This window comes from Pandoraea anapnoica (genome assembly GCF_902459765.1).
Taxonomy (GTDB): domain Bacteria; phylum Pseudomonadota; class Gammaproteobacteria; order Burkholderiales; family Burkholderiaceae; genus Pandoraea; species Pandoraea anapnoica.
In genome coordinates this window covers 57,110-113,478 of the sequence record NZ_CABPSP010000017.1, presented here as the reverse complement: position 1 = coordinate 113,478, position 56,369 = coordinate 57,110, and the positions used below count along the sequence as shown (strand labels likewise).

General features: G+C 62.2%; 53 protein-coding genes (2 of these 53 running past the window's edge). 21 read left to right on the top strand and 32 right to left on the bottom strand.

The features are described 5' to 3' along the window. Both rsxB and nth read left to right on the top strand, forming a co-directional pair. Positions 1-209 carry the 3' end of an electron transport complex subunit RsxB gene (gene rsxB, locus PAN31117_RS23675; RefSeq protein ID WP_150740367.1) on the top strand. Its footprint begins 694 nt before the window's first position, so 209 of the gene's 903 nt are visible here — the last part of the coding sequence; its start codon lies off the left edge, out of view; it ends in the stop codon at positions 207-209. Positions 210-332: 123 nt separating this feature from the next. Further along, positions 333-977 carry an endonuclease III gene (gene nth / locus PAN31117_RS23670; RefSeq protein WP_150740366.1) on the top strand — a complete coding sequence of 215 codons (645 nt, stop codon included), beginning with the start codon at positions 333-335 and terminating at the stop codon, positions 975-977. A 134-nt stretch (positions 978-1,111) separates the two neighbouring features. Here nth and PAN31117_RS23665 read toward each other — a convergent pair whose 3' ends face one another. Together PAN31117_RS23665 and PAN31117_RS23660 are read right to left on the bottom strand one after the other, a co-directional pair. Beyond that, a complete protein-coding gene (locus PAN31117_RS23665) occupies positions 1,112-1,705 on the bottom strand; it encodes a malonic semialdehyde reductase (RefSeq protein WP_150740365.1) in 594 nt (197 codons plus the stop codon). A 90-nt stretch (positions 1,706-1,795) separates the two neighbouring features. After that, complete coding sequence (locus PAN31117_RS23660) at positions 1,796-2,746, bottom strand: DMT family transporter (RefSeq protein ID WP_150740364.1); 951 nt, start codon at positions 2,744-2,746, stop codon at positions 1,796-1,798. Positions 2,747-2,912: 166 nt separating this feature from the next. Here PAN31117_RS23660 and PAN31117_RS23655 point away from each other — a divergent pair, with 166 nt between their 5' ends. Then, positions 2,913-3,344, top strand: coding sequence for a DUF1841 family protein (locus PAN31117_RS23655; protein ID WP_039399351.1), 432 nt, complete (start codon positions 2,913-2,915; stop codon positions 3,342-3,344). A gap of 141 nt (positions 3,345-3,485) precedes the next feature. On the opposite strand, the gene PAN31117_RS23650 is transcribed toward PAN31117_RS23655, so the two are convergent. Together PAN31117_RS23650 and PAN31117_RS23645 are read right to left on the bottom strand one after the other, a co-directional pair. Then, a complete protein-coding gene (locus tag PAN31117_RS23650) occupies positions 3,486-3,887 on the bottom strand; it encodes a c-type cytochrome (protein ID WP_150740400.1) in 402 nt (133 codons plus the stop codon). A gap of 46 nt (positions 3,888-3,933) precedes the next feature. Further along, entirely contained in the window at positions 3,934-4,248 is a 315-nt protein-coding gene (locus PAN31117_RS23645; RefSeq protein ID WP_370855785.1) for a c-type cytochrome, read from the bottom strand. A gap of 332 nt (positions 4,249-4,580) precedes the next feature. Here PAN31117_RS23645 and PAN31117_RS23640 point away from each other — a divergent pair, with 332 nt between their 5' ends. The 4 genes from PAN31117_RS23640 to PAN31117_RS23625 all read left to right on the top strand — a co-directional run bounded on the left by PAN31117_RS23640 (position 4,581) and on the right by PAN31117_RS23625 (position 8,372). Further along, the gene (locus PAN31117_RS23640) at positions 4,581-5,423 is read left to right on the top strand and encodes an AAA family ATPase (protein WP_046291474.1); all 843 of its coding nucleotides are present in this window, start codon (positions 4,581-4,583) and stop codon (positions 5,421-5,423) included. Between the two features lie 13 nt (positions 5,424-5,436). Next, positions 5,437-6,612 (top strand): vWA domain-containing protein, encoded by a 1,176-nt coding sequence (locus tag PAN31117_RS23635; RefSeq protein WP_150740363.1) that lies wholly within the window; start codon positions 5,437-5,439, stop codon positions 6,610-6,612. A gap of 139 nt (positions 6,613-6,751) precedes the next feature. Beyond that, on the top strand, positions 6,752-7,948 hold the full coding sequence (locus PAN31117_RS23630; protein WP_150740362.1) for a benzoate/H(+) symporter BenE family transporter: 1,197 nt from the start codon (positions 6,752-6,754) through the stop codon (positions 7,946-7,948). Positions 7,949-8,027: 79 nt separating this feature from the next. Further along, positions 8,028-8,372 carry a DUF2322 family protein gene (locus PAN31117_RS23625; protein ID WP_150740361.1) on the top strand — a complete coding sequence of 115 codons (345 nt, stop codon included), beginning with the start codon at positions 8,028-8,030 and terminating at the stop codon, positions 8,370-8,372. Between the two features lie 134 nt (positions 8,373-8,506). Here PAN31117_RS23625 and PAN31117_RS23620 read toward each other — a convergent pair whose 3' ends face one another. The 5 genes from PAN31117_RS23620 to PAN31117_RS23600 all read right to left on the bottom strand — a co-directional run bounded on the left by PAN31117_RS23620 (position 8,507) and on the right by PAN31117_RS23600 (position 14,442). Next, entirely contained in the window at positions 8,507-9,349 is an 843-nt protein-coding gene (locus PAN31117_RS23620; protein WP_150740360.1) for a class I SAM-dependent methyltransferase, read from the bottom strand. Positions 9,350-9,476: 127 nt separating this feature from the next. Beyond that, complete coding sequence (locus PAN31117_RS23615; RefSeq protein ID WP_150740359.1) at positions 9,477-10,001, bottom strand: DNA-deoxyinosine glycosylase; 525 nt, start codon at positions 9,999-10,001, stop codon at positions 9,477-9,479. 5 nt (positions 10,002-10,006) lie between these two features. Next, the gene (locus PAN31117_RS23610) at positions 10,007-10,603 is read right to left on the bottom strand and encodes a chorismate--pyruvate lyase family protein (RefSeq protein WP_150740358.1); all 597 of its coding nucleotides are present in this window, start codon (positions 10,601-10,603) and stop codon (positions 10,007-10,009) included. 224 nt (positions 10,604-10,827) lie between these two features. Then, a complete protein-coding gene (gene htpG / locus PAN31117_RS23605; protein ID WP_150740357.1) occupies positions 10,828-12,714 on the bottom strand; it encodes a molecular chaperone HtpG in 1,887 nt (628 codons plus the stop codon). A gap of 282 nt (positions 12,715-12,996) precedes the next feature. Beyond that, positions 12,997-14,442, bottom strand: coding sequence for an aminotransferase-like domain-containing protein (locus PAN31117_RS23600; RefSeq protein WP_150740356.1), 1,446 nt, complete (start codon positions 14,440-14,442; stop codon positions 12,997-12,999). 280 nt (positions 14,443-14,722) lie between these two features. Here PAN31117_RS23600 and PAN31117_RS23595 point away from each other — a divergent pair, with 280 nt between their 5' ends. From PAN31117_RS23595 to PAN31117_RS23575, 5 genes are all read left to right on the top strand, one after another. Next, positions 14,723-15,094 (top strand): DUF2917 domain-containing protein, encoded by a 372-nt coding sequence (locus PAN31117_RS23595; RefSeq protein WP_174991092.1) that lies wholly within the window; start codon positions 14,723-14,725, stop codon positions 15,092-15,094. A 135-nt stretch (positions 15,095-15,229) separates the two neighbouring features. After that, the gene (locus tag PAN31117_RS23590) at positions 15,230-15,916 is read left to right on the top strand and encodes a VOC family protein (RefSeq protein ID WP_150740354.1); all 687 of its coding nucleotides are present in this window, start codon (positions 15,230-15,232) and stop codon (positions 15,914-15,916) included. Between the two features lie 77 nt (positions 15,917-15,993). Then, positions 15,994-16,890 carry a DMT family transporter gene (locus tag PAN31117_RS23585; RefSeq protein WP_150740353.1) on the top strand — a complete coding sequence of 299 codons (897 nt, stop codon included), beginning with the start codon at positions 15,994-15,996 and terminating at the stop codon, positions 16,888-16,890. 141 nt (positions 16,891-17,031) lie between these two features. Beyond that, positions 17,032-18,222: an aminotransferase-like domain-containing protein gene (locus PAN31117_RS23580; RefSeq protein ID WP_150740352.1), complete on the top strand. Its 1,191-nt coding sequence runs from the start codon at positions 17,032-17,034 to the stop codon at positions 18,220-18,222. Between the two features lie 62 nt (positions 18,223-18,284). Further along, the gene (locus tag PAN31117_RS23575) at positions 18,285-18,740 is read left to right on the top strand and encodes a RidA family protein (protein WP_150740351.1); all 456 of its coding nucleotides are present in this window, start codon (positions 18,285-18,287) and stop codon (positions 18,738-18,740) included. A gap of 156 nt (positions 18,741-18,896) precedes the next feature. Here PAN31117_RS23575 and PAN31117_RS23570 read toward each other — a convergent pair whose 3' ends face one another. Further along, positions 18,897-20,174 (bottom strand): MFS transporter, encoded by a 1,278-nt coding sequence (locus PAN31117_RS23570; protein ID WP_150740350.1) that lies wholly within the window; start codon positions 20,172-20,174, stop codon positions 18,897-18,899. Positions 20,175-20,305: 131 nt separating this feature from the next. On the opposite strand from PAN31117_RS23570, the gene PAN31117_RS23565 reads away from it, so the two are divergent. Further along, positions 20,306-21,226, top strand: a complete 921-nt coding sequence (locus PAN31117_RS23565; protein WP_150740349.1) for a LysR substrate-binding domain-containing protein — start codon at positions 20,306-20,308, stop codon at positions 21,224-21,226. A 27-nt stretch (positions 21,227-21,253) separates the two neighbouring features. On the opposite strand, the gene PAN31117_RS23560 is transcribed toward PAN31117_RS23565, so the two are convergent. From PAN31117_RS23560 to PAN31117_RS23525, 8 genes are all read right to left on the bottom strand, one after another. After that, entirely contained in the window at positions 21,254-21,706 is a 453-nt protein-coding gene (locus PAN31117_RS23560; protein ID WP_150740348.1) for a CopD family protein, read from the bottom strand. 11 nt (positions 21,707-21,717) lie between these two features. Next, positions 21,718-24,054: a DNA topoisomerase IV subunit A gene (gene parC / locus PAN31117_RS23555; protein ID WP_150740347.1), complete on the bottom strand. Its 2,337-nt coding sequence runs from the start codon at positions 24,052-24,054 to the stop codon at positions 21,718-21,720. A gap of 254 nt (positions 24,055-24,308) precedes the next feature. Continuing rightward, a complete protein-coding gene (locus PAN31117_RS23550; RefSeq protein ID WP_150740346.1) occupies positions 24,309-25,256 on the bottom strand; it encodes a lytic transglycosylase domain-containing protein in 948 nt (315 codons plus the stop codon). Beyond that, positions 25,237-25,644 carry a DUF4399 domain-containing protein gene (locus PAN31117_RS23545; RefSeq protein WP_150740399.1) on the bottom strand — a complete coding sequence of 136 codons (408 nt, stop codon included), beginning with the start codon at positions 25,642-25,644 and terminating at the stop codon, positions 25,237-25,239. Before PAN31117_RS23545 ends, PAN31117_RS23550 begins: the two co-directional genes overlap by 20 nt. A 163-nt stretch (positions 25,645-25,807) precedes the next feature. Then, a complete protein-coding gene (locus tag PAN31117_RS23540) occupies positions 25,808-27,787 on the bottom strand; it encodes a DNA topoisomerase IV subunit B (RefSeq protein ID WP_150740345.1) in 1,980 nt (659 codons plus the stop codon). Positions 27,788-28,090: 303 nt separating this feature from the next. Beyond that, a complete protein-coding gene (locus PAN31117_RS23535; protein WP_150740344.1) occupies positions 28,091-30,022 on the bottom strand; it encodes an ATP-binding cassette domain-containing protein in 1,932 nt (643 codons plus the stop codon). A gap of 126 nt (positions 30,023-30,148) precedes the next feature. Continuing rightward, positions 30,149-30,628 carry a GNAT family N-acetyltransferase gene (locus PAN31117_RS23530; protein ID WP_150740343.1) on the bottom strand — a complete coding sequence of 160 codons (480 nt, stop codon included), beginning with the start codon at positions 30,626-30,628 and terminating at the stop codon, positions 30,149-30,151. Between the two features lie 130 nt (positions 30,629-30,758). Beyond that, on the bottom strand, positions 30,759-30,992 hold the full coding sequence (locus tag PAN31117_RS23525) for a hypothetical protein (protein ID WP_150740342.1): 234 nt from the start codon (positions 30,990-30,992) through the stop codon (positions 30,759-30,761). Between the two features lie 146 nt (positions 30,993-31,138). Between PAN31117_RS23525 and PAN31117_RS27250 the strand changes: the two genes are divergently transcribed. After that, positions 31,139-31,294, top strand: coding sequence for a hypothetical protein (locus PAN31117_RS27250; RefSeq protein WP_174991090.1), 156 nt, complete (start codon positions 31,139-31,141; stop codon positions 31,292-31,294). A gap of 317 nt (positions 31,295-31,611) precedes the next feature. On the opposite strand, the gene PAN31117_RS23520 is transcribed toward PAN31117_RS27250, so the two are convergent. Beyond that, entirely contained in the window at positions 31,612-32,127 is a 516-nt protein-coding gene (locus tag PAN31117_RS23520; protein ID WP_039399390.1) for a hypothetical protein, read from the bottom strand. A gap of 192 nt (positions 32,128-32,319) precedes the next feature. Here PAN31117_RS23520 and PAN31117_RS23515 point away from each other — a divergent pair, with 192 nt between their 5' ends. The 3 genes from PAN31117_RS23515 (at position 32,320) to PAN31117_RS23505 (ending at position 35,601) form a co-directional block, all read left to right on the top strand. After that, positions 32,320-32,520: a hypothetical protein gene (locus PAN31117_RS23515; protein ID WP_150664765.1), complete on the top strand. Its 201-nt coding sequence runs from the start codon at positions 32,320-32,322 to the stop codon at positions 32,518-32,520. A gap of 150 nt (positions 32,521-32,670) precedes the next feature. After that, the gene (locus PAN31117_RS23510; protein ID WP_150740341.1) at positions 32,671-34,389 is read left to right on the top strand and encodes a glutamine--tRNA ligase/YqeY domain fusion protein; all 1,719 of its coding nucleotides are present in this window, start codon (positions 32,671-32,673) and stop codon (positions 34,387-34,389) included. Positions 34,390-34,569: 180 nt separating this feature from the next. After that, entirely contained in the window at positions 34,570-35,601 is a 1,032-nt protein-coding gene (locus PAN31117_RS23505) for an urea transporter (RefSeq protein ID WP_150740340.1), read from the top strand. Between the two features lie 307 nt (positions 35,602-35,908). Here PAN31117_RS23505 and PAN31117_RS23500 read toward each other — a convergent pair whose 3' ends face one another. Then, on the bottom strand, positions 35,909-37,405 hold the full coding sequence (locus PAN31117_RS23500) for a cryptochrome/photolyase family protein (protein WP_150740339.1): 1,497 nt from the start codon (positions 37,403-37,405) through the stop codon (positions 35,909-35,911). A gap of 91 nt (positions 37,406-37,496) precedes the next feature. Between PAN31117_RS23500 and PAN31117_RS23495 the strand changes: the two genes are divergently transcribed. Further along, positions 37,497-37,961 carry a hypothetical protein gene (locus PAN31117_RS23495; protein WP_150740338.1) on the top strand — a complete coding sequence of 155 codons (465 nt, stop codon included), beginning with the start codon at positions 37,497-37,499 and terminating at the stop codon, positions 37,959-37,961. A 292-nt stretch (positions 37,962-38,253) separates the two neighbouring features. On the opposite strand, the gene PAN31117_RS23490 is transcribed toward PAN31117_RS23495, so the two are convergent. The 9 genes from PAN31117_RS23490 to PAN31117_RS23450 form a co-directional block, all read right to left on the bottom strand. Beyond that, positions 38,254-38,763 (bottom strand): MgtC/SapB family protein, encoded by a 510-nt coding sequence (locus PAN31117_RS23490; RefSeq protein WP_150740337.1) that lies wholly within the window; start codon positions 38,761-38,763, stop codon positions 38,254-38,256. Between the two features lie 25 nt (positions 38,764-38,788). Further along, positions 38,789-39,919: a DNA polymerase IV gene (dinB, locus tag PAN31117_RS23485; protein WP_150740336.1), complete on the bottom strand. Its 1,131-nt coding sequence runs from the start codon at positions 39,917-39,919 to the stop codon at positions 38,789-38,791. Between the two features lie 74 nt (positions 39,920-39,993). Then, complete coding sequence (locus PAN31117_RS23480; RefSeq protein ID WP_306440204.1) at positions 39,994-40,647, bottom strand: hypothetical protein; 654 nt, start codon at positions 40,645-40,647, stop codon at positions 39,994-39,996. A gap of 274 nt (positions 40,648-40,921) precedes the next feature. Then, positions 40,922-42,040, bottom strand: a complete 1,119-nt coding sequence (locus PAN31117_RS23475; RefSeq protein ID WP_150740335.1) for a CaiB/BaiF CoA transferase family protein — start codon at positions 42,038-42,040, stop codon at positions 40,922-40,924. Between the two features lie 119 nt (positions 42,041-42,159). Beyond that, the gene (locus PAN31117_RS23470; RefSeq protein ID WP_150740334.1) at positions 42,160-43,437 is read right to left on the bottom strand and encodes a CaiB/BaiF CoA transferase family protein; all 1,278 of its coding nucleotides are present in this window, start codon (positions 43,435-43,437) and stop codon (positions 42,160-42,162) included. 3 nt (positions 43,438-43,440) lie between these two features. Continuing rightward, the gene (locus PAN31117_RS23465) at positions 43,441-45,483 is read right to left on the bottom strand and encodes an aconitase family protein (protein WP_150740333.1); all 2,043 of its coding nucleotides are present in this window, start codon (positions 45,481-45,483) and stop codon (positions 43,441-43,443) included. A gap of 128 nt (positions 45,484-45,611) precedes the next feature. Further along, positions 45,612-46,688 (bottom strand): ABC transporter substrate-binding protein, encoded by a 1,077-nt coding sequence (locus tag PAN31117_RS23460; RefSeq protein ID WP_150740332.1) that lies wholly within the window; start codon positions 46,686-46,688, stop codon positions 45,612-45,614. A 221-nt stretch (positions 46,689-46,909) separates the two neighbouring features. Continuing rightward, positions 46,910-47,884 carry a LysR family transcriptional regulator gene (locus tag PAN31117_RS23455; RefSeq protein ID WP_246189236.1) on the bottom strand — a complete coding sequence of 325 codons (975 nt, stop codon included), beginning with the start codon at positions 47,882-47,884 and terminating at the stop codon, positions 46,910-46,912. Positions 47,885-48,539: 655 nt separating this feature from the next. Next, complete coding sequence (locus PAN31117_RS23450; RefSeq protein ID WP_174991088.1) at positions 48,540-50,339, bottom strand: ABC transporter permease; 1,800 nt, start codon at positions 50,337-50,339, stop codon at positions 48,540-48,542. Positions 50,340-50,637: 298 nt separating this feature from the next. On the opposite strand from PAN31117_RS23450, the gene PAN31117_RS23445 reads away from it, so the two are divergent. Genes PAN31117_RS23445 through PAN31117_RS23435 form a run of 3 tightly spaced genes read left to right on the top strand, consistent with a single transcriptional unit; the run spans position 50,638 to position 53,086 of the window. Next, positions 50,638-51,747, top strand: a complete 1,110-nt coding sequence (locus tag PAN31117_RS23445) for an ABC transporter ATP-binding protein (RefSeq protein WP_150740331.1) — start codon at positions 50,638-50,640, stop codon at positions 51,745-51,747. A 59-nt stretch (positions 51,748-51,806) separates the two neighbouring features. After that, on the top strand, positions 51,807-52,601 hold the full coding sequence (locus PAN31117_RS23440; protein WP_150740330.1) for a thymidylate synthase: 795 nt from the start codon (positions 51,807-51,809) through the stop codon (positions 52,599-52,601). Next, positions 52,598-53,086, top strand: a complete 489-nt coding sequence (locus PAN31117_RS23435) for a dihydrofolate reductase (protein ID WP_039399412.1) — start codon at positions 52,598-52,600, stop codon at positions 53,084-53,086. The genes PAN31117_RS23440 and PAN31117_RS23435 overlap by 4 nt, the downstream gene beginning before the upstream one ends. Before the next feature lie 44 nt (positions 53,087-53,130). Here the strand turns inward: PAN31117_RS23435 and PAN31117_RS23430 are convergent, their stop codons facing one another. The 3 genes from PAN31117_RS23430 to PAN31117_RS23420 form a co-directional block, all read right to left on the bottom strand. After that, positions 53,131-54,570 (bottom strand): sensor domain-containing diguanylate cyclase, encoded by a 1,440-nt coding sequence (locus tag PAN31117_RS23430; protein WP_150740329.1) that lies wholly within the window; start codon positions 54,568-54,570, stop codon positions 53,131-53,133. Positions 54,571-54,890: 320 nt separating this feature from the next. Continuing rightward, a complete protein-coding gene (locus tag PAN31117_RS23425) occupies positions 54,891-55,604 on the bottom strand; it encodes an ABC transporter ATP-binding protein (RefSeq protein ID WP_150740328.1) in 714 nt (237 codons plus the stop codon). Next, positions 55,601-56,369: the 3' portion of an ABC transporter ATP-binding protein gene (locus PAN31117_RS23420; protein ID WP_150664750.1), read on the bottom strand. It continues 32 nt past the right edge of the window; only the last 769 of its 801 coding nucleotides appear in the window; its start codon lies off the right edge, out of view; it ends in the stop codon at positions 55,601-55,603. The genes PAN31117_RS23425 and PAN31117_RS23420 overlap by 4 nt, the downstream gene beginning before the upstream one ends.

Below are 56,369 nucleotides of genomic sequence, written 5' to 3'. Positions count from 1 at the left end.
GCAAACAAGCGATCATTCAGGCTGCGCTCGAACGGGCTCGCCAGAAGAAGGCCGCGCTGGCCGCTGAGGGCCTTGGTCCCAAGAACACCGAGAACGTGTCTGCAGCCGTTCAGGCGCAGATCGACGAAGCGGAAGCCCGGCGTAAGCGGCTAGGGCTTGGCGCAAGCGGCGCCACTCCCGGCACAGACAACGCCAAAGACAACGATTGATGTAGTGCTCATTTGCAAGAAGTGCGAAGCCCGGACGCTTCGAACGGGCGGCTAACCGGCCTCCGATGGATTTCGCACCGTCCCCGATAACGAGACAAACGCCACGCAACACGCGCCCCCGCCATGAACGACGCCAAACGCCGTGCCCTGTTCGAGACGCTGCAACAGCTCAATCCCACTCCGACGACGGAATTGGAATACACGTCGCCCTTCGAGTTGTTGATCGCGGTCCTGCTCTCCGCACAGGCGACCGATGTCTCGGTGAACAAAGCGACCCGCAAGCTTTACGCCGTGGCAAACACGCCCGCAAAAATGATTGCGCTGGGCGAAGCAGGCGTGTCCGATTTCATCAAGACGATCGGACTGTATCGCACGAAGGCCAAGAACGTCATCGCCACCTGCCAATTGCTACTCGAGAAGCACGGCGGGGAAGTTCCACGATCGCGTGAAGCGCTCGAAGCGTTGCCGGGGGTTGGCCGCAAGACCGCGAACGTCGTACTGAATACCGCATTCGGCGAGGACACGATTGCCGTCGATACGCATATTTTCCGTGTCGCCAACCGCACGGGACTGGCACCCGGCAAAGACCCGCTGGCCGTCGAACTGGCCCTGGAACGCTTAACGCCTCGCGAGTTCAAACACGACGCACATCACTGGCTCATCTTGCACGGCCGCTACGTATGCAAGGCCCGCAAGCCGGAGTGCTGGCATTGCGCAATCGAACCGCTCTGCGACTTCCGACCGAAAACGCCTGCGCCGAAAGGGTGACATGCCATTAGCGCTCGCCGACATCAGGCAGGGTGGCAGCACAAACAACGACGGGCGGCCCGATACCAGGGCCGCCCGTTTTGTTTGTACGCCTCACGCATCAGTCGATGCCGTGAAGCGTCACCGATCTTGCATCAGATGATGCGCGCTGCCTCTTCGAACGACAAACGCGGATTGCGGGGAAACAGCTTGTCCTGATCGCCGTAGCCCAGATTGCAGATGAAGTTCACACGCCATTCGGTGCCAGCAAAGAACGTATCGTTGACCTTCTGAGCGTCGAAACCGGCCATCGGACCGCAGTCCAGACCCAACGCGCGTGCGGCCAGAATAAAGTAGCCGCCCTGAAGCGAGCTGTTCATATGGGCTGCCCCTGCTGCCTTGGTGGCATCTCCCGAGAACATCGGCACCATCTTCTCCGCGCCGTTGGGGAACAACTTGGGCAAGTGCTCGTAGAACTTCAGGTCATACGCAATGATGGCCGTCACGGGTGCCGTACGCGTCTTGTCTACGTTCCCGGGCGCCATGCATTCGATCAGCTTCGCCTTCGCCTCCGGGCTCTTCACGAAGACAATCCGGGCGGGTGTCGTGTTGGCCGACGTCGGGCCCCACTTCACCAGATCGTAGAGTTCACGCAGCGTCTCGTCGCTGACCGGCTTGTCGAGCCACACGTTGTGCGTGCGGGCATCGGTGAACAACTGGGCGATGGCTTCTTTGGCAATGATGCTCATGACGAATGACCTCGGGTGTTGGATAGCGAACGAAGGCGATTGTACCGTTGCCGCCCGGTGGGCGCAGGCGCGCCAAAAATGCACGCGGAATCAAGCGCTTGCCGATGCCCCACGCGCAGACAGCCAGAGCACGCCCGCCAGAATGAGCGCCCCGCCCGCCCACTGTCCCGCCGTAAGCGTTTCACCGAGCAGCATGGCCGCGAGCAGCACCGTCACAACGGGCTCCAGTGTCGAGAGCATGGAGGCGCGTCCCGCGCCAAGACGTTGCAGACCGGCGAAGAAAGTCAGAATCGCAATGACCGTAGAACATACGGCAATCGCGGTGAGCGCCGCCCATCCACCGAGCTCTGCGGGCCAACGCAACGGCAGTCCCTGCGAGCTGCGTACCGCCGCCAAGACGCCGAAGGATACTGTTGCTGCGAAACAAACAAGCGTTGCCGTCGCCCGCGCGTCAACACCCCGCGTTAAACGTGCGCCCACGATGATGTATCCCGAATAGATCAGCGCGGCGGCGACCGCCAGCGCCATGCCCAGCGGCTGCCCCTGACCGCCGCCAACGGTCAGCGCCGTCCCCAGCGAGCAGAGGACCAGCGCGCCCAGCTTTACCGGCGTCAGGCGCTCATGCAGAAAAACGGCCGCCAAAAGCGTGACGAATACCGGGTAAAGGTAAAGCAGCAATGCAACGAGCGACGCCTGTGCATACTGCAACGCGCCAAAGAAACAGAGCGATTGGCCGACATAGCCGATGCCGCCCATCAGCGCGATATGCAACGACTGTCGACGCGACGGAAAGCGGACCCGCTGCATGCGGCACCAGAGCAGCAGCAGCATGGCAGCGACGAAGAAACGGAACAGCAGCATGGCGAACATGTCGGCGCCGGAAGCCGTGGCCGCGCGCGCAAAAATCGCCATCGCTCCAAACGCCGAGGCCGAGATGGCGATCAATGCGATGCCGCCCCACGCAGACGGTGGGGTGTGAGGCACGGCGGGAACGCCGTCCGGTGCAGCGCTTGCGGTGGGGATACGTGGGCTTTGCGACATGATTCGCGATTTGGGGGACAATACGGCGTGTTTTACATGCGTTATTGGCGCGTTCCGTCCATCACAGGCACGCCCGGCGTCTTACGGTATCGTGCGAACGGATTCGCCATTGTAGCCACGGCAAGGCGCGCCGCAAGACGCCTCAAAAGAACCCCACGGAGTCCCCATGTTCAATCCGAGCCGTGACGAAGTCCGGCAATTCTTCTGCACCACGTGGCAAAAGCAGCGTGACGGCAATATCCTGACGCCGCTCGAAACGATTGCCGCCGACTGGATCAACGAACACCCCGAGTACCACGACGCGCTCGCCGATACCGAAGACGCCAGCGCCCGCGATTACTCGCCGGAAGCGGGCCAGACCAACCCGTTCCTGCATCTGTCCATGCACCTCGCGATCAGCGAGCAGGTCTCCATCGATCAACCGCCCGGTATCCGCGCTGCGTATGAAAAGCTGACGAATCGACTCGACTCGCCGCACGAAGCGCAGCACCGCATCATGGAGTGTCTGGGGCAGACACTGTGGGAAGCCCAGCGCAGTGGTCAGCCGCCCGACTCGGACGCCTACCTCCAGCGTATCGAGCAGCAGGCATCGCGCTAAGCGCCCTCCGGTGGTTGCGGCCGCACGCAAACGGCGTGGCGCCGCAGGCACTCATCGCACAGCCGCCGCAACGAGAGCACGAAAGCAAACGACGGTTGCCCAGACAGCAACCGTCGTTTTTTTGTGCAGACGTCGAAATGCTTACTTTTTCGTCACGAGATCGCCGGGCAGCGACTCGATGTAAGCGGAGATGTCCTTCAGCTCCTCCGGCGTGAACGGACGCGGCTTGCCGTCCTTGTCGAGCGTCGCCGGATTCGACATGACCTGCGTCTTCATGATGGCGTTGCTGCGGCCATACACCAGACTGTGTTCGTTCTGGTACGCACGCAACGCGTTATAGACGTAATCCGCGTACTGACCAGCCAGCTTCGGGTATTCCGGGGTGATCGGCGCGTTCAGGTTGGCGCCGTGGCAACTGGCGCACATGCCTTTGTCGACGAGCGCCTTACCGTTGGCGATATTGCCCGCGGCGACTGCGTTGCCGCTCGTTGCGGCGAGCGTCGCGCCCAGCACCAGGGACACCGCCGCAGCGGCCTTTGCCATCGAATGCATCGAATGCTTCATCGTGTTCTCCTCAGCCACGCACGTTTTACTTCTGGGGATTGACCGGCGTCGACGCCGTCTGCGCCGCGTAGTACGCGGCGATGTCGACGATGTCCTGTTCGGTCAACGTGGCTGCGATGCCATGCATCGTCTGAAACTTGCGATCGCCCTTCGCGTATTCCTTCAGGGCGTTTTCGATGTACTTCGCGTTCTGTCCGCCGATCTTGGGGACGTGATACACCTCGGGGAACGCGGTGCGATAGTCGGCAATGCCGTGGCAGCCAATGCACATGGCCACCTTGCTCTTTGCCGCCTCCATATCAGGCTTGAGTTCGGCCGCATGAAGGGCGCTGACCGACATGAACGACGTGCTGCCAAGCGCCAGCGCCATCATCGTGAGGAACTTTTTCATGGTCTTCTTGGGAACGTTTTTGGTTGGAATACCGGCCCGCAACACGCAGATCGACGTCCCGGCTCCAAGGCGGTCGACCTGTGAAAAAAGCAATCGATTGTAACCCACACCCTCCGAGGCGCAAACTCGGTGCTGACCCGCACAGTTCTCCGAAGTTTTTTCGCAAGCCATTGATGTCAATGCACATTTTCAACGTGCGAGCGAGCCATATGCGCAATGTCTTATACTGAACTTTTTCCCTGCCCGGCCGGTTGGCCGGCTGTTTGCGGACGGCTCTGACAATGCGCTTCGAAGGCTCTTCCCAATACGTCGCCACCGACGACCTCAAGCTCGCCGTGAATGCGGCGGCCACGCTGCAACGACCGCTGCTCATCAAGGGCGAACCCGGCACCGGCAAGACCATGCTCGCCGAGGAAGTGGCCGCAGCACTCGATATGCCGCTGCTGCAATGGCATGTGAAGTCGACTACCAAGGCGCAGCAGGGGCTCTACGAATACGACGCCGTCTCGCGGCTGCGCGATTCGCAACTGGGTGACGAGCGCGTTCGCGACATCGCCAACTACATCGTCAAGGGCGTGCTCTGGCAAGCGTTCGAGGCCGACCAGCCTGTCGTGTTGCTGATCGACGAGATCGACAAGGCCGACATCGAATTCCCCAACGACTTGCTGCGTGAACTGGATCGCATGGAGTTCTACGTCTACGAGACGCGAGAACTGGTGAAAGCTCGCCACCGTCCGCTCGTCATCATCACGTCGAACAACGAGAAGGAACTGCCCGACGCCTTCCTGCGCCGCTGCTTCTTCCACTACATCAAGTTCCCTGAACCGGCGACGATGCAGTCGATCATCGACGTCCACTTCCCGAACATCCGTCGCGAACTGGTGAACGCCGCCATGGCGACGTTCTTCGAAGTGCGCGAGATCCCGGGCCTGAAGAAAAAGCCGTCGACGTCGGAACTGATCGACTGGCTCAAGTTGCTGATGGCCGAGGAAATCGGCCCGGAAGCGCTTCGCAGCGCCGACAACAAACTGGCCATTCCGCCGCTTGCGGGCGCTTTGCTCAAGAACGAGCAGGACATGCACCTGTTCGAGCGGCTCGTCTTCATGAATCGCGCCAACCGATAAGCGCGCCCACGTCATGCTGATCGACTTCTTCTACACCTTGCGCGCGGCAAAACTGCCGGTCTCGGTCAAGGAATACCTGACGCTGCTCGAAGCGCTTCAGCGTCAGGTGATCGCGCCCTCGCTCGACGAGTTCTACTATCTGGCGCGCCTCTCGCTCATCAAGGACGAGAAGCACTACGACAAGTTCGATCAGGCGTTCGGCGCGTACTTCAAAGGCGTGCAGAAAATCGTCGACGCCTCCGGCGAAGTGCCGCTCGATTGGCTCAAGAAGCGGATGCAACGCGAGCTGTCCCCTGAAGACAAAGCACGTATTCAGGCGCTGGGTGGACTCGACAAGCTCATGGAACGTCTGAAGCAACTGTTCGACGAGCAGAAGGGGCGGCATGAAGGCGGCAGCAAGTGGATCGGCACGGGCGGCACATCGCCGTTCGGCAACGGCGGCTTCAATCCCGAAGGCATCCGCATCGGCGGCGAGAGCAACGGCAATCGCACCGCAGTCAAGGTATGGGACCAACGTACGTACCGCGACTACGACGACACCGTAGAGCTCGGCACACGCAACATCAAGGTTGCGCTGCGCCGCCTACGTAAGTTCGCGCGCGAAGGGGCGGCCGAGGAACTCGATCTCGCCGACACGATTCGCTCCACGGCGGCCAATGCAGGCTGGCTCGATCTGAAGTTGGTGCCCGAACGTCACAATAACGTGAAGGTGCTGATGCTGCTCGACGTGGGCGGGTCGATGGACGATCACATTGCGCGCACGGAAGAACTCTTTTCGGCCGCAAAGTCGGAATTCAAGCATCTCGAGTTCTACTATTTCCACAACTGCGTCTACGACTATCTCTGGCGGCAGAACCGCCGCCGTCACAACGAGCGATTCGAGACGTGGGACGTGCTGCGCAAATATCCGGCCGACTATAAGCTGATTTTCGTGGGCGATGCGACGATGAGTCCGTACGAAGTGCTGCAACCGGGTGGCTCCGTCGAGTACAACAACAAGGAAGCCGGTGCAGTCTGGCTGCGTCGCTTCATCGACCGGTTCCCGCGTCACGCATGGCTCAATCCCGAGCCGGAAGCCATTTGGCAATATCGTCAGTCGATTTCGGTGATCCGTCAGCTCTTCGCGAATCGTATGTTTCCGATTACGCTGGCGGGGCTGGAATCGGCCATACGGGTGCTAAGCAAGTAACCTCGAAGTCCCCGCATCACGGCAGACACACCGCAGAGACACGGCATAGATCGCGCCGTCCGCACGCAACGGCACGCCGCACTATGCGGCGGAACCGCAGTACATCACAACAACAACGCAACCAAAGAGACAGCACGCCATGACGTCGAGCACCACTCCCCTGCCCCCGCTGCGGCCGCTGGCGGACACGTCGCCGTCAGCCGTCGTGGCTGGCTTCGTGGCGATGATGACCGGCTACACCAGCTCGCTCATCCTCATGTTTCAGGCCGGACAAGCCGCCCATCTCACGCCAGCGCAAATTTCGTCGTGGATCTGGGCGCTGTCCATCGGCATGGGATTGACGACCATCGGGCTATCGCTTCGCTACCGCACACCCGTCGTTGTCGCGTGGTCGACGCCGGGAGCCGCCCTGCTGATTACGTCGCTACCAGGTGTGCCGTACGGCGAGGCCATCGGCGCGTTCATCGTCTGCAACGCGCTCATCGCAATCTGCGGACTGACGGGGGGCTTCGAAACGATCATGCGGCGCGTGCCGCCCGCGTTGGCGTCCGCGCTGCTGGCGGGCATTCTGTTTCGCATCGGGCTGGAAATTTTCGTCGCCGCGCAGCACCAGACGGCACTCGTGCTCTCCATGTTCTTCACGTACCTCATCGTCAAGCGACTCGCCTCGCGCTACGCCATCTTGTTGGCGCTGATCGTGGGCACCGCCGTTGCCGGCGGACTGGGCTTGCTCGATTTCAGTCATTTCAATGTGTCGCTGGCAAAGCCCGTATGGACCACGCCGTCGTTCTCGTTGTCGGCGACGATCAGCATCGCGATCCCGCTGTTCGTGGTGGCCATGGCGTCGCAGAACGTACCGGGACTCGCCGTCCTGCGTGCGGACGGTTACAACGTCCCCGCATCGCCGTTGATTTCGACGACCGGCATCGCGTCGGTGCTGCTCGCGCCGTTCGGCTCGCACGGCATCCATCTCGCAGCCATCACGGCGGCCATCTGCACGGGACGCGAAGCGCACGAAGATCCCGCGAAGCGCTATACGGCGGCGGTGTGGTCGGGCGCCTTCTATCTGATCGCAGGAACGTTCGGCGCGACCATCGCGGCGTTGTTTGCAGCGTTTCCGAAGGCACTGGTCGTCTCCATTGCAGCACTGGCCCTGTTCGGCTCGATCATGAACGGGCTGGCGAATGCCATGCACGACACGAAGCAGCGCGAAGCGGCGCTCATCACGTTCATGGTGACCGCCTCAGGCCTCACGTTGCTCTCCATCGGGTCCGCCTTCTGGGGACTGATCGCCGGGGTGGTCACGCTGGCGATTCTGCAATGGCGACGCACCTGATCCCGACCAGGCCGGGGTGATAACATTCGGCCCGCAACGATTTCAATTCATCTGACGTAACCGCAGGAGCAGCACAACCATGGCAGTCATCGAACCGACCCCGGTGTTCAAGGAAAACCTGGCCCAGATGGCCTCCATCGGCAGCATCGAAGGCATCGCGCGCATCGACCTGCGCAATGCTGGCGGCGCCGTCGTGGGCACCATCGAAAACGCACCAGGCAAGCAAGGCTCGCTCGCGGTCTACCACTACCTCAAGCAAGCCTTCGGTACGCTCGACGCCAAGGCCGCCGAGCATGCGCTGGCTGTTTTCGGTGAGCACACCGCCGATGCGCGTAACCGTCCGGGCGCGCACCCGAACGTCGACCGTCTGCTGGCGATCGTTGCCGGTGGCGAAGCGCTGACGATCGACGAAATCGCCGCCTGACGCAGGCGCACGGTCCCCGCGCTTCGGGACCGCGCGTCGCACAAAAGAAAAAGCCAGCCTCTCGGCTGGCTTTTTTGCGTCTGCCGCAAACTGCGGCTTCTGCGATACAGAGATGCGTAGCTACGCGGTCAACGTCAGACCGTCAGTACCGGACCGCCGTCGCCATTCTTCTCGCGAAGTTGCTTGACCCAACGCTTTGCAGGCAGGCCGGTCGCGGCTTCCACCACCTTGGCGCGCGCTTCCACGTCCTTCCATTCCACCGACAGCAGCGGACCGTTGAACGCGAGCACGATGACGTTGCCGTCATGCACTTCCGGAAATTCGATCACGCGGTTGTCGAACGCCTGACGCAGACGACGGATGTTCTTCGGATAGCTGTCGTGATCGCCAAAGAGGTTCATCGTCAGCATGCCCGGCTCGCGCAACGTGGCACGGCACGCCTTGTAGAACGCCGGGGTGTCATGGACCGGGCCGCGCGCGGTGGCGTCGTACAGGTCGATTTGCAGGACGTCGACAGAAGCGTGATTTGCGGTATCGGTGACGTAGTCCCATGCATCCGCTTCCAGCACCTTCAATCGACGCGAATCGCTCGGCAGATCGAACATCGTGCGGGCAGCGACGACAACTGCCGGGTTCAGTTCAACCGCCGTCACTTGCGTACGCGGGAACTGCTTGGCCGAGAACTTCGTGATCGAGCCAGTGCCAAGGCCCAGTTGCACCACATGCTTCGGTGCGCGCATGAACAGCAACCACGCCATCATCTGCTGCGCGTATTCCAGCTCGATACGATCCGGCTTCGACAGACGCATCGCCCCTTGCACCCATTCCGTACCGAAATGCAGGTAACGCACGCCACCGATTTCAGAGAACGTCACCGGCGCGAAACGCGGCTTGTACGTGGGACGCGGTGAACGGGCGGCACGGTCGTCGGCGACGAACGCTTCGGCTTCGATGGATTTGCGTTTGATGAGGGTCATGTGTCCTTCAGTATTGCTCGGGATATTCCGATGGGTTCGCATTGTACCGGGTTCACGCGCTTCGCCCGTCGGCGACGGGGTCCTCCCTCTGCAAGCGCGACGTTTCACTTCACCCTCAGCGAGCGGATTAGACGTCCGGCGTCCCCAGCCAGTCACGCAGTACGAGCCAAGCGTCGCGTTTAGTCGCGAACGGGATCGTATAGGCGGGGCTGCTCGAGGGTAGCAGCACGACCGGCAACGGCACGTTGCCCTGGGCGAGTGCACGCTGGCCGATGCGCGCTGCCGTGCCGCCATTGAAAGCGACCGCTCGCAGCGACGGCAAGGTGCTGATCAGGCCCGCGAGGTCGCTGCCCGCATGCAAGCGGATGTTGCTGTCGAGACTGCCCTCGCGACGCGCCTCCGCCACAACATCCCAAAGCCCCACGCCGTGGGCGCGTAGCGCGTCAAGGCGCGCATCGTAGGGCAGCGTCGGCAGGGATTCGCCCAGGACCTCGCCCACCAGATGCCAGAAACGATTTTGTGGATGCGCGTAGTACTGCTGGTGCGCGAGCGAGACCTCGCCGGGCAAACTGCCGAGGATCAGGACACGCGTGTTGGTGTCCACCACCGGCGGGAAGTTGCGTTTGAGTTGGGGCGCGGACGGCGTCGGCATGGCGCTCAATCGTTCACCATCTCGCCATGCAAGGCTTGCAAACGACGCCAGAAGCGCGGCAGAAACGCCTCGGTGACGAGCAGCGGCGCACCATGACGCAAGAACACCGAACGACGCGCCCACAACCGCGCGCGCGGGTTCGTGCCGACGAGTGGATCCCGTGCATCGCGTCGCGCACGACCGTGCAACAGATGGCGTGGGCCCAGCGGGCTCGACACCAGCACGGATCGCGTGACCGTGGGATCGTGATAGAGCAGATCGGCGAGCGGACGGGTGCGCAGGCGGCGCATCGCCTGCCAGATTGAACGGCTATGCGCGAGCGGCGTGACGCTGTGCGCCACAACGACCGGCTCGTCGTCAATCAGCAAGATGACGTCGCGCGCCCACATCGGCGTGCGCAGCGGCACGCCAATCGCACGGCATTGATCTGCGTCGGCGGGCATCACCCGTTCGGCCACCACCCGCACGCTCACCCGGCCGAGCGTGGACAAATGACGCGTGAGTGCGCCACCCCGGGTCAGCCAGTCCTTGTGACGACGCGACAGCGCCGGTGCCGGGACAGCCTGCCAGCGCCGCCCGCTTACATCGAATCGGAAAGTCATGGCTCGGCATTATAAGGGGGCAACGTGTCGGCGCGCCGCTCACGCGGCCCTCGTCTGCCGCTCGCTGCGGTCCACGCAAGCATAGGCCCTGCCGACCTTCGCCGAACTCCATCAGATAAGAAAAAGCCCCCGCGACATTTCGTCACGGGGGCCTTCATCGCTACGAGGACAACACTACGCAGACGGCGTTACGTCAAAACCGTCCCGTCATCTGCGCTACGCAATCAGCGTGCTGACAGCAGCAAGGCGTTGGTACGCTTCACGAACGCCGCCGGATCTTCCAGATTGCCGCCTTCGGCCAGCAACGCCTGTTCGAACAGAAGTTGCGTCCAGTCGGAGAGGTCGGCGCTCTCTGCCGTGAGACGCTTGATCAGAGCGTGCTCCGGGTTGATCTCGAGAATCGGACGGAACTCCGGCATCTTCTGACCGGCCGCCTTCATCAAGCGTTGAAGGGTGCCGCTCATGTCGTTCTCGTCGGACACCAGACACGACGGCGAATCGGTCAGACGGAACGTCACCCGCACATCCTTAGCCTTGTCGGCGAGCACTTCCTTCATCTTGTCGACGAGCGGCTTGAGGTCGTCGCTGGTCTTCTCCTGCGCTTCCTTCTCGCCAGCGTCTTCCAGCGCGCCCAGGTCCAGATCGCCGCGTGCCACGCTCACGAGCGCCTTGCCGTCGAACTCATGGACGTAAGAGAGCATCCATTCGTCGACACGGTCGGTCAGCAGCAACACTTCCACACCCTTCTTGCGAAACACCTCAAGATGCGGGCTGTGACTTGCGGCCACCCAGTTCTCCGCCGTCACGTAGTAAATCTTGTCCTGACCTTCCTTCATGCGGCTGACGTAATCGGCCAGCGATACCGTCTGCTCGGCAGAATCGTTGTGCGTGCTCGCGAAACGCAGCAGCTTGGCAATGCGATCGCGGTTGGCATGATCTTCGCCCGCGCCTTCCTTGAGTACCTGACCGAATGCGCCCCAGAACTGCGTGTATTTGTCCTGCTGATTCTCCGCCAGATCTTCCAGCAGACCCAGCACGCGTTTCGCGCACCCTTCGCGGATAGCCTTCACGTCACGGCTTTCCTGAAGAATTTCGCGCGAGACGTTCAGTGGCAGATCTGCCGAATCGACGACCCCGCGCACAAAGCGGAGGTAGTTCGGGAGAAGTTGCTCCGCATCGTCCATGATGAAGACGCGCTTCACGTACAGCTTCAGGCCACCTTGCGAATTGCGATCCCACAGGTCGTACGGCGCGTGACCGGGCACGTACAGCAGTTGCGTATACTCGCTGCGCCCCTCTACGCGGTTATGCGTCCATGCCAGCGGCGCTTGCATGTCGTGCGCGATGTGCTGGTAGAACTGCGTGTACTGCTCGTCGGTAATCTCGCTCTTGCTGCGGGTCCACAACGCGCTCGCCTGATTGACGGTTTCGTCCGTCTCGGCGGGGACCATCGCCTGCTTTTCTTCGTCCCACGACTCGCCGCGCATCACGATCGGCAGTGAAATATGGTCCGAATACTTGCGGATGATCGATTGCAATTGCCACGACGACAGCAACTCGTCTTCGCCCTCACGCAGATGAAGCGTGATGGCGGTGCCGCGCGGCGCACGTTCGATGGTCTCGACGGAGAAGTCGCCCTCGCCTGCCGACGACCAGCGCACGCCCTCTGCGGCGGGCAGCCCGGCGCGACGCGATTCGACCGTCATTCGCTCGGCGACGATGAAGCCCGAGTAGAACCCCACACCGAACTGACCGATGAGGGCGGCGTCCTTCTGCTGATCGCCGGACAGGTTCGAGAAGAATTCCTTGGTGCCGGACTTGGCGATGGTGCCGAGGTGCGCAACGGCTTCATCGCGGCTCATGCCAATGCCGTTGTCTTCGATGGTGATGGTGCGGGCGTCCTTGTCGAACGACACGCGAATCTTGAGTTCCGGATCCTGCTCATACAGCGCTGCGTTGTTGATCGCTTCGAAGCGCAGCTTGTCGGCGGCATCCGAAGCGTTGGAGATCAGTTCGCGCAGGAAGATTTCCTTGTTGCTGTACAGCGAATGAATCATCAGTTGCAGGAGCTGTTTGACTTCTGCCTGAAAGCTCATGGTTTCTTGCGCCATGGTCGGGAACCCTCATGAATCGGTGAGATGAATGGAATGTCCAGCGTGTCAATCTGGACCGCCGCCGGACGCACTTGCGCGCGCGCTGCCGCAACGGCGGTACAGGTCGGAACATAGGGACGGGCGGCGCGCATTTCAAGGCCGCCAGCGAGGTTAATTCAGGGCTATTTTGCTGACGAACGGGCCAAATTAGCGAAAAAAGCGGCAAGACCCGGCAAAAACCCAAAGCAAGGGCAGGAATACGGGCTTACCGCAGGCATATCGGCCATGGTTGCTAACGCCTTATGCCGCCAACTCCAGCTGGCGCGACAGGAACGACAGCATGGACGGATCGCTGCAACAGGCGATATTCATGCGCATCCATGTGCTGGGCGCCTGACGCGGCGAGAACAACGCCCCCGGCGCAAACAGGAAACCGGCCTCGTGCCCGGCAGCCGCAATGGCGTTGGTGTCCATGCCAGTGTCAGCCCAGAAGAACATGCCGGAGGTCGGTTCGCCGAACATGCGCAACCCCATACGCTCCAGATTGCGCCTCGCGCCGTCGCGGACCTCGTCCAGACGGGTGCGCAACCGCTCCACATGTCGCCGGTAATGCCCTTCCGTCAGCGCTTTGTAGACAATGCGCTCATTGATTTCCGGCGTGGTCGATCCCGACAGCATTTTGTGATCGACGAAGGTCTTCGCCAACTCCGGCGAACAGGCGACGAACGCCACCCGCAGATTCGCCGCGAGGGTCTTCGAAAAGCTCCCCATGTAGATCACGCGCTTGAGCTGATCGAGACTCGCAAGACGCGCCACCTGCTGATGCGGCGGACACAGATCGCAGTAAATATCGTCTTCCAGCACCATGAAGTCGTACTGCTCGGCAAGACGCAGAATCTGGAATGCGCGGGCGGGCGTCAGCGACGTACCCGTCGGGTTCTGCAGAATCGAATTCAGGATGAGCAGCTTGGGGCGGTGCTCCTGCACGAGCCGCTCCAGCGCCTGCATGTCGAGGCCGTCCGGCGTATAGGGCACGCCGATCGTATTGGCGCCCTGTGACGCGATGCGGCCGAACACGACGAACCACGCCGGATCACCTACCAGCACCGTATCGCCAGCACGTACGTACAGCCGCAACAAGAAGTCCACGGCCTGCGTAATCCCGGACGTCAACACGATCTGGTCGGGTCGCGCGCCGATTTCGAGTTCCGCGAGTTGCGTCTGAAGTTGGACACGCAGCGGCAGAAAGCCCAGCGGATTGCCCGCCTGAAGCAGATGTGCGCTCGACTGTCGGCTCATCGAACGCATCGCGGACGTCATCATGTCGGCGTCAAGCAACGTCGCAGGCAGATATCCCATGCCCGGACCACGCTCGGGCGCCACCTGATGCAGCATGCTACGCACGAGCCAGGCGACGTCGAGCGGCCCCTGCGTGACCATCGGTGCAGCCGCATTTTGCGGCGGCATAACGGGTCGCTCGCGTACGTAGAAACCGGACCCGCGTCGGGCTTCGAGATACCCCTGCGCCACCAGTCGCTCGTACGCTTCGACAACGGAGAAACGCGAAACGCGTTTGTCTTCCGCCAGCGAGCGGATCGACGGCATACGCATGCCCGGCAGGAAAACCCGCTCCTCGATACGCAGCCTTGCCCAGTGGACCAACTGATCGACAAGCGTCATTCGCGCGGTGTCCAGCGCGGCGTTGTCCGCAAGAATCAGCGGAGAAATGCGGTTCGTTGTCGTCATCGTCATTCACCTGTATCGCGCCCCGGCAGGCCACGCGAGATGCGCATCACGCGCCGGTCGCGCCCGCGCGCGCAGTGCTTCGGGGAGCAGCGATCGGCGCTCCCCATCCGGTTGACAGCCCCACTCGCATCGAAGTGTCTGCCCCTGCCGCTCATGGATCGCCACTCTACGCCAGTCAGTTTCCCTGTCAACTCTTAACTGTACCGAGAATTACCTCATGATCTGTATCGGTACTGTACCGGCGTTAACCGATAAAGTGTCCTCTCAACTGGAGACCGCCATGCGTGAAATCCGACTCTTCGAACTGGACCGGGAACAGACTGTCGTTTGGCAGAGCCCGGCTGCTGAACGGCCGCAGTCGCTGCAAGTGTTGCAGGGCCTGCTCTGGCTGACCGTGGAAGGCGAGCCGCACGACCATTGGCTGCGTGCGGGCGAGAGCTTCGAGATTCGCGGCGGGCAGCGCGTGTGGCTGGGCACCTGGCAGGAAAGGGCACGCATGCGCGTGAGTCAGCCCGCAAAGACGCTTTCTGCGTCCGGCAGCGGACGCATGCTGGGCAACGGCTTGCGGCTGGTGTGGCGCAGCCTTGCGGTACGTCTGGCTCGTCGAACGAAGCGGGCGGGCGGAACGTTGGCGCGACTTTCGCGCGGGTAACACTGTACGCGCATGTCGTGCTGCTGACCGCTCCGGCCGAACCTTGCAGATACAGGCCTCGGAAGACGCGGCATCGGCGCGCAGGCAGAGTAAGCTATCGTTTTTTGTCGCCCGTCTTTGCTGCCCGAACCGAACATGACCGCACCTCACGCCCTGAAACTGGACCATCTTGTCGTCGCCGCAGAAACGCTGGAAGCGGGCGAAGCGCACGTCATCGAGCAACTCGGCCTCACGGATGTCGTGCCGCAACGCGGTGGGAAGCACGCACGCATGGGGACGCACAACAGTTTGCTGGGTCTGTGGGGCGGCGCCTATCTGGAGATCATCGCGATCGATCCGGAAGCACCCGCACCGGGCCGTGCGCGCTGGTTCGGACTCGACGACGAAACCGTTCGGGCGCGCCTCGCGCGCGGTCCGTACCTGGCGAACTGGGTTGCGCGCGTCGAGCGTCCGCGCTCGCTGCCGCGCTGGCAGGCACAGTATCCGCAACGTCTCGCCCCCGCGATTGCGATGCAGCGCGGCGCACTGACCTGGCAGATCGGGGTGCCCGACGACGGTAGTCTGCCGTCGTGGCAAGGCGCGGGGCAGGGTCTGCTGCCTACGCTGATCCAGTGGGATTCGCCTCAACATCCGGCAGATGCGTTGCCGCCCGCGGATTGCGCCATCATCACGCTGCGGGGGTTCCATCCGCAGGCGACGGTGATCGCAGAACAATTGCAGTGGTTGGGTGCCGATGCCCTCGTCAACGTCGAAGCGACGCTGGTCGAGCCGTCGCTCGCCGCAGAAATCGAAACCCCCAACGGCCCGCGCACCTTGCGTTAGGCCGCGACCGATCCCAACGCCCGGCACAGTGCATGGCGGGCGGACAACATAGAAACAGAGAACCACGAGGCGACACCATGAATTCGCGCGAATCCCGGGGCATGCTGATCGGATTGATCGGCGTGCTCATCTTCAGTCTGACGTTGCCCATGACGCGCATCGTCGTGGCGGAAGTCAATCCGCTGCTCAACGGACTGGGACGCGCGCTGGTTGCGGCCGTCTTCGCGGGCGCGCTGCTCTGGTGGCGCAAGGAACCGTGGCCGACGTGGCCGCAGGTCAAGAGTCTGGCCATCACGTCGCTCGGCGTGATCATCGCCTTCCCCGTTTTCTCGGCGTGGGCCATGAAAACCATCCCCGCGTCCCACGGGGCGGTGGTCAACGGCCTGCAGCCCTTCTTCGTCGCGATCTACGCTTATTGGCTGGGTGGCGAACGTCCTTCGCGTGGCTTCTGGGTGTTTGCCCTGCTCGGCAGCGCCCTCGTCATTGCCTTCGCGCTTCGTGCCGGTGGCGGTAGCCTGCATGCAGCGGACGGACTGATGCTGCTGGCCGTCGTCATTGGCGCGCTGGGTTATGCAGAGGGCGGCAAGCTCGCGCGCGACATGGGCGGCTGGCAAGTGATCTGCTGGGCACTCGTCGTCTGCGCACCGGTGTTGCTGGTGCCGGTCGGCTGGCTCGCGTGGCAGCAGCCGTGGCCTGTGAGCGGCAAAGCCTGGGGCGCGTTCGCCTACGTCACCCTCTTCTCGCAGTTCATCGGCTTCTTCGCCTGGTATGCCGGTCTCGCCATGGGCGGAATCGCGCGCGTGGGCCAAGTACAATTGCTTCAGATTTTCTTCACGATTGCGTTGTCCGCGCTCTTTTTCGGCGAACAAGTCGATGCGGTCACCTGGCTGTTTGCCGCCGGTGTCGTACTGACCATCGCACTCGGCAAAAACATGAAGATCGGCGCCTCGCGACTCACGGGCAAACCGGTCTGACGACACGTCGCGGCGCATGCGATCCCTGCGCCGCGATGGGTCAGCCCCCTGACGTTGCGCCTGCCTTCACGCGCCCGGCACCCGCAACGCTCGATACTCGCGGCCGCTCAGAAAAGGCCGCACTCTCAAAGCGAGACCATCATGCACGATTGGCAATATTCCGAACGCGCCCGCAATCTGACCAGCTCGGCCATTCGCGAGATTCTCAAGGTAACCGAGCGCCCGGACGTCATTTCCTTTGCTGGCGGCCTGCCCTCGCCCGCCACGTTTCCCGTCGCACAAATGCGGGCCGCCGCTGATCGCGTCCTGACTGAATCGCCGCAAGCGGCGCTGCAATACAGTGCGACAGAAGGCTTCGCGCCCCTGCGCGAATGGGTCGCCAAGCGCTACTCACGCGACGGCCTGACGGTTGCGCCTGAGAACGTACTGATCACCACCGGCTCGCAGCAAGGTCTCGATCTGATCGGCAAGATCTTCATCGACGAGGGCAGCCGCGTCCTTGTCGAGGCACCGAGCTATCTGGGCGCACTGCAATCGTTTTCGCTGTTCGCACCGAAGTACGTACCGGTGCCGACAGACGATCACGGCCTGCTGCCCGAGGCACTGACGCCGGAACTGGTGGCAGGCGCGCGCTTCCTGTACGCCATGCCGAACTTCCAGAACCCGACGGGACGACGTCTGCCGATGGCACGCCGCGAGGCGCTGGCCACCATCGCCAAACGTGACGGCCTGGCCATCATCGAAGATGATCCCTATGGCGAACTCGACTACGAAGGCCAGCGTTTGCCGAGCCTCATGTCGCTCGCGCCAGAGCATGTGCTGTACATGGGATCGTTCTCCAAGGTGCTCGCGCCCGGGTTGCGACTCGGTTTCATCATCGGCCCGAAGGCGGTGATCGCCAAGCTCGTGCAGGCCAAGCAGGCCGCCGATCTGCATACGCCCAGCCTGACGCAACGCATCGCATACGAAGTGGTCAAGGATGGCTTTCTCGACACGCACATCCCGTCGATTCGCACGCTCTACGCCGCACAGGCGCAGGCCATGCTCGCTTCGCTGAAGAAGCACATGCCAGCCGACGCCACATGGACCACGCCCGCAGGCGGCATGTTCATCTGGTTGACATTGCCCGCAGGCATCGACACCATGCAGTTGCTGGAAAAAGCGATCGCACAGAATGTCGCGTTCGTGCCCGGCGCGCCCTTCTATGTGGGGACGCCGCAATCGAATACGCTTCGACTGTCATTCGTCACGGTGCCGCCCGAGAAAATCGAAATCGGTGTCGCGCGTCTTGGCGCGCTGATTGCCGACGCGCTCACGCGACGCGCCGCCTGATCCGTCATCGGATTCGATGATCCGTGATTTGAACCATTAACGAATTTGCAAGGAAGCCGTACATGTCCGTCTACGACAAACTGAAGCAATTGGGTATCGAGCTGCCGTCGTCCGCCACCCCCGCCGCCGCGTACGTGATGGCCGCCCAGACCGGCAACACCGTGTTCCTCTCGGGCCACCTGCCCAAGAAGGACGGCAAGATCTGGACCGGCAAGCTCGGTCAGGACGTCAGCGTCGAAGACGGCAAGGCTGCGGCGCGAGCCGCCGCCATCGAACTGATCGCCACGTTGCACGCCCACACGGGCGACCTGAACAAGGTCAAGCGCATTGTGAAGCTGATGAGCCTCGTCAACTCGACGCAGGAATTCACCGAGCAGCATCTGGTGACGAACGGTGCATCGGAACTGTTCGGCGAAGTCTTCGGCGACGCAGGCAAGCACGCCCGCTCGGCCTTCGGCGTGGCGCAGATTCCGCTGGGCGCGTGCGTCGAAATCGAACTGATCGCCGAACTTGCCTGACGGCACGCTGCGTACGTGGGTGATCGTTTGCATCACGCGAATCTGCGTGGTGCAAATTGCGGCCTAGCCGACGTTCGCGGTCACTTGCGTCGAAAACGACAACAGCCACCCGAGGGTGGCTGTTGTTTTTTGGGGATGCGGGTGAAACGAAATCGGCTAAGCGACGGCGGATGGCTTGCCGTTGCCGTACGCGCGGCGCATGGCAATCGCCACGCCCAGCGACAGCACCACGGCCACCGACAGCAACGCGACCACGCCATGCCAGCCATGCGACTTCAGCATGACGCCCGAGAAGCTGCCCAGTAGGCTAGACCCCAGATAGTAGAAGAACAGGTACAACGCGGACGCTATCGCCCGCCCTTCTGTAGCACGTCGCCCGACCCAGCTACTGGCCACGGTGTGCGCACCGAAGAAGCCGAACGTGAAGATCGCCAGACCGATCACCACCCCGGACACTTGCGACGCGAGCATCGCGAATAGCCCCACCATCGCCAGTGCAACGAGCGCCCACAATAGACGGGGGCGTCCCACGCGATCCGACAGCGGCCCTGCGATGAACGAACCCACGACGCCGATCAGGTACATCGTGAAAATCGCGCCGATGGCCGCATGCGGCAGATGAAACGGCGGCGCCGACAAGTAGAACCCGAGATAGTTGTAGACGCTGACGAAACTGCCCATCATCAGGCCCGCGAAAAGGTACAGACCGAGCAACGCCGGGTCACTCAGATGTCGGCGTGCATGCCCGAGCGCTTCGCGCACCGTCATATGACGCGGGGTAAAGCGACGCGAATGCGGCAGGCTCCGGGCAAACTCAAGGCCCATGGCGAGGCAGACGAGCCCGATCAAACCCACCGACACGCGCCACGAGAACATGTCAGCAACAAACGCCGCCATCACTCGACCGGCCATCCCGCCAAGGATGTTGCCGCCAATATAGAGCCCCATCGACATGCCGAGCGAGCGCTGATCGATTTCCTCGCTCAGATACGCCATGGCGATTGCCGGTAGTCCGGACAAGGCCAGCCCCTTGAGCGCCGCCAGAATCACGATGGTCTCGAAGTTCGTCGAGAATGCGCTGGCCAGCGTCAGGACGGAAGAACTGAGCAACGCAATCGTCATCATCCGCTTACGGCTCACGCGATCGGCCGCGACACACGTCACGAGCAAACCGAGCGCCATCATCATCGTGGCCGCAGATACGGACCAACTGGCCTGCGCCGGGCTAATGCCGAACGTGGTCGTCAGCAAGGGCAGCAGCGATTGCATGCAGTAAAGCTGTGCGAACGTCGAAAAACCACCGAAGAACAGGGCGCGGCTGATGACGGCGTATTCGCGCGTGCCGCGCGCAACGCCCGCCGGTAGCTTCGGGGCAGACGCACTAGCGGCGGACGCACCGCGGGAAGACAAAGGTAGGGAGTTGGTTGATGCCATGACGCTGGCTCGCCTCGCGCGAACCAAGGGTGAAATGTATAGGACGAATGATAGGTTTGCCGTTACCTCGCGTCCAATATATATTTAAGCCTTATTTCCATATATAAAACAGATCAATCTAGGACTGAGGAATGGAACTGCGTCACCTTCGCTACTTCGTGACTGTCGCCGAGGAACTGCATTTCAGCCGGGCCGCGCAGCGCCTTAACATCGGGCAGCCACCGCTGTCGATGCAGATCCGCGCGCTTGAGGATGAATTGGGCGTGCCGCTCTTCGAGCGCTCGCAACGACGCGTCTTTCTGACACCGGCCGGACGCGCGTTTCTTGTGCGTGCACGCCAGATTCTTGCCGATGCCGAAGCAGCTCGTCTCGAAGTGCAGCAAATCGCCGGGCTCGATGCCGGGGAGTTGCGGATCGCGTTCACGACCTCGGCGCCCATGACTAACCTGATGAAACGCGTACTGACGACCTACCGTCAGCGTTATCCGCGCGTGACGCTGACGCTCAGTGAGGCACCGTCGGAACACCAACGGGAAGCCCTCATCGAACGGACGCTGGACATCGGTTTACTCCGTCAGGCAGAGAACGCGCCACCGGTGACGGGACTCAGTTTCGAGACGTTGATCGACGAGGCGCTGGTCGTCGTTCTACATCAGGGGCATGCGCTGGCAAAGCACGCCAGCGTGTCGATTGCCGATCTGGCCAACGAAGCGTTCATCATGCATCCCAACGGCGTGGGTACGGCGGTCGATGGGCAGATTCGGAGGATGTGCGAGCGCGCGGGTTTTACTCCGCGTGTCGTTCAGGAGGCGCGCGAGTCGACGACCATCGTCGCCCTCGCGGCAAGTGGATTGGGCGTTGCCGTGCTACCAGCCGCCGTGCGGTGCATTCAGATCGAAGGCGCGCATTTCATGGACTTCAGCGAACCGGATGCGCACTCTGCGCTGCTACTTGGCAAGCGCCGCGACGACAACAGCCCGCTCGTGCAAGCGTTCGTCGCCCTGTGTCATGAGGTGGCCGGGACCGTCAACGACGAAACCCGGCCAATGTGAGTCGCTGCGATCACACGATCACAGCTGTCAGCCGCGAAGCGATGCTGCCAGTCCGATCACAACGATCCCCAGCACGAGATTCAGAATCACGAGACGACGAATACCGTTGACGGCCGCCGCGCCGTCCGGCCACGACTGCGCCTGCACCGCCCGTTGCAAACGCGGGAACAGTCCAAAGCGAATGTGACCGAAGACGAGCATCATCAGCACGCCGATCCCCGCCATAGCATGCACAGGCCAGCGGGCATGCAAACCGCCCATGCCCATCATCATGTGCCCGCCGGACAGCAGGATCAGCACGATGGCAACGCCCACCCACGTGAAGAACCGTGTGAGCGCCGCCTCCCACAACGGCAGACGCTGCTGCGGCGACAGCTCCGACGATGCAGGCCGCAGACATGCCAGCGCAAAAAACATCCCACCAATCCAGACGGCCACGCTGACCAGATGCAGGAACAGACTGAAGGCGTAAACGCTCATGTGGGACTCCGTCAGGATGCCTTCGGCGCGGCCGGCAACACCGGCTCGAGCGAACGCGGTTTGAACGTCGCAAACTTCACATTCGGCAAGCGACCCTTGCGCGCACGCTTGCCGATATTCGGCGCGAGTGATGCGCCCGACAGCGTCTCGGACTGAATCTTGCCGCCGCGTACTTCGCCGTACACCGTCACGCCTGCCTCACTGATCGGCACGGCCGACACCAGCGTCTGCTTGGCTTCGAGACCGATCAACGTCACGCCGCGTCCACCGCCCGTCAGCGCCTTCATTTCGTCCATGCCGAACACGAGCAGACGCCCGTCGCTCGACAGACACGCGACCGCACTGGCGCCTTGCCAGATCGGCGTCGGTGCGAGCGGCTCAGCCCCGTCGTCGATGGTCATGAACGACTTGCCTGCCTTCACACGGCTCACCATATCGCCGAGCTTGGTCGTGAAACCAAAGCCGGACGACGTCGCGAGCAGCAGCGGCTGGTCACCGGACGCCGCGTAGTAGTGCAGCAAGCGAGAACCCGACTCCAGTTCGATGAGCGACGTCAGCGGCACACCGTCGCCACGGCCGCCCGGCAACTGGGCCACGGCCACCGAATAAACGCGCCCGTTGCTACCCCACGCGATCAGCGGGTCGACGGTGCGGCATTCGAACGCGCCATACAAGGCGTCGCCCTGCTTGAACGAGAAACCTTGCGCGTCAAGTCCATGACCCTTGAGCGCACGCACCCAGCCCTTGGCCGACACCACGACCGTCACCGGCTCATCAACCACGCGGGCTTCCGCGACCGCACGCTTCTCTTCCTGAATCAGCGTGCGACGATCGTCGCCGAATTGCTTCGCGTCGGTCTCGATTTCCCTGATGATCAGACGCTTCATCGTGCTTTCGTTGGCGAGCAGATCTTCGAGCTTTGCCTTCTCGTCGCGCAACGACGTCAGTTCCTGCTCGATCTTGATCGCTTCCAGACGCGCCAACTGACGCAGACGAATTTCCAGAATGTCTTCTGCCTGCCGCTCGCTCAGCTTGAACGCGCTCATTAGCGCGGCCTTCGGCTCGTCGGACTCGCGAATGATGCGAATGACTTCGTCGATATTCAGGAAGACGATCATCCGGCCTTCGAGAATATGGATACGGTCGTCGACCTTGCCCAGACGGTGACGCGTGCGACGCGTGACCGTCTCGAAACGGAAGCCGATCCACTCGGTGATGATGTCGCGCAGCGACTTCTGGCCCGGACGGCCGTCGGCGCCCACCATCACGAGGTTCACCGATGCGCTCGACTCCAGGCTCGTATGCGCGAGCAGCATCGTGATGAATTCCTGCTGATCGATGCGGCTCGACTTCGGTTCGAACACCAGACGCACGGGTGCGTCTTTACCGGACTCGTCGCGCACGGCGTCGAGCATGGCCAGCATCGACTGCTTGAGGTTCTGTTGCTCAGGCGTGAGCGACTTCTTGCCGAGTTTGACCTTCGGGTTGGTCAGCTCCTCAATTTCTTCGAGTACCTTCTGGCCCGACGTATTCGGCGGCAGTTCATACACCACCGCCTGCCACTGGCCGCGCGCCATTTCTTCGATCTTCCAGCGCGCGCGCATCTTGAGGCTGCCGCGTCCGCTCTCATACGCGGCGCGAATCTCGGCTGCGCTTGAAATCAGTTGCCCGCCGCCGGGGAAATCCGGTCCCTGCACGTGAGTCATCAACTCAGCGTCGTCCATCTTGGGATTGCGGATCAACGCCACAGCCGCCGAAGCCACCTCGCGCAGGTTGTGCGACGGAATTTCCGTCGCGAGACCTACGGCAATGCCCGACGCGCCGTTGAGCAATACGAACGGCAAGCGCGCCGGCAGCAGACGCGGCTCTTCGGTCGAACCATCGTAGTTCGGCACGAAGTCGACGGTGCCTGCATCGATTTCATCAAGCAGCAGCTTGGCGATCGGCGTCAGACGGGCTTCTGTGTAACGCATGGCCGCAGCGCCGTCGCCGTCGCGCGAGCCGAAATTGCCCTGACCGTCGATGAGCGGATAGCGCATCGAGAAGTCCTGCGCGAGACGCACCAGCGCGTCGTACGCGGATTGGTCTCCGTGCGGGTGGAATTTGCCGAGCACGTCGCCGACGACGCGCGCCGACTTGACCGGCTTGGCATCGGCCGCAAGACCCATTTCGTTCATCGCGAACAGAATGCGGCGCTGCACCGGCTTCTGGCCGTCGCAGACGTCAGGTAGTGCCCGGCCCTTGACCACGCTGATCGCGTAGTCCAAATAAGCGCGCTCGGCATACGCGCCGAGCGTTAGCGTGTCGTCATCCGACGGTTGCGTAAAGAGATCTTCTACTTGTTCCATAAAACCTGTGGGTTTGCTGCGAACGTTTGACGAGAGTTCGGGTGGACGTTGACCGCGAGATCATACCAAGCTCACCGGCACATTTCGGCAAAAACGCGTCCGAATGGCAAAGCGAGACGTGATTTCGGAGCGACGGCTGTCGAAATTGCCGGAACTCCGTACGGATTTCGGAGAATTCTGAGCCGACCACCGGAAGACACGCGGGACTTCGGAGGCGATTCCGAAGACGCCGCCAAGCGGCGTTAGCCGATGCCTCAGTCCGTAGCGGGCGGCGAGGACAGTGTCGACGCAGCCGAATCACGCATCGACGCGTTCGGCATGGTAGCAGGCACGACAGGCAGGCCCTGCGGCGCGCCCAGAATGACGTGAATGCGGCCGTCGCGCGATCCGTTGACGCGCGCGTTGCCAATCCTCCCGCCGCCCCCGCTCGCGCGGATCACACCATTACCCGGCGTGGCGTCGCCCCCCTCCGGGTTGAAGCGTCGATAGAGTTCAAGCACGGCAGCGACGTAATCGCGCGTCTCTGCATATGGCGGAATCTGGTCGGCGTGACGTGCCACGGCCCCCTCACCCGCGTTATACGAGGCGAGCACCAGTTCGAGACGATCAGGATAACGCGCTTGCAGATCACGCAGATAACGGGCACCTGTCAGCACATTGGTGCGCGGATCGGTGAGTTTGTCGGCGACGGTGCGGCGCGCATCGGCCCGCAAGCCGTAACGCTCCCCGGTCGTCGGCAGCACCTGCATCAGACCGACCGCTCCTTTGGGCGATACCGCATCACTATCGAACCCCGACTCGGCCGCGATGACCGCTTTGAGCAAGGCAGCATCGACATGAAACTTCTGCGCTGCCTGCGTGATGACGGGTGCGAGTTTTTTCAGATTTGGATGTCGGGCCAGTGCATCGTACAGACGCGAGCGGTCTGCACCGGTGACGACCGCACCCTGCTGCTGCGCGCGCAGGTCGACGTTGCCACCATTACCCACCACGAGCCGATAGCGGCCATCGAGCTTGCGTGCCGCGAGATGCGCGACACCGTTCTCGTCGACGTAGCCGTAGAGTTCGGCGTGCGCGAGAGGTGTCGCGACAAGCAGCGCGGCTGCCAGCGCAGGCCCTGCGAGTTGCCGCAGAGAGAACTTTCGGCGCAGCGCCTGGAGGCATTGCACCGTAGAAACTAGATTATTGCTGACCTTTGACATGCACCTTGATCGTCTGGCTCATGGCCGGACCGTACGAGCGATGGGCACCGTCGGCAAATTGCATCGTCAACGTGTGATCGCCCGGCGTCAGATTGACGCTCGTTTCGGTCTGACCTTTGCCGAAATGCAGGTGGCTGTCGTCGGTAGGAACGACCTGACCTGCCGGAATCGAATCGCCGTCGATGATGAGATGGTGATGACCGGTATTGGGCGACACCTCGCCTGCCGGTTTGATCGCCATGCCTTCGACGCCGAACTGGACCTTTACCGGATTGGACACCGTTGCGCCGTCCGCAGGGGCAACGAAGAAGACGCGCGGCTGGGCCGACTGTGCCAATACGGTAGCGCTTGCACTGGCAAGCAACATCGGCACGAAAATGCAACGCATAGAACGCAACATAACGCGACTCCCGGAAGGGTGAAGGAGGGATTATCCCACTATGTGAGCGCTCACGCTGGTTTGCCCTGCGTGAGCGCGACTTCGCTACAGCTTCAAGTGCTGCACCTGCAATGCCGACGCCGTGCCTACCGTCCTTCCTGTGAGGTCAGGCTCAGATGTCGGCTTCCACTTCGTTGCCCTTGGCTTCAAGCCAGCTACGGCGCTGCGCCGCCTCGCCCTTGCCCATGAGCATGTTCATGCGTGCCACGGTCGTGTCGAAATCCAGATGGCCGAGCGCCACCGGGCTCAGACGCCGCGTGTCGGGATTCATCGTCGTTTCCCAAAGCTGTCCGGCACTCATTTCGCCCAGGCCCTTGAAGCGGCTGATGGACCATGCGGTTTCGCGCACGCCGTCCTTGCGCAGCTTGTCGAGAATGGCTTCGAGTTCGCCTTCGTCCAGCGCGTATAGCTTCTGAGCCGGCTTCTTGCCGCGCGCAGGCGCATCGACGCGATACAGCGGCGGACGCGCCACGTACACGTGCCCCGTAGCGATGAGTTGCGGGAAGTGACGGAAGAACAACGTCAGCAACAGCACCTGAATGTGCGAACCGTCAACGTCGGCATCGGAGAGGATACAGATCTTGCCGTAACGCAGATTGGATAGATCGGGCGTGTCGTTCGCACCGTGCGGGTCGACGCCGATCGCCACCGCGATGTCGTGCACTTCATTGTTGGCGAACAGGCGATCGCGCTCGGTCTCCCACGTATTGAGGACCTTGCCGCGCAGCGGCAGAATCGCCTGAAACTCCTTGTCGCGGCCCATCTTCGCCGAGCCGCCCGCCGAGTCGCCCTCGACCAGGAACAGTTCGTTGCGGGTGATGTCTTCGGTCTCGCAATCGGTCAGCTTGCCCGGCAAAACGGCCACGCCCGAACTCTTCTTCTTTTCAATCTTCTGGCCGGCACGGGTACGGGCCTGTGCCTGACGAATCACAAGCTCGGCGAGCTTCTTGCCATGCTCGACGTGATGGTTGAGCCACAGCTCCAGCGCAGGGCGCGTGAACGACGACACGAGTCGCACGGCGTCGCGACTGTTCAGACGCTCCTTGATCTGCCCCTGGAACTGCGGATCGAGCACCTTCGCGGAGAGCACAAACGACACGCGAGAGAACACATCTTCGGGCAGCAACTTCACGCCCTTGGGCTGAAGGTTGTGCAACTCGATGAAGCCGCGCACCGCCTGGAACAAGCCTTCACGCAGCCCCGATTCGTGGGTGCCGCCGGCGGGCGTGGGAATCAGGTTGACGTAGGACTCGCGGACCTGCGCGCCATCTTCCGTCCAGGCCACAACCCACGCAGCGCCTTCGCCTTCGGCGAAGCTGTCTTCATCGCCCTCGGCAAAGCGCTCGCCCTCGAAGAGCGGAATCAGCGGCTCTGCACCGCCCAGCGATTCGACGAGATAGCCACGCAGGCCGTGCTCATAGAACCACGTCTGTTCTTCGCCGTTCTTTTCCTGACGCAGCGTGACGCGCACGCCCGGCAGCAACACCGCCTTCGAGCGCAGCAGACGTTGCAGCTCACCCAGCGGCAACGCCGGGCTGTCGAAGTACTTGGCATCCGGCCAGACGGTCACGCGCGTGCCGCTCTTCTTCTCGCCGCGTTGCGACGCACGCGAGTGAAGCGCCACGTTGACGTTGCCGCCGTCAGCGAATTCGAGTTCCGAGACCTGACCGTCGCGCCAGACGGTCACGGCCAGCCGGGTCGCCAGGGCGTTCGTCACCGACACGCCAACGCCGTGCAAGCCACCGGAGAAGGTATAGGCGCCGCCAGCGGCCTTATCGAACTTGCCGCCTGCGTGCAGGCGCGTGAACACGATTTCGACCACCGGCACACCCTCTTCCGGGTGAATGCCGACAGGAATGCCACGGCCGTCGTCCTCGACGCTGACCGAACCGTCCTTGTTCAGGGTGACGAGAATCTGCTTGCCGTAACCGCCCAGCGCTTCGTCCGAAGCGTTGTCGATGACTTCCTGAATGATGTGCAGCGGATTCTCGGTGCGGGTGTACATGCCCGGGCGCTGCTTGACCGGCTCAAGGCCCTTCAGGACCTTGATGGACGCTTCGCTGTACTGGGCAGGCGTATTTTTTTTCGACATAGCGTGACTGAATTGGGGTACGACGCCCGGCGCTTATCCACATTTCCTGTGGACAACCACGGGGAAAACCCATTAACACATGACAAAAGTGACGCCGGATCAACGACTTGTGTTGCGGCGCCCACATAATGGGCACTTCGGTTGCGCGCGATGCCTGCCGACGCACGGCAGGCCCATCGCGCCCGATGAATCGCGGCCTATTGTACTGTCACTCGCACTGCACCCGAATGACATGGACCATTGGCCCAATGAAACGCGGCCGGAAAACCGGCCGCCTACGACGTCGTTACAACGGGAGCGTGCTCACGCGTTCTCGCCGCGCTGCTTGGCTTCAAGCACTTCCCAGCGTTCGAGCGCTTCGAGCAATTCCAGTTCAATCGCCTCGAAACGTTCGGACAGCGCCGCACCCGCAGCCGGATCTTTCACAAAGATCGAACCGTCTTCGATCTTCGCCGCGGCGTCCTTCTGCTCGTTTTCCAGCGAGGCAATGCGCTCAGGCAATCCGTCCAGTTCACGCTGCTCCTTGTAGCTGAGCTTGACGGTACGGTTGGTGCCGCGCTTGGGCGCTGCCACCGATTCCTTCGGTGCTTCGTCCGCCGGTGCACGCTGCGCAGCGAGTGCCGCCGAGCGTTCGCTCTGTACTTGCCAGTCGGTGAAACCGCCCACGTATTCGCGCCAGTTGCCGTCGCCTTCGGCCGCAATCACCGATGTCACCACGTTGTCGAGGAACGTCCGGTCGTGGCTCACAAGGAACACGGTGCCGGAGTATTCCTCCAGCAGTTCTTCGAGCAGTTCGAGCGTCGGGATGTCGAGGTCGTTGGTCGGTTCGTCAAGCACCAGCACATTGGCCGGACGCGCAAACAAACGGGCCAGCAACAAACGATTTCGCTCGCCGCCCGACAGCGATTTCACCGGAGAGCGTGCGCGCTCGGGTGAGAAAAGGAAGTCGCCGAGATAGCTCATGACGTGCTTGCGCGCGCCATTGATTTCGATCCAGTCGCTGCCCGGGCTGATGGTATCGAGCAGACTGCGTTCGGGATCGAGCTGCGCGCGCATCTGATCGAAGTACGCGACCTGGAGGTTCGTGCCGACGCGAATTTGCCCGCTGTCCGGCGTGATTTCGCCAAGGATCAGCTTGAGCATCGTCGTCTTGCCCACGCCGTTCGGGCCGACCAGGCCGACCTTGTCGCCGCGCATGAGAGTCGCCGAGAAGTCACGCACGATAGTGCGTCCACCGTACGCCTTCGTCACGTTAGTGAGTTCGGCCACGATCTTGCCGGACTTCTCGGCCTGCGCCACGTCCATGCGCACGTTACCCTGCTGCTCACGACGTTCCGCGCGCTCGTTGCGCATCGTCTTCAGACGCTCGATACGTGACACGCTGCGCGTGCGGCGAGCCTCAACGCCCTTACGGATCCACACCTCTTCCTGCGCGAGCAGCTTGTCGAACTTCGCATTCTCTACGCGCTCGATTTCAAGCTGCTCGGCCTTGCGTTCCTGATACTGCGTGAAGTTTCCGGGATAGGAGAGCAAACGCCCGCGATCGAGTTCGACGATGCGTGTGGCCACGCGGTCGAGGAAGCTCCGATCGTGGGTGATGAACAGTAGCGCACCGCGATAGCCGACGAGTAATTCCTCGAGCCAGCGGATGGCGTCGAAATCGAGGTGGTTGGTCGGTTCGTCGAGGAGCAGCACGTCGGGTTTGGCAACCCATGCCTGTGCGAGCGAGACGCGTTTTTGCATCCCGCCGGACAGCGCACCCACACGCGCATGGCCGTCGAGTCCGAGCTGCGCGATCGTCGTCTCCACGCGAGTCTTCAGTTGCCACGCATCCGCGGCATCCAGCGACGATTGCAAGCTGTTCAGGCGGGCGAGCAGTTCGTCGTGTTCCGCGCCTTCCGGTGCCACCGACAACGCTTCTGCGGTGCGGTCGTACTCGGAGAGCAACACGTGCGAGTCGCCAAGGCCGAGCGCCACGGCATCGAACACGGATTGCTCGGGATCGAACTCGGGCTCCTGTTGCACGTAGACGGTGTGCAAACCGGCCTGACGAGCTACCAGGCCATCGTCAGGCGCGGTAATGCCCGCCACGATCTTGAGCAGCGAGGACTTACCGGCGCCATTGCGTCCGATAAGCCCGACGCGCTCACCGGCTTCGAGCGAAAAATCGGCATTGTCGAGCAATGCCAGGTGACCGAACGCCAATTGGGCGCCGGTGATGGAATACAAGGCCATGTGTCGGGAAACGCGTGAACTACGGTGGGAGATATTGTAGTGCCGGGCACGATGGCCCGGCCGATATTGCATTTTGCTGCTTCGCTCAGCGTACGATTGCGCGATCCGCAAACGCGCTGTCGGCCACTACTGCGGCTGCACTGCGGGGCGCACCATTTCGATGTGCATGATGCCGTCTTCGTCATACGGCTCACTCGCCTTGACGAAGCCGAACCCGCCATAAAACGCCTCGAGATGAGCCTGCGCGCCGATGCGCACCGCAGCGACCGGCCATTGCGCTTCGGCAATCGCCACCGCCCGCGCCAGCAGCTCGCGACCGAGACCAGTGCCCCGATGCGAAGCGGACGTGATCACGCGTCCGATCGACGCTTCGTCATAGGCCAACCCCGGCGGCAGAAGTCGCAAATACGCTGCGATTCGCAGGTCGCTTGCCGGCTTCGCGCTGTCGCGCACTTGCGCGACCAGATGCAGACTGTACGGATCGCGACCGTCGATGTCCTGATATGGGCACTTCTGCTCGACCACGAATACCGCGTTGCGTGCGGCGAGGATTCGGTAAAGCAGCGCGCTGCCCAGTTCATCGAACGACTTGCACATCCATTCCATTCCCGACTCTCCAGCCATTGCAGTGCGAAAGGCCGGACTATAGCACCGTCGCAAAGCGGCGATGCCAGCATCGCGCACATCAGATATGGGGAAAAATCGGGACGAGGGAATGTGGAAGCGACCGTAGACCTTATTGGTAGTAGACGATGCCCTGTTCAATATCCGCGCGAGCATTGCGCTCGGCGTCGTCGAGGGCGTTACCTTGCGTGGCAAAACCGTAGGCGCTCTGAACCTGATAGGCACCCACTTTTTCCATGCCGCGCTGTGTCGGGCGGTGAATCTCGTAGAACGCGTCCCAACGGGCGTTGTCTCGCTCGACTGCATGGACGCGGTACTGGAATTCTTGGTATTGCGATGTTTTCATTTTGTATCCTTCTTTACTGCAAAAAATTTGACTAATAACTATCCCTCTCGAATCGGCTTACGGTGATGAGAGTGCAATTTCGCACAAATGTTTCCGTGAAGTGCACGCAGCCTATCTGCCCAATATGACGGTAATGCGACATAAGCATGACTGACATACGACAGACGACGCTGCTGAACATCGCGCACGGCAAAAGACCGGGTGCGATCCGCCATGCGCACGAAAGGCGCATTTCGGGTGTTCTGTACGACTTCCTGTTTCGGGGATCGATGGCCAGCCGTTTTGTCGTAACGGCGGCGTGAACGTCTAAGCGTTCAAGGTGACATGTGTCGGCACATCGTGCGGCACATCTGTAGTGATTTTCGTGCCACACATTGGCTGATCGTACCGGACGGGTGTAACACCTGCCGGGCGCTTCATGCCACGGGAGACTGCCTTCAGCACTTCCGAAGATGACGGACACACGAATGCAGTTGGCGCATCATAACAGAAAAATCTGTTATTGGCACTAAAGTGAGTTCGCCTGACATATTGACGGGCCGACGGCGCAACGCGCGGGCCGCCACCGGTCAGGTCACTGCCCCGTCCCTCAAGGGTTTGCGGGGCATTCATGAAGCTCTCAGGCAGTCTCTGCGCGCTCCTCCATCTGACGCAGCACCCAGTACATATACCCCGCGAAGGCACCGAAGATGATGTGTCCCGCCAGCATCGTCCAGCCACGCGACTCGGTGAACCATGGGAACATCTGCGTCATGACGTAGAAATTGACGAGGTACACAACCAGTCCGAACACGCCACCGGCAATCGACACCGTGACGACATCCGAATCCAGCCGGAATGGCGCAATGATGGCCCCCAGGACCACGCCGAGCACGACACCGATGGCGGCATGCACCATCAGCGCCATGGCCACGATCGACACATCGAACGTTGCAGGCTGCGACAGGATGCCGGGGCCAAGCACGATGGCGGCCACCATGCGGGGTGGCACCCACGGGCTCTGCCCCGAGACGAGCAGCACCATGAGCATTTCGACGGCAGAAAAGAAAGCGCAGGCGACAAAGCCGGCGACGGCGGCCGCCGCCCAGTCCGGCGAGCGGTGCGTATAGCGATGCGAGCTGAGATGCAGTTCCATGACTTCCTCCCATGAGGGGGACCGAAGCGCGTTTGGCACAATTGGCGCAATTAGCCCCACCGGCGCAACCGGCAGTGTTTTCAGGATAGGACACAATCCGGGAACCGTTGGGAAGCCGGGCAACGCTCCCAGCCCGTCTGCCTATACTGCCGGTACGCCCTGCAATGGGTGGGGCGCTTCGGGAGACATCTCATGGCTAACTCGTCAGGCTTGCTTGCTCTGCTCGTCAGCATCGTGCTCATCGGCTTCCCCGTATGGCGGATTCTCACCCGGCTAGGCTTCTCCCCCTGGTTCACCGTGCTGGCGTTCATTCCGGTCGTAAACGTCGTCTCTCTGTGGCTTCTGTCGTACGCCAACTGGCCGATCCAGCGCAGCACGGTGCAGACGACCTGATCGAGGCCCTGCGCGGTCCCGGATCCATCGAATGTGAACCACGACGACCGGCATCACGGTGTGATGCCGCGTCGACGCCCGATCAGACGCTCGCCCGTGGTGCAATGCGGTACGGTAGAATATTCGCCAAACTCCGAACACTGGACAGGCATGAGCACAGAGCTGAACGCGGCATCCAATTTCATCCGCAACATCATTGACGACGACAACCGCTCGGGCAAATGGGGCCAGCGCGTGGAAACGCGCTTCCCGCCGGAGCCCAACGGCTATCTGCACATCGGTCACGCCAAGGCTATCTGCGTGAACTTCGGCATGGCGCGTGATTACGGTGGCGTGTGCCACCTGCGCTTTGACGACACCAATCCCGAGAAGGAAGAGACCGAATACGTCGACTCGATCATCGATATGGTCAAGTGGCTCGGCTTCAGCTATCAGACGCCGCAGAAGGAACACCTCTATTTCGCCAGCGACTACTTCGAGCAGCTTTATCAGGCTGCCGAGATCCTGATCCAGCGTGGCAGCGCCTACGTCGACAGCCAAAGCGCCGACGACATGCGCGCCAACCGCGGCACGCTTGTGGAGCCGGGTAAGGATTCGCCGTTCCGCAATCGCACGGTCGAGGAAAACCTGGACCTGTTCCGCCGCATGCGCGCGGGCGAATTCGCCGACGGCACGCACGTGCTGCGCGCGAAGATCGACATGGCATCGCCGAACATCAACCTGCGCGATCCGGCCATCTACCGTATCCGCCACGCACATCACCACCGCACGGGCGACGCATGGTGCATCTACCCGATGTACACGTACGCCCACCCGCTCGAAGACGCCATCGAGAACATCACGCACAGTCTCTGTACGCTGGAGTTCGAAGATCAGCGTCCGTTCTACGACTGGGTGCTCGGCGAGCTGGCTGACGCGGGCATGTTCTCGCGCCCCACGCCGCAGCAGATCGAATTCGCCCGTCTGCAACTGACGTACGCGATCACGAGCAAGCGCAAGCTGCGTCAACTGGTCGACGAAAAATACGTCGACGGCTGGGACGATCCGCGTATGCCGACGCTTGTCGGCCTGCGCCGCCGTGGCTTCACGCCCGAGAGCCTGCAATTGTTCTGCGACCGCATTGGCGTGGCCAAGTCGGCGTCGTGGATCGACATGAGCATTCTCGAGCAAGCCCTGCGCGACGACCTCGATCCGAAGGCCCCGCGCGCCACGGCCGTGCTCGATCCGCTCAAGCTCATCATCGATAACTATCCGGAAGGCCAGCAGGAAGACTGCCACGCCCCGGTGCACCCGCACTTTCCGGAGCGCGGCATGCGCACGTTCCCCATCTCGCGCGAGCTGTGGATCGAACGTGAGGACTTCCAGGCGGAGCCGGTCAAGGGCTTCTTCCGTCTGTTCCCGGGTAACAAGGTGCGCCTGCGCTATGGTTATGTCGTGGAGTGCACCGGCTTCGACACGGATGCAGACGGCAACGTCACGGCCGTGCATTGCAACTACTTCGAAGACAGCCGTTCGGGCACGCCGGGCGCAGACAACTATAAGGTCAAGGGCAACATCCACTGGGTCAGTGCGTCGCACGCGCTGGCGGCGGAAGTGCGCATCTACGACCGTCTGTTCCTCGATCCGAATCCGGACGCTGGCGAAAAGAACTTCCTCGACGCCCTCAACCCGAACGCCAAGCGCGTGACGCAGGCCTATGTCGAACCGGGCATGCTGAGCTTTGCGCCGGACGACCGCGTGCAGTTCGAGCGTCACGGCTATTTCGTGGCCGATCGTCACGATTCGGCCCCGGGCAAACCGGTGTTCAACCGTATCGTCTCGCTCAAGGACAGCTGGGCAGTGAAGCCAGCCAAGGGCAGCGGCAAGTAAGCCACTCTCCCGTCGTCCGCAAAAGCCCGCGCCATCAAGCGCGGGCTTTTTGCATTCCGGCGGCCAACGGGTCAAGGCGTCCCTCAGCTCGTCGAAATCTGCAATACCGACTATAACGAGACGGCGCGCCTGGCCATCGGGGTTCGGCGTAACCTCCCGCCCTAGGCTCAGCGCCGCGCTATGTCTGCCATGTCCTCGATGACGCGACGGACAGTGGTCAATCGCGCGCTGGTCATCCGCCTCGCCCGACCCATCGTCACCCTCATGTCCCTGCCTCGTCCATCGTCCGTTCCGGCATCGCCTTCTTCGATGACCACGCCCTCATCTATCGCCCAACAGCATCGGTTGATCAGCGAACTGCGTGGAACGATGGCCAACTTTGCTCAAATCTATTTCATTCCATCGGCCGGGATCGGTGCTTTGCTGCTGGCAGTACTGGCCCTCTCGGATCCGGCCGCCGCCGTGACCGGACTGACTGCCAGCGTCACGGCATCCGGGGTCGCCATCGCAATGCGCTTACCACATGCGCAACGTCACGCAGGCTTGTTCGGCTACAACGGCGCGCTGACGGGGATTGCATTTGGCGCCCTGTGGCAGCCGGATGCGATATTTGCCGCATGGCTGGTCGTTTGTGTCGCCCTGACGGTTATGGCAACGGCCGCCCTCGCCCGACGCCAACTTCCCGCGCTGACGGGGCCGTTCGTCGCTGTCATGGCCCTTTCGTGGGCCATGTTGCCGTGGCTCGAACTCTCGCCGCGGATAGGTACGCTCGCTTGCGATGTGGGCTCACCGGGCTTCGTGTTCTGCTCCGTGGGACAGGTCGTCTTCGTTGCACCGCTGGTGCTGGGCTTGCTGACCTGGTACTTGCTGGCGCTCTGGAATGCCCGCGCGACCGTGTGGGCGCTAGCTGCCGGGGCGGCGGTCTGGGCGATTTTTGTCGTACTGGCTTCGCGTTGGCCGTCGATGGCGGCTCAGGCAGGCGGTGTCGGCATCAACGCTTTCCTCGCCGCGCTGGGTCTTGGCGTTTTCGGACGCCGCCCCGCAATGCGGCTTGCCGGAGCCGCGCTCGCGGCAGTGATTTGCGTGATTCTGGGCGGTTGGCTAACCCCGCGCGGATGGCCGTATTTCACGCTGCCGTTCAATCTGGCCGTGTGGATCGTGCTATGTGTAACGGCCAAGGATCGGCAAGGTCGACGCGCAGGCGACGCATAAAAAAATACCCGGAACGCTGCCGTTCCGGGTACTCGCTCAACGCGAACCCCGTGGTTCGAAGCTGCCGTCTGTGCGGCGAAGGATTTTATCCAAGCTTCCCCGTGTGGTTTTGGCCTGCCCTTGCTCATTTCAGAGCATTTTGAGCACATCGCTATTGTTTTACCGCTTCCTCCCTGACGCCCACTAACGCCCCCCGACGTTGCGAACCGATACCGAAGCTCAGGCCTCTTACGTGCCATAACCGTATAAACGGCCGATAACGGAAAAAGTTGACCGGGGTAAACACGTATCGGGGTAAACCGGGGGGTTAATCCTCATCGTCGCTGTCTGCAGGCCGGGATGAGACCGTCGGCGTCTTGACCACCGCATATCTCGCCAGCGTCTCCTTGCGCGCCACGTCGTGGGCCACTACCGGTTGCGGGTAATCGCGTCCGAGCGTCACGTTGGCGTCGGCCAGCGTCTGCGCATCGGCCCGCCAGGGCGCGTGGATGACCTTGTCGGATAGGTGCGCCAGTTCGGGCACGTACTTCCGGATAAAGCGCCCCTCCGGGTCGAACTTCTCGGACTGGGTAATCGGATTGAAGATGCGGAAGTAAGGTTGGGCGTCGCACCCGGTGGAAGCGGCCCATTGCCATCCGCCGTTGTTCGCGGACAAATCGAAGTCGTTCAGTTGACGCGCGAAATACGCCTCGCCACGGCGCCAGTCGATGCCGAGATCCTTGACGAGAAAGCTGGCCGTCACCATGCGCAGCCGGTTATGCATATAGCCGGTCTGGTTGATCTGACGCATGGCCGCGTCGACCAGCGGATAGCCCGTACGCCCCTCGCACCACGCCTTGAAATCGGCATCCGCCGCTTCACCCGTGGCCCACTCAATGGCGTCGTAAGCTGGCTTGAACGCATTGCCGACAACCTCCGGGTGATGATGCAGGATCATGAAATAGAACTCGCGCCAGATCAGTTCGCTCAGCCATGTTTTCGCGCCGTTGCCTGCGTCCCCGCCCTTGAGCATCGCAGCGTGCGCCTCCCGGGCTAAAGTCCGGATCGACACCGTACCGAAGCGCAGATGCACGGACAGATAGCTCGGACCGCGGACTGCGGGGTAATCGCGCCGTTCGTGATAGTGCGCCATGCGTGGCAGGAAGTCGTCCAGCAACTGCCTTGCGCCGGACTCCCCCGCAGCAATGGCCATACGGCGTGTGTCCGACACGTCAAAGCCCAGCGATGCCATCGAAGGCACCTCTCCAGCCCCATGCGACGGCTTCGCAAGCCGGAGCCAGTCCGCCTTCCTACCGTGCGGAGCAAGGTCGACCGGACGCACCTGCTTCAGCCAGGCGCGCGAGTACGGTGTGAAGACACTGTACGGCTCCCCCTGCGCCGTCAGAATCTCGCTCGTGTCGAAAATCACCTGGTCCTTGACCGCCTCGAAGGCAATATCCAGGGCCTCAAGCGAGCGCGCAACCGAACGATCCCTTTTGACGGCGTCCGGCTCGTAATCCCGCCCGGCAAAGACAGCCTGCACGCCGAGCGATTGCGCCAGCGCGGGAATCTCCTCGGTCGGGTCGCCGTGCCTGACGATCAGCCCGCCCCCCATGTCCGCGAACGTCTGCGCCAATTCGCTCACGCTGTCGTGGATGAACGCGACGCGTCGGTCGTCTCGCGGTAATCCACCGAGAATCGTCGTGTCGAAGATGAACACGACGGACACTTCACCGCAGGTCGCAAGCGCCTGTGCCAGCGTCGCGTTGTCGGTACAGCGCAGATCGCGCCGCAGCCATACCAGCCCTTTTTGAAATTCGCTCATGTCTGATTGGCGCCGCAGGGACGCGCCGGATCCGTCAAATCCCGTACCATAGCGAGATCGTGGACTTTACGCCATCGGCCTCGATTACCTCATGACTCGGAAGTTTCCGATTTTGGCTTTTCCCCGCCGCGCAGCCCCGGCGCTGTGTTCCCTTGCTGCCGTCGCGATGCTCGCTGCTTGTGCTGCCCCCTCGGGCCCTCATGCGAACGCGAACACCTCGTCGGCACAACGCCCTGCGGCTGTCGATCCGGCCACGTTGCGCGAGCGTCATCTAGCCGCTGCAGACGCGGCTGCGGATCAGTACCGCACCTGTCTGTATGGCCACGTCGCACGATACGTGAATCTCGTACCCGACCCGATTCGACTGGCCGACGAAGCCGCCACCGAATGCGCCCCGATTACCCAGCGATTCCATCGCGAACGTCAGGCGGCCATCGTGACGTACACCTCCCCTGCAGATGCCGCACAGCAAGCCGATGCCGCAACGCTCTCCCTACAGGCTGACGGTTTGCGAGTGGCCCGTGCCCGAGCGACGGAGTTGCGCGCGCTTCAATGACGCAACGCGCGCGGCTTAACGCTTCAAACGCTTGGAAGAAAATTAGTCGCACGAGCGGACGTCGATTACGTAGTCACCCGAACGTGCTTTCCCTAATCGGGCAAGCCCCGATTGGCGAAAGATGGTCCGGTGACCAAAATGAAATCGCCCTCTTACGTCCTTTTGGGGGTACTGCGACAACGTCATTTGCCCGCTTCGGCGGGCATTTTTCTTCGGTATCCGCAGGAATTTGCCCATGACGTCAAGGGCGAGGAGGCCGCGATGTGTGTCTTCTGCATAAGCCGAGTGGATGTCACTTGCCGTCGTGCTCATGCCGCGCCGACACGTCCTCGTCAGGCGAATCCTTCGCCGGTTCGTCGTGCCCCAGCCAGCGGTGCGCGAGCGATTCGATACGCCCGCCGAGTGCCAGCACGATAAGTAGCAATACCATCGCGACAAGGGCGATATGCCAGCGGCCCAGCCCGCAGATGATGCCAATGCCTGTGGTGCTCCACAGTGCCGCCGCCGTTGTGAAGCCGTGCACGGAGGAACCGCGACTCGGCCGGATGATGCACCCGGCCCCAAGGAACCCGATCCCCGCCACAATGCCTTGAACAACACGGCTCACGGACGAGCCGTCATAAGGCAACGCCGTTCCCGGAAACGGTACGACGGCAAGCACGAACAGCGCGGATCCGAACGACACAATGGCGAGCGTTCGCAAACCGACCGACTTGTGGTGCAAATTGCGATTGAGCCCGACCAGTCCGCCGAGAATCAATGCCGCTGTGAGCCGCAATGTGACTTCGATGATCTCCGCCATCCCTCACCTCGCTCGTCTACGCGATCTAAGTTTCCGATGGCGCATTATCACCCGATGCGGGCGATGTGAGGGACGCCCCGTCATCCCAGTCGTCAAACAGGCGCAACTGACGTGTCGCCTGCGCTTCGAGCAAACGCACCCCGACCCCCATCAATCGCACCGCACGCCGCTTGCGTCCCACGGCTTCTGCCAGCAGCTCACGGCATTGCGCCGGATCGACGCCCAATGCGCCTGCCTCGGCCGTCGTCCGTGAGAAATCGGCAAATCGAATCTTCACGAAGACCTTCGCAATCGCCAACGGCTCACTGCGGCGCGCGCGTCCGATTCGCTCGGACAACTGATGAAGCAGCGGCTCCAGCGCCGTTTCGCACTCCGCCAAGGTGCGCAGGTCGCGCGTGTACGTCGTCTCGACGCTGATCGATTTTCGCTCGCGATCCGGGCTGACCTCCCGGGTGTCGATACCACGACAGCGCTCGAACAGCCGCTGCCCGAACACGCCGAAACGCTCGGTCAGATCGGCCATCGAATGGCTGCGTAAATCACCGCAGGAATCAACGCCCAGCGCCCGCAACTTTTCCGCCGTCACCTTGCCCACGCCAAACAAACGCTCGACCGGCAGTACGGCGACAAAGGCATCGACCTCGGCAGGCTTCACGACGAACATGCCGTCAGGCTTGCGCCAGTCGCTGGCAATTTTGGCGATGAACTTATTGGGCGCGACGCCGGCCGACACGGTCAACCCAACTTCATCTGCGATACGCGCACGGATCTCGCGCGCAATCAAGGTGGCCGAACCGCCGCAGTGTTCACTGTCGGTAACGTCGAGGTACGCCTCGTCAAGCGACAATGGCTCGACCAGATCGGTGTAATCGCGATAGATCGCCATGATCCGCTTCGACGCCTCCTGATACCGATGCATCGACGGCGGGATGATGCGCAAGTCGGGGCACAATTTGACGGCCTGCGCGGACGGCATGGCCGAACGCACCCCAAAGGCACGCGCTTCGTAATTGCACGTCGCGACCACACCGCGCTGATCCGGCTGGCCGCCCACAGCCAGTGGTATCCCGCGCAACGACGGGTCGTCCCGCATCTCGACGGAGGCGTAGAAACAGTCGGCGTCGCAGTGGATGATCTTGCGCTGAGAGGCGGTCATGGTGGCGGGCGAAAACACTGTGCAAATATACAGCATTTGCGCATTTTTCGCGCTCTATCCGTAACGGCGCCACATCAACGGACCGGCAAAAACTGAAGGAACTGTGCCCCCAGCAAGTTCTGCATGTAGCCGATCCCTGCCCGCCTGTATTTCTCGTCCAGCATCTCAGCCAACAGGTCCAGCCGCCCGATGATCTTGCCGAACTCCCGTTCGAAGCTCACGTTACGCACATCGGCCATTTCATTGGCCAGCAGCAACGGCTTGCCTGCCATGTCCCGGCGACTCCCCAGCAGCCACGCTGCGATCTCTACGTTGCGCGCCGCGTTGTAGATACGCTGCGCATTGAGTCCGTCGCTCAGATAGAAGACCGTCGTGCCGCCATGCGCCGTGATGATCGTATCCGAGAGACTGAAGACGAAGGCCGCTACACGGTCACCGGTGAATGTCGGATCCAGCGACAACGACAGGGCGCGGACATCGCGCATGTCTTTCAGATCCGCGAGCGTGCGACGCCCCTCAATCGCGGCACGCAACTGCGCCATGGCTTCGGTTTGCGTAGCCGCGCCACCCTTGCGCCATTCGCGGGGATTGCGCTTATAGAGCTTGTCGGCCAGCAGATACAAGCTCTCCAGATTCGCCCGCATGCCCAGCGTCGCCATGCGATTGATATCCGTTTGCGCGAGATCCGCCGTCGTCATCGACGTCGAGCGGACCTTTCCGTGATCCACGGGGGCGTCCTGATACGACACGCATCCGGTCAAGATCGCGATCGTCGACACGGCACAGAGAATGGCAGCCGCCACGAGCCGTCGTCGCACGTGTGGGTGAGTCTGAGTCGGTGGTTGGGGCACATCGAACCGTCGGGTCATGGGCAAGTCGTTATCGATCAGCAACGACTCTACGCGATGGGCCTCCGGACTTCGCGTCTCCCGACGTCGAAAAATTGTGACATTCGGTAACGTGCCCACAGTCGGCGTGTCATCCGCCTGGCGACGATCGATATCATGGCAGCAGCGCCTCGTGCAATTGCGCAAACAGCGGATGCATCATCGCCTCCTCCAATCGGAGTACCGGCGTCACGCAGCAATCAGCATCGGCGAAACGCGCGACCCACTCGGCTTGCGTCGCGCCCGCAAACACCGCCATCAGTTCAGCACGCAATGCGAGTGCGTCATCTCCGCCGACCTCCTGTCCAAGCGCCCAGTGCCGAGCCTTCCAGTCGCTGCGGCCAAGCACATCGCACAGCGATTCCCAGAACTTCAGCTCGAGTGCACCGACCGCCATGTACCGGCCGTCCTTCGTGCGATAGACCTGGTAACAGGGCACGCCACCGTTAAGGAGATCCTTTCCGGCGCGCGACACCTGCCCCTGACGATGCATCGCCACCGCCGGCACGACGTTCGAGCGGAACACCTCGTGCGTCATCGAAATGTCCAGCCAGCGCCCGCGCCCGGTGCGTTGCGCGGCGACCAGCGCGGCCAGCACCTCCTGAACCGCAGCCTGAGCGCCGCCGTACAGATCGCCGATCTGAAAGTTGGGGACAATGGGGACGTCCCCCGCATCGCAAAGCTGATCGAGCACTCCCGCGTACCCGATGTAGTTGATGTCGTGCCCGGCTGCTTGCGCCATCACCCCTTGCTGGCCGTAACCGGAAATTGACGCCATCACCAGCGATGGCCGCACACGTGCCAGCGCCTCGTATCCGAAACCCAGACGCGCCATCACGCCAGGGCGAAACCCTTCAAGCAGCACATCGGCATGAGCAACGTGGTCGAGGAAGGTTTTCCGATCCGCGTCGCTTTTGAGATCGAGGCGCTCGACAGTCTTACCGCGATTGAGCAGTCGCCAGAAGGCGCTTGGTGGCGATTCGTCATCGCCCAGCATCATTTCCCGTGCGTAGTCGCCTGCGCCCGTGTCTTCGATCTTGATGACGTGCGCCCCCATTTCCGCAAGACGCAACCCGGCGAGCGGACCGGGCAGAAGACGCGTGAGATCGAGCACCGTCACGCCCGATAACGGCTTATCGGACTGTTGGGACGGCGACGACAGTGGAGACAAAGCAGACAATGCAGACAATGCAGACGTTTCGCGGGAGTGGGCAGCGTCGAGCGGTTCAGTCATGACAGTCCGGGTAACGTGTTGGCGGTAGACGTTCATACCGTACCGCGCCCTACCGGGTGCCCGCAAGCAGACAACACGCCGACTTCCTTCGGAAAAGGCTTATTTCAGCGCGTTCCGCGTTAATCTGCGCTGTCCTTCCAAAATACGGGACCGGCGGTATCGCCCGCGCTGGATGCATCGTCCGGCGTCGATCCGTCCTCCGGTCCCGCCACCACCCCCTCGTTCAACAGGCGTTCGATCTGGTTATCGGGATACCCCAGATCTCTCAGAATTTCGCTTGTGTGCTCACCCGCCATCGGCAACGCACGACGCGCGGGCAACCGTTGCCCTGCCATCGTGATCGGCAGCAACGGCACTTGCGTTTGCTCACCCGTTTCCGTCGTCAGGTCGCCCAAGCCGCCGCTGGCGATCAAATGCGGGTCGTCGAACAACGCGGCGGGCTGCACGATCGGCGCAAAAGGCAAACCATGACGCTCGAATGCCGCCGCGAGATAGCTGGCGTCGAAACCCTGCATCATTTCGCGCAACAAGGGGAGCAACCAGTCGCGTGCCCTCACGCGGTCATTGTTCGTGGACAGTCGCGGGTCGTCTGCCAGATCGTGACGGCCGAATACGTCGCAGAAAATGCGCCACTGCGTATCGCTGACGACGGCGAGGAAAATCTGTACGCCGTCGCGCGCAGCGAAGACATCGTAAATACCCCACGCGGACACACGCGCCGGCATCGGATCGGGTGCCACACCGGTCACTGCGTACTGTTGCATGTGCTGCGCCGCGAGCAATACGCAATTCTCGAAGAGCGCGCCCTGCACTTCCTGCCCGCGTCCCGTGGTCTTTCGCTCATAGAGTGCGGCTAACGCAGCGAGCGCACCGAACACACCGCCCATGATGTCGTTGACCGATGACCCCGCACGCAACGGTTGGCCCGGCGGCCCAGTCATGTACGCAAGTCCCGCCATCATCTGCACGACCTCATCCAACGCAGTGCGCGTAGCGTAAGGCCCCGGCAGAAAACCCTTCAGCGAGACGTAGACGAGCGCTGGATTCAGCCGTGACAACGTGGCGTAGTCCAGTCCGATTTGCCGCATCTGCCCGGGTTTGAAATTCTCCGTCACCACATCCGACGTACTGATGAGCCGCAATATCAGCTCTCGCCCTTCAGGCCGCGTGACATCCACGACCAGACTCCGCTTGTTGCGATTGAAGGCACGGAAAAAGCCCGCACCGGTCCCCAGCAGATGACGCGTGGCGTCGCCACCGATCGGCTCCACTTTGATGACATCGGCCCCGAGGTCGCCCAGCACCATGCCGCACGTCGGCCCCATGACCATGTGTGAAAATTCCACGACACGAATGCCTTGTAACGGCATCGGTGCCGCAGAGGTGACATCCGGCATCTGCTACCCTCCCGAGCCCGCGTGCGACGCCTCACCGGAACCCCGGCCCGGCGCTGCAAGCGCGGGGGGAGAAACCGGATGAGACGCAAATCCATCGCGTTGTAATTGATCGAAACCCACGATATATCCCGCCAAAGCGCTTGCGGCCACGGTAGCCGGGCTGCCAAGCCACATCTGTCCGGGGCCCGAACGCCCGGGGAAATTGCGATTCTGTGCGCTGATCACCACCTCATCGGACGTCTTGGAAACGCCCGGTCCGGCATTGACGCATGCACCGCAACCGGGCGAGAGCATCGTCACACCTGCCGCCTTGAAGACGTCCGCATACCCTTGCGCCTCGCACCATGCGCGCACATCTTCGCTGCCGTATTGCAGGTAGAAGCGCACGCCGTCTGCGACGCGATGCCCTCGCGTCAATCCCCAGGCAAGGACGTCATGACAGGCCCGCAAATCGTCTCGCTTACTGCCGGTGCACGACCCGCCGTAAGCAATATCGATGGCCACCTCCGTAGACAAATCTGCCAGCGCAATACCGTTGCCCGGATCTCCGGGACTCGCCACCATCGCGCCGAGCGACGCGCAATCGATCTCGATGACATGGGCGTACGATGCTTGCGGATCACCGTCCATCCAGGCGTCGAGCGTGAAGTCGACGCCGCGGCGCTCACGTAGGTAGCGGACAGTCTCTGCGTCCGGCACCACCAGTCCGGTGAGTCCGCCGATTTCGGCCACCATGTTGGTGAGCGTCGCTCGCTCGTCAGTCGACAGGTGCGCAACGGCTTCGCCGGCGAACTCGATGATCTGCCCGATAGCGCGTCCGTCGCGAATGTAAGGAAGATGAAGCAGATGCAAGGCCAGATCTTTAGCGCCGACGCCTGCGGGCAAGCGCGAGCGAAGATGCACAAGGCACGTACCGGGAACGGCGAGTCTCGCGTCCCCGGTGAGCCACGCATTGGCCATTTCGGTCGCACCGACACCGAAGGCGAACGCACCGATGGCACCACAATGCGGCGTGTGCGAATCGGTGCCGACAATCACCTGCCCCGGCAACGCATACCGTTCAAGCATCAACGCGTGGCAGATGCCCTCCGAACCACCCGCTGCGGCGCGGCCGTGCAGACGCAGCCCATGCTGGGCGCAAAACTCGCGCTGTACCGTGCCAAGACGTCGTGCGGCGTCCACGATTTGCGGGGGCCGACTGCCATCTGCGGAGACGGCATCGAGATGCGTCAGATGATCTTCAAAGCACAGCACCGAAGCGACGTCGCTTAGCGCAGGTATCTCGTCGCCATAGGCGTGGCGCAGGAAACTCACCGCCATCGGCGTCACGTATTCATGAGAGAAGCGCCAGTCTGCCGGGACGAACACCGCATCTCCCGCCCGTACGCGCGGGACGCCCAGCGCTCGCGCAATGATCTTTTCTCCGTAAGTCATCGCGCCGGGGGTATGCGCAGGTCGCGGCGGTGCGATATCTCCGGCCAACCTTCGCTGCGTATAGCCGAATAGCCCACCGCTCCGCACGATGGCTTCGGCCAGTGGATCGCAATCTTCGAGAAACGCTTCGATGGGGATCGTCTCGCCGTCCTGCAAACGCTCAGCCAACGTCAGATCGGTCGACATCAGCAGACCGAGGTTCTGACAGTTCTGCGCGTAGATGCGCTCGAAGCTCTCGGCGATCACGATGCGAATTCCGGCGCACCGTTCCGCGAACGGGCTGGCTTCACGTGACGATCCCTTGCCTCGTCGCAGCCCTGCTACGGACAACGCGAAACCGCCTTCGCGCACCGCCTTCTGCGTGACAGGGAACACGCCTGCTGCATCGTTCGAATCGTCATGACATCGCAACCCTACGTAGACGTAGTCGCCCAGCGATTCGTCGAACGCCAGACAGGCGCGCGCCGGTGTCATTTCGTCGGTGGAAATCTGGTCGCGCAGCGTGCCGGCTTCAGCACGCGTCAGTGTTTCCCCCGTCAGTTGACGGGTCATGGCTTCGGCGCTGGCGCTCAACCACAGCACACGGCCGTTCAGTCGCACGGTGGCTTGCATGAGATCGCTCCTAGAATGTTCCCGCATGGGCTCACCCATTTCGATCGCAAGTTACGTGCCGACGCAGCATGCGGCAGCCAGGAAAAAGTGAAGTCATTTCGTCCAAACGCACGTTCGTCGGATAGCGCTCAGGGATATTGGCGATTCGCCTGCGTGGCGAAAGTGTTGGTCCAGGTGTCGCCTAACCGGATCTGCGACGGCTTGACCTCCGGTGTGAACGACGCCAGCGCCTTCAATGCGGTGGCTGGACCATCGGCGGGCATCATGCCGTCCGGAGAAAAGGCTTCGCGACAGTTCGCGAACGCCTTCAGGTAAAGCGTCTTGTCCCCGAGGAGATAGGGCTCCGGCACCGTTTTGAGCAATTGCGCTGCCGTTGCGTGTTGCAGCCATTTGTCCGCACGTACGATCGCGTTGGCCAGAGCCTGCACCGTACGTGGGTTCTTCTGGATGAAGCTCTGCGGTGCGTACATCACCGCTGCAGGCATCGGCCCCCCGAACATTGCGCGGGTGCCAGCCTGCGTACGCGTATCGATGAGTACCTTCACGTCGCCCGACTCCTGCAACAAGGTCATCATCGGGTCTACGTTGGAAACGGCATCGATCTGTCCGTTGCGGGCCGCCGCGATCACCGTTGCGTTGCTACCCACGCCGACGATAGAGACGTCGGTGGGTTTGAGGCCCGCTTTGGTCAAGGCCACGCTCACCAGCATGTGCGTACTCGATCCCGGCGCGCTGACGCCGACCCGCATCCCTTTCAGATCCTTCACGGACTTCACTTCGCCCGCCTTGGCCTTGACGACGCCAAGCACCAGTTGCGGCGCAGCGCCCAGCACAACGAACGACTGATAAGTTAGTCCCTTGGTCTGCATGAGCAGCGTGTGTTCGAACGCCCCCGTACCGACGTCCGCGCTTCCGCCAACGACGGCCTGCAGCGCTTTGGAACCACCGGCGAAGTCGTCGATCGTGACGTCAAGGCCTTCGTCCTTGAAGTAGCCCAGTTGCTCGGCGATCGTCAGGGGCAAATAGTAGAGGCCGGGCTTTCCGCCCACGGCGATGGTGATCTTCGGTTTTTCGAGGGGTTGTGCCGGCGCGGCGGAGGCCCCCCCGCTCAGGCTGAGTGCTATGAGGCCCAGCGCCATCAGCGTGAGAACAAGAATCAGACGTCCCACGGCTTCGCGCACACGGCGCGCTTCGGCATGTGTCATCACGTGTCTCCTCCCGCACAATGCGAGATACGGCGCGCCCCGGCTCGTCGGCCGGAATCGCTATCGGCCCCCAGAGCATCCGTCGGCCCAGAGGCGACGGCAAGAGTTGTTTCGGCATGCCAGACATCGCGGTTCACGATGTTTGCCGCGTCAACGTCCCCTTTGACACGGTCTGACGAGGGTTGCACCCACCGTCGGGCGCGTGCTCGTCGCGCGGCTGTTCAGGTGTGCTCCGCCCCCTCCGCGCTTCCGCAAGCGTCCGCTATCCCCGTTCCCCCCGCTGTTCCCGTTACGTTACGTGCGCACAGATGGTCGACCAGCATGCGCGACGCAACGGGCAACGCATCGTACCGGCGGACGCAGACGACCAGCCGCCGCTCGGCCCAAGGATCTGTCAGCGGTACGATGCGCAACGCCTCTCCGTCCGGCACCTGCGAATAGATGCCAACCGCCTCGCGCGGCGCGATCGCCAGGCCAAGCTGCGCCCTCACCATGCGACACACTGCTTCGAACGTTGAGACGTGAATTCGGAATTTGACCGTCTTGCCCTGTTCAGCGGCAAGGCGTCGGAAGACGGTGTACATCGCGCTATCCGGATGCACGCCGATCTGGTCGAAGTCGAGGGTTTCAATGAATGCGAGCTGCTCGGCGCAGGCGAGCGGATGATCCCGGTGAAGGACCGTGACGATCTGATCGTGGCGATAAGGGAAGACTTCGACGTCGCGCGTATCGACCGCGTCCCAGCAGATACCGATGTCGGTCGCCCCGTCCGCGACACCGCGCACCACTTGCGCGCTCGTATGTTCTTCGAGGTCGACCTTCACCCCTTCGTGGCGACGCAGAAATGCGCCCAGTTCGTCGGGTAACGTTTCGACAATCGAGGAAACGTTGGCGAAGATCCGGATATGACCGCGTACGCCACTGGTGTACTCGGACAGGTCGCCCTGCATCTTTTCAAGACTGCGGAGTACGTTGCGTGCGTGATGCAGCAGCGCTTCGCCCGCTGGCGTCGCCCGCACCCCCCATTTGTGGCGTTGGAGGAGCGCCGATCCGACCAGCGATTCGAGATCGTTGATCCGTTTGCTGACGGCCGAGGGCGCAATGAACTCACGCTCGGCTGCACGCGCAATGCTGCTCTCTTCACAGACCGCGACAAACAGCCGCAACGAGACAAGATCGATCCGCCATAGCGCCATGCCGGTCTCCCGAAGGCACTGCATTGCCAGCGATTTTGCGGCGCGGGTGACAAAAACGCCACCCGGGGCCGCCCCTGACGACGCCGGAAAACAACACTTATCCGGCGATCAACGTCCGTCAATCTACGTCTACCTACGCCAACTTATGCCGTCGACGCCATCGAGGCGAACGCCGAAGCGTCCGATAGGGTGCGCAAAGTCTCTGGGGGAAAGGGTGTCGGGCATGCAAAGGTGCGTGACGTCAATGACACAAAACCGACACCGGACCAAAAGGTTGCACGCCACCATCGGACGTCTTGCGTCCGGTGAAATGTCCTCGCGTCGGTCCCTCCCAGGACATCCGCCTAGCGCATCGCTCCGGTCAGCAACACGGCACTCCAGCCGCCGTCAGCCGTATTGAGCGGTGCCACCTCGGGCGGTGGTGCCAACGCCAAGGCCATGAACAGCCAACATTTGCAAATGACGATCGCAATCATTTTTGTTGACGCTCAATCACCCCGGCTTAGTTGCCGGGATGATTTGACTATAGTGCGGCGCTATCGGGGCGGCAACTGTGAAACGTCTCTAGATTTGATAAAACGCAAGGCGGGTGATCGTTCCGCCGCTGTCTTCGAAGCGGAGTTTTGAGTGAAGAAACCAGCAGACCGGCCGCTCCTCAGGCGCGCCGGGCAATGGCTCGGGCCAGCACCAGCACCGGCAGCAGCCCCACCAGCACCAGCGTCAGGGCTGGGACAGCGGCTTCGGCGAGTCGTTCGTCAGCGGCGAGATGGCTGGTGACTACGGCAAGCGTATCCATGTTGAACGGCCGCAACGCGAGCGTGGCCGGCAGTTCCTTCATGACGTCGACGAACACCAGCAGGGCTGCCGTCAGTACGCTGCCTCGCAAAAGCGGCAAATGCACGCGACGCAGCATCGACCAGCCGCCCACACCGAGACTGCGCGCGCTGGCGTCGAGATTAGGCGCGATACGGCCAAATCCCGCATCGACGCTTTGCAGCGCCGCAGGCAGGAAGCGTACGAGGTAGGCGTAGATCAGAACGCCGCCCGTACCGGCTAATACCAGCCCGTTTGCCCCGAGCACGCTCCCCATCCATGTGTCGAGATGCAGCACAGGAGTGAGAATGCCCAGCGCAATTACCGCACCGGGAATCGCGTAACCCACCCCTACGAGGCGTACGGCAATACGCGTGATGTGTCCGGGCGCAAGTCGCTGGGCGTAGCCAAGCACAATGGCGAACGCGCACGCGACCGCCGCCGCCGCCGCCGCCAACCGCACGGTGTTGTAGACCCACTCGCCATAGCGCGGCCAAGGCACCTGATCCAGTTCCGAGACAGCCAGGCGCAGCATGATGATCGCGGGCAGTGCAAACCCCACAATCAACGGCAGTGCGCAACCAGCGGCAGCCAGCACGCCACGCCACCCGAGCAGTGCCGTTCGGCGTGACGTCGTCGGCGCGCGCCCCGGTGCCCCGTAATACCGCAGTCGCGTGCGGCTACGCGCTTCTGCCATCAGTAAGAGCAGGACAGCAAAGAGCAGGCATGCCGAGAGCTGGGCCGCCGCGACTCGGTCGCCCATCGACAGCCACGCACGGTAGATGCCCGTTGTGAATGTCGGCACCCCGAAGTAGGCCACTGCGCCGTAGTCGGCCAGTGTCTCCATGAGCACGAGCGCGATGCCCGCCACCAGCGCCGGGCGCGCTAGCGGTAGCGCCACGCGAAAGAACGCTTGCAACGGCGTACACCCCAGCGTACGAGCCGCCTCAAAGAAGCGCTGGCTGTGTTCCGCAAATGCCGTACGCGCTAGCAGATAGACGTACGGATAGAACGCCCCCGCGAAGACCCAAGCAGCGCCGTACCACGAACGAATCTCGGGAAACCACGTCACGCGATCAACGGCCAGCGTTCGACGAAGCGCGCTTTGCACCGGCCCGGCGAATTGAAGGAAGTCGGTATACGCGTAGGCGGTGACATAAGCGGGCATGGCCAGCGGCAGAATCAGCGCCCACTCCAGCACACGACGGCCGGGAAATGCGTAGTGAACGACCAGCCATGCGGTACCGACGCCCATCAGTAGCACCCCGCCGCTCACCGCCAGCGAGATGCGTAGTGAGTTGAGCGCGTATTCAGGCAACACCGTGTCGAGCATATGGGCAAGCACGGCGCGCGTGTCGGCATCGCCCGCCCCCAGCGCCGCCACGATGCCGAACATGGGCACAAGCACGATCAGCGCGGGAATCCATGCCACGAGCCGCCAGCCGAAGACACCAGCAGAGCGCCAGCCTCGTCTACGCCCGCCGGGGTTCGACGATCTGCCGGGCAACGCCGCCTGTGCGTGCTCGACGGCGGCCTGGGCGAGCGTCGTGGTGAATGCCTGCGAATCTCCGGAGAACCGGTCAGAAGGCACGTCGGGAGGAACAGAATCGGTGGCGGCGCGTGACTGGGGCGTCGATGACATCGGGAAAGGTCGGGATTGGGGTCAGGAAAAGCGGTGAGTGCGTGGAAAATGGAAAACGAATCTACCTCGTCGGCCATCGTCCTCAAGCCTCAGACGACTCAAACTACGTATTGCCTGAGGGAACCGCGAGGTATTCTCCGGTCTAACGCATTGCAAATACGTTGTAAATTATACGCATTCGCAACTGCGACTCTGACGCGGCCACTCACGTAAAGTGCCCGCGCTTTGCGCAAAGCCGCCGTTCGCTTACCTGACTTTCCCCGCGACCTCATCCCGACCTACGTTCGTTCCGACGCCAATGCCACTGCCTTACCTGCTGCTCGACCACATCTCCGTTAGTTACGACACCACCGGCCAGACGCATATCGCAGTCCGCGATCTGTCGCTGTCCTTGGCTCGCGGTGAGATCGGCTGCCTGCTGGGTCCGTCGGGATGCGGTAAGACGACGGTGCTGCGTGCGGTGTGCGGTTTCGAACCGCTCGCCGGCGGGCGGATCGTGCTTGACGGCCACGAAGTCGCCAACGCGCAGTTGAGCGAGCCGCCTGAGCGGCGTCACGTCGGCGTGGTGTTCCAGGACTATGCGTTGTTTCCGCACCTGAACGTCGCGCAAAATATCGGCTTTGGCATTAGCCGCATGGCGCGGGTGGAACGTCAGAATCGCGTCGAGATGCTGGCCGAGCGGGTCGGTCTGGCGGGCGCGTTAAAGAAATATCCCCATGAACTATCTGGCGGTCAACAACAACGCGTCGCACTTGCCCGTGCCCTCGCGCCCGCGCCAGCGCTGCTGCTCCTCGACGAGCCCTTCTCGAACCTCGATCTCGACCTGCGCGAGCGTCTGGCCGTAGAGGTTCGGGAGATCATTCGTGCCAGCGGCGCGACGGCGATTCTCGTCACGCACGATCAGCACGAAGCCTTCGCGATGGCCGACCGCATTGGCGTCATGCACGCGGGTGGCATCGCGCAGTGGTCTGCAGCACGTGAGCTTTGGCGGTCCCCGGCCAACCGCGTCGTCGCAGACTTTATCGGGCGCGGCGCGCTCATTCCCGGCACCTTCCGGGGCAACGCCGATGGCGGGGGCATCTCGCTCGAAATCGGAGAAATCTCCGTCTCGCCCACGCTCGCCGACAGGCTGATCCGGAGCGCCGCCCGCGATTCCTATCCCGTAAGTGTCGACGTCCTGCTTCGCGCAGACGACATTGCCCACGACCCCGCCAGTCCGTTCGAAGCCACACTCGTACGTCGTGCATTTCGCGGGGCCGATCAGTTGTACACACTGCGCCTCGCGTCCGGCATCGAAGTGGTCGCGCGAGTCGACGGAGAACTGGCGCACGAGGCCGGCGACCGTGTCGGACTGCGCCTGACGGTGCAACATCCGGTGGCATTCGCCTCCGCTCAGGCCACCGTCTGACGGCTGGCAAGTACCACGTCACTCGGAGGCTGGTAAAATCCCGCAAAACGGATGGGCCTATGAAACAGTACCTAGACTTCATGCGCCATGTACTCGAACATGGCACAGACAAGACTGATCGCACGGGCACGGGCACGCGCTCGGTGTTCGGCTACCAGATGCGCTTCGACCTGCAGGAAGGGTTCCCGCTCGTCACCACGAAAAAAGTGCACATCAAATCGATCGTGCACGAACTGCTGTGGTTCCTGCAAGGCAGCACCAACGTGCGCTATTTGCAGGAAAACGGCGTTTCCATCTGGAACGAATGGGCGGATGCCGAGGGGGAACTCGGCCCCGTCTATGGCGCGCAATGGCGCTCGTGGCCGACACCCGATGGCGGTCACATCGACCAGATTACGCAGATCGTGGACCAGATCCGCTCGACACCGGACTCGCGCCGCCTGATCGTGTCCGCATGGAACGTCGGCGAGATTCCGCGTATGGCGCTGCCACCGTGCCATGCGTTCTTCCAGTTCTACGTTGCCGACGGCAAATTGTCCTGCCAACTCTATCAGCGTAGTGCGGACATCTTCCTTGGGGTGCCGTTCAACATCGCCAGCTACGCATTGTTGACGCACATGGTGGCGCAGCAAACAGGGCTGGACGTGGGCGACTTCATCTGGACCGGTGGCGACTGCCATCTGTACAACAATCACCTCGAACAGGTGCAGACGCAGCTCGCGCGCGAGCCGTTCCCGCTGCCGAAGCTGGAGATTGCGCGCAAGCCCGATTCGATCTTCGATTACAAGTTCGAGGACTTCCATATCACCGGATACGAAGCGCATCCGCACATCAAGGCGCCGGTGGCCGTATGACGATTCTGACGCTTGTGGTCGCCCGCGCCGAGAATGGCGTGATCGGGCGTGACAATCAGTTGCCGTGGCGTCTGCCGGAAGACCTTGCGCACTTCAAGCGAACCACGCTCGGCAAGCCCATCGTCATGGGACGCAAGACGTTCGACTCGATCGGCCGTCCGCTGCCCGGACGTCGCAATATTGTGGTTTCCCGCAATCCCGACCTGAAAATCGACGGCTGCGAAGTCGCTGGCTCGCTGGTGGATGCCATGCGGCTATGCGTCGGTGTGGAGGAAATTTGTCTGATCGGCGGTGCGCAGCTGTATGCAGAATCGCTTGCCAGTGCAGACAAGGTCGTCGTAACCGAGATCGCCAAAGCGTTCGAGGGCGATGCGCACTTCCCCGACCTTCCCGCCGCCCAATGGCGCGAGACGGCGCGCGAAACGCATCACTCCCCTGCGCCGAATGATTTCGACTATTCGTTCGTGACTTACGAGCGCGTCTGACGCTACTCGCTTCGGTGTCTGTGCCGATCGGCTCAGACACCTACTCACGCACTCAGGTTGGCACTCGGCGCATCGACGGCCGCGCAGCCAACGTCCTCGCCATCTGACGGCAATCCCTGCGCCACCTGAACACGATCACGGCCAAGACGCTTGGCTGCGTAGAGTGCTTCATCCGCTATCGCAATCAACCGGTCAGGCGTGTCTTTGGCATTCCCCTGCTGCGGTACGTGGGTTGCGCATCCGACACTGACGGTTACACATCCTTGCGGCACCGGGCTGGGCTTCGTCAACGCCCGTACGCTCTCAGTGACCCGTGTCGCCACGAACAGCGCGCCACGCTCGTCTGTATCGGGCAGCACGATAACGAACTCCTCGCCGCCGTAGCGGGCGACGAGATCGGCCGGTCGATGCGTCGCTCGCATCAGCGCGAGCGCGACGTGCTCAAGGCATTCATCGCCCACCGGGTGACCATAGGCGTCGTTATACCGTTTGAAATGATCGACGTCGATCATCAGAAGCGAAAGCGGTCGCCCCGCACGGCGCGCCTGCTCGTAATCGCTAGGGAATCGGTCGTTGAAATACCGGCGGTTATAGATGCCGGTCAACGCGTCGCGATTGCTGTATTCGATGAGGCGCAGGTGCGCCCGGGTGAGTTCGCGATATAGCCGCGTCACTTCCCACACGAGCACGCAGACCAGCAGGCCCGGTGCCGACATACTGAAAAAGCGCGCGAGATACCAACCTAGTGAAAAGCGGACCGTGCTCATCAGACTGAGCACCGTATCGGTCACGCAGGCGAGCACAGCGAGCGCCACCCAGAGGTCGAGTACCGTACGCAACCTGCCAATGCCCAGCACGGCCCCCAGCGCAACGAGGTTCAGCGCCAGCAGCACGATACCGACACCGCCGCTGGAGAAATCGCCGGGGGACGTGGCAGGCGAAAGCGCGGGTGGGAGGGGGACGCTCAATGCCGCCAGACAAAGCAGGACGCCGACGGCAAGCGGAATGCCGACGTAGATGCCGATACCTTTACCCGGTGAGGGCAATTGCGTGATGGATTGGGGAGCAAACAGGCGTCGCGAGATCATCGCGATCAGGACGAGCGTAGGAAAACCCGCGTGCCAGAAAACCCAGATCCACCCGGAGGTCGTTGGCCTTGCGCCGAATAACCCGCCCGGCGCGAAGAGCCCCGGAAAGGTGAGCAACTGCATGGCGACAGTGAACGCCGTGAAGGCGTAAGCCCCCGCCAGCAAGCCAAAGACTGGCAGACGCGCTACCTGGAACTGCCCGTAGAGCAAGTACGCCACAATGGTGGCCGTAGTGAACACCGTCAGCCCGCACATCGGCAGGAACGGCGCGACTGCGGGCAGCACAGTCGTGGCTTGCGGTGCCGCGAGTATCAAGGCAGCGAGGATGGCGATCGCCAGACAGCCGGCAAACGCCCGTTGCCCACGCGATGCACGCTCCATCAGAAAACCGTCCATGGAATCCCTCTTGCTTTGCCGAACAGGATGCCGGTAAGGCATCTCCCAAGACGACGCCGCGCAGACGTCTCGCAGGCAATTAGGGGCAGCATGCACCAATTCCGACTGACTGCCAATCTGTGACCGCGACAGCGCCCGTACCGTCCGCATTAAGCGCGCGATACACGACATCGGCCACCAACAAAAATCGGCGTCGACAAGGCATCCGCAGATCCCCCGTCGACGCCGTCAGCGTCACATCGCCTGGTAGCCAGACGGCGTCTCATCTCAAACGCGTGTATGGTTCGTACGTACGTTTCAACGACGCCGCTGCATGGCACTCAACCGCCCAGATACGCCTCCAGCACGCGCGGATTGCCCAGCAGACTCCGGCCGGTGTCCTCGAGCACGACCTTGCCCGTCTCCAGCACATAGCCGTGCTGCGCAATCTTCAGCGCCTGACGCACGTTCTGCTCGACCAGGAAGATCGTCAGGCCGTCAGCGTTGATCTCTTTGAGCGTGGCGAAAATCCCCTGGACGATGATCGGCGCGAGCCCCATGGACGGTTCATCGAGCAGCAAAAGTTTCGGGCGCGCCATCAACGCACGACCGATTGCCAGCATCTGCTGCTCGCCACCCGACAGGTTCCCGGCCATCTGGTCGATCCGCTCGGCGAGTCGCGGAAAACGCTCCAGCACCTTGTCCAGATCGGGCTTCACGTTCTGTTTGTCGCGCCGCGTGTAGGCCCCGAGTTCGAGGTTCTCGCGAACCGACATCGTGGTGAGCGTGGCACGCCCCTCGGCCACCTGCACCAGCCCCCGCTGGACGATCTTGTTGGGTGCCAGCCCGCCAATGTCTTCACCTTCGAAGAGAATCGTGCCTGCCTGCTTCTTGATGAGGCCGGACAACGCCAGCAGCGTGGTGGACTTACCCGCGCCGTTCGCGCCCACGAGCGAGGTGATTTCGTGCTCGCGCAATGCAAAATCGACGCCCTTTACAGCCTCGATATGCCCATAGGCCACTTTGAGGCCCTTCACTTCGAGCAGCGCGCTCATGCCTTGTCCTCCGCGCCAGCCGCCAACGCAGCCACATCGTCGTCGTCATCGCGGCCCAAATAGGCTTCGATAACTTGCGGGTTATTCTTGATCTCGTCCGGCTTGCCCTCGGCGATGATGCGTCCGAAGTTCAGCACCGCAATACGCTCGCACAAGCCCATCACGAAACGCATGTCGTGCTCGATCATGAAGATCGTGTAACCGCGTGCCTTGATGTTCTCGATCTCGCTCATGAGATCGACTTTCTCGCCGGTGTTCATGCCCGCGACGGGCTCGTCGAGCAGCAGCAGCTTGGGCTCGGTCGCCAGCGCACGCGCCAGTTCGAGCTTGCGCTGATCGCCGTACGAAAGATTGTCGGCAATGTCGTACGCCTTGTGGTCGAGCTTGACCCACGACAGCAATTCGTGGGCACGCTCACGAGAGCGCTTCTCCATATCGCGGAAGCCCGGCAGCGAAAGCAGCAAGCCCGCCGGACCATACGAGAGGTGACGGTGCATGCCGACTACCACGTTCTCGATCAGCGTCATCTCTTTGAAGATGCGAATGTTCTGGAACGTGCGGGCAATACCGCGCTGCGTAATCCGGTGCGGCTTTTCGCCGACCAGACTCTCACCATTGAACGTGATGCTACCGCCAGTAGGCTGCAACAATCCCGTGATCAGGTTGAAGACGGTCGTCTTGCCCGCACCGTTCGGGCCGATCAGGCCGAAGATGGTGCCCTGCGGCACCTCGATGTTGACGTCCTGCAGCACGTGCAGACCGCCG

What these genes read in the sequence shown, in the direction of transcription:
- nth (WP_150740366.1), top strand. Translation starts at nt 333, where the DNA reads ATGAACGACGCCAAACGCCGTGCCCTGTTCGAGACGCTGCAACAGCTC.
- PAN31117_RS23665 (WP_150740365.1), bottom strand. Translation starts at nt 1,705, where the DNA reads ATGAGCATCATTGCCAAAGAAGCCATCGCCCAGTTGTTCACCGATGCC.
- PAN31117_RS23660 (WP_150740364.1), bottom strand. Translation starts at nt 2,746, where the DNA reads ATGTCGCAAAGCCCACGTATCCCCACCGCAAGCGCTGCACCGGACGGC.
- PAN31117_RS23655 (WP_039399351.1), top strand. Translation starts at nt 2,913, where the DNA reads ATGTTCAATCCGAGCCGTGACGAAGTCCGGCAATTCTTCTGCACCACG.
- PAN31117_RS23650 (WP_150740400.1), bottom strand. Translation starts at nt 3,887, where the DNA reads ATGGCAAAGGCCGCTGCGGCGGTGTCCCTGGTGCTGGGCGCGACGCTC.
- PAN31117_RS23645 (WP_370855785.1), bottom strand. Translation starts at nt 4,248, where the DNA reads ATGTCGGTCAGCGCCCTTCATGCGGCCGAACTCAAGCCTGATATGGAG.
- PAN31117_RS23640 (WP_046291474.1), top strand. Translation starts at nt 4,581, where the DNA reads ATGCGCTTCGAAGGCTCTTCCCAATACGTCGCCACCGACGACCTCAAG.
- PAN31117_RS23635 (WP_150740363.1), top strand. Translation starts at nt 5,437, where the DNA reads ATGCTGATCGACTTCTTCTACACCTTGCGCGCGGCAAAACTGCCGGTC.
- PAN31117_RS23630 (WP_150740362.1), top strand. Translation starts at nt 6,752, where the DNA reads ATGACGTCGAGCACCACTCCCCTGCCCCCGCTGCGGCCGCTGGCGGAC.
- PAN31117_RS23625 (WP_150740361.1), top strand. Translation starts at nt 8,028, where the DNA reads ATGGCAGTCATCGAACCGACCCCGGTGTTCAAGGAAAACCTGGCCCAG.
- PAN31117_RS23620 (WP_150740360.1), bottom strand. Translation starts at nt 9,349, where the DNA reads ATGACCCTCATCAAACGCAAATCCATCGAAGCCGAAGCGTTCGTCGCC.
- PAN31117_RS23615 (WP_150740359.1), bottom strand. Translation starts at nt 10,001, where the DNA reads ATGCCGACGCCGTCCGCGCCCCAACTCAAACGCAACTTCCCGCCGGTG.
- PAN31117_RS23610 (WP_150740358.1), bottom strand. Translation starts at nt 10,603, where the DNA reads ATGACTTTCCGATTCGATGTAAGCGGGCGGCGCTGGCAGGCTGTCCCG.
- htpG (WP_150740357.1), bottom strand. Translation starts at nt 12,714, where the DNA reads ATGGCGCAAGAAACCATGAGCTTTCAGGCAGAAGTCAAACAGCTCCTG.
- PAN31117_RS23600 (WP_150740356.1), bottom strand. Translation starts at nt 14,442, where the DNA reads ATGACGACAACGAACCGCATTTCTCCGCTGATTCTTGCGGACAACGCC.
- PAN31117_RS23595 (WP_174991092.1), top strand. Translation starts at nt 14,723, where the DNA reads ATGCGTGAAATCCGACTCTTCGAACTGGACCGGGAACAGACTGTCGTT.
- PAN31117_RS23590 (WP_150740354.1), top strand. Translation starts at nt 15,230, where the DNA reads ATGACCGCACCTCACGCCCTGAAACTGGACCATCTTGTCGTCGCCGCA.
- PAN31117_RS23585 (WP_150740353.1), top strand. Translation starts at nt 15,994, where the DNA reads ATGAATTCGCGCGAATCCCGGGGCATGCTGATCGGATTGATCGGCGTG.
- PAN31117_RS23580 (WP_150740352.1), top strand. Translation starts at nt 17,032, where the DNA reads ATGCACGATTGGCAATATTCCGAACGCGCCCGCAATCTGACCAGCTCG.
- PAN31117_RS23575 (WP_150740351.1), top strand. Translation starts at nt 18,285, where the DNA reads ATGTCCGTCTACGACAAACTGAAGCAATTGGGTATCGAGCTGCCGTCG.
- PAN31117_RS23570 (WP_150740350.1), bottom strand. Translation starts at nt 20,174, where the DNA reads ATGGCATCAACCAACTCCCTACCTTTGTCTTCCCGCGGTGCGTCCGCC.
- PAN31117_RS23565 (WP_150740349.1), top strand. Translation starts at nt 20,306, where the DNA reads ATGGAACTGCGTCACCTTCGCTACTTCGTGACTGTCGCCGAGGAACTG.
- PAN31117_RS23560 (WP_150740348.1), bottom strand. Translation starts at nt 21,706, where the DNA reads ATGAGCGTTTACGCCTTCAGTCTGTTCCTGCATCTGGTCAGCGTGGCC.
- parC (WP_150740347.1), bottom strand. Translation starts at nt 24,054, where the DNA reads ATGGAACAAGTAGAAGATCTCTTTACGCAACCGTCGGATGACGACACG.
- PAN31117_RS23550 (WP_150740346.1), bottom strand. Translation starts at nt 25,256, where the DNA reads ATGTCAAAGGTCAGCAATAATCTAGTTTCTACGGTGCAATGCCTCCAG.
- PAN31117_RS23545 (WP_150740399.1), bottom strand. Translation starts at nt 25,644, where the DNA reads ATGCGTTGCATTTTCGTGCCGATGTTGCTTGCCAGTGCAAGCGCTACC.
- PAN31117_RS23540 (WP_150740345.1), bottom strand. Translation starts at nt 27,787, where the DNA reads ATGTCGAAAAAAAATACGCCTGCCCAGTACAGCGAAGCGTCCATCAAG.
- PAN31117_RS23535 (WP_150740344.1), bottom strand. Translation starts at nt 30,022, where the DNA reads ATGGCCTTGTATTCCATCACCGGCGCCCAATTGGCGTTCGGTCACCTG.
- PAN31117_RS23530 (WP_150740343.1), bottom strand. Translation starts at nt 30,628, where the DNA reads ATGGAATGGATGTGCAAGTCGTTCGATGAACTGGGCAGCGCGCTGCTT.
- PAN31117_RS23525 (WP_150740342.1), bottom strand. Translation starts at nt 30,992, where the DNA reads ATGAAAACATCGCAATACCAAGAATTCCAGTACCGCGTCCATGCAGTC.
- PAN31117_RS27250 (WP_174991090.1), top strand. Translation starts at nt 31,139, where the DNA reads ATGACTGACATACGACAGACGACGCTGCTGAACATCGCGCACGGCAAA.
- PAN31117_RS23520 (WP_039399390.1), bottom strand. Translation starts at nt 32,127, where the DNA reads ATGGAACTGCATCTCAGCTCGCATCGCTATACGCACCGCTCGCCGGAC.
- PAN31117_RS23515 (WP_150664765.1), top strand. Translation starts at nt 32,320, where the DNA reads ATGGCTAACTCGTCAGGCTTGCTTGCTCTGCTCGTCAGCATCGTGCTC.
- PAN31117_RS23510 (WP_150740341.1), top strand. Translation starts at nt 32,671, where the DNA reads ATGAGCACAGAGCTGAACGCGGCATCCAATTTCATCCGCAACATCATT.
- PAN31117_RS23505 (WP_150740340.1), top strand. Translation starts at nt 34,570, where the DNA reads ATGTCTGCCATGTCCTCGATGACGCGACGGACAGTGGTCAATCGCGCG.
- PAN31117_RS23500 (WP_150740339.1), bottom strand. Translation starts at nt 37,405, where the DNA reads ATGAGCGAATTTCAAAAAGGGCTGGTATGGCTGCGGCGCGATCTGCGC.
- PAN31117_RS23495 (WP_150740338.1), top strand. Translation starts at nt 37,497, where the DNA reads ATGACTCGGAAGTTTCCGATTTTGGCTTTTCCCCGCCGCGCAGCCCCG.
- PAN31117_RS23490 (WP_150740337.1), bottom strand. Translation starts at nt 38,763, where the DNA reads ATGGCGGAGATCATCGAAGTCACATTGCGGCTCACAGCGGCATTGATT.
- dinB (WP_150740336.1), bottom strand. Translation starts at nt 39,919, where the DNA reads ATGACCGCCTCTCAGCGCAAGATCATCCACTGCGACGCCGACTGTTTC.
- PAN31117_RS23475 (WP_150740335.1), bottom strand. Translation starts at nt 42,040, where the DNA reads ATGACTGAACCGCTCGACGCTGCCCACTCCCGCGAAACGTCTGCATTG.
- PAN31117_RS23470 (WP_150740334.1), bottom strand. Translation starts at nt 43,437, where the DNA reads ATGCCGGATGTCACCTCTGCGGCACCGATGCCGTTACAAGGCATTCGT.
- PAN31117_RS23465 (WP_150740333.1), bottom strand. Translation starts at nt 45,483, where the DNA reads ATGCAAGCCACCGTGCGACTGAACGGCCGTGTGCTGTGGTTGAGCGCC.
- PAN31117_RS23460 (WP_150740332.1), bottom strand. Translation starts at nt 46,688, where the DNA reads ATGACACATGCCGAAGCGCGCCGTGTGCGCGAAGCCGTGGGACGTCTG.
- PAN31117_RS23455 (WP_246189236.1), bottom strand. Translation starts at nt 47,884, where the DNA reads ATGGCGCTATGGCGGATCGATCTTGTCTCGTTGCGGCTGTTTGTCGCG.
- PAN31117_RS23450 (WP_174991088.1), bottom strand. Translation starts at nt 50,339, where the DNA reads ATGTCATCGACGCCCCAGTCACGCGCCGCCACCGATTCTGTTCCTCCC.
- PAN31117_RS23445 (WP_150740331.1), top strand. Translation starts at nt 50,638, where the DNA reads ATGCCACTGCCTTACCTGCTGCTCGACCACATCTCCGTTAGTTACGAC.
- PAN31117_RS23440 (WP_150740330.1), top strand. Translation starts at nt 51,807, where the DNA reads ATGAAACAGTACCTAGACTTCATGCGCCATGTACTCGAACATGGCACA.
- PAN31117_RS23435 (WP_039399412.1), top strand. Translation starts at nt 52,598, where the DNA reads ATGACGATTCTGACGCTTGTGGTCGCCCGCGCCGAGAATGGCGTGATC.
- PAN31117_RS23430 (WP_150740329.1), bottom strand. Translation starts at nt 54,570, where the DNA reads ATGGACGGTTTTCTGATGGAGCGTGCATCGCGTGGGCAACGGGCGTTT.
- PAN31117_RS23425 (WP_150740328.1), bottom strand. Translation starts at nt 55,604, where the DNA reads ATGAGCGCGCTGCTCGAAGTGAAGGGCCTCAAAGTGGCCTATGGGCAT.